At 52.1% G+C, this 57,671-nt stretch carries 47 protein-coding genes and 1 pseudogene (2 of these 48 only partly in view); 26 read left to right on the top strand and 22 right to left on the bottom strand.

All coding sequences use genetic code 11. From position 1 onward, the window contains the following. Positions 1–176: the start of a heme-binding protein gene (locus tag J2Y43_RS11880; protein WP_309982689.1), read on the bottom strand. Its footprint begins 670 nt before the window's first position; 176 of the gene's 846 nt are visible here — the first part of the coding sequence; it begins with the start codon at positions 174–176; its stop codon lies off the left edge, out of view. A 626-nt stretch (positions 177–802) separates the two neighbouring features. After that, positions 803–853, bottom strand: a pseudogene (locus J2Y43_RS33560) (MJ0042-type zinc finger domain-containing protein); the annotation flags it as partial. Between the two features lie 339 nt (positions 854–1,192). Here J2Y43_RS33560 and J2Y43_RS11875 point away from each other — a divergent pair. The 4 genes from J2Y43_RS11875 to J2Y43_RS11860 all read left to right on the top strand — a co-directional run bounded on the left by J2Y43_RS11875 (position 1,193) and on the right by J2Y43_RS11860 (position 7,000). Beyond that, complete coding sequence (locus J2Y43_RS11875) at positions 1,193–1,891, top strand: FCD domain-containing protein (RefSeq protein ID WP_309982687.1); 699 nt, start codon at positions 1,193–1,195, stop codon at positions 1,889–1,891. A 406-nt stretch (positions 1,892–2,297) separates the two neighbouring features. Beyond that, on the top strand, positions 2,298–3,455 hold the full coding sequence (locus tag J2Y43_RS11870) for a sialidase family protein (protein ID WP_309982685.1): 1,158 nt from the start codon (positions 2,298–2,300) through the stop codon (positions 3,453–3,455). 25 nt (positions 3,456–3,480) lie between these two features. After that, on the top strand, positions 3,481–4,422 hold the full coding sequence (locus J2Y43_RS11865; RefSeq protein ID WP_309982683.1) for a dihydrodipicolinate synthase family protein: 942 nt from the start codon (positions 3,481–3,483) through the stop codon (positions 4,420–4,422). Positions 4,423–4,486: 64 nt separating this feature from the next. Further along, positions 4,487–7,000, top strand: a complete 2,514-nt coding sequence (locus J2Y43_RS11860; RefSeq protein ID WP_309982681.1) for a sodium:solute symporter family transporter — start codon at positions 4,487–4,489, stop codon at positions 6,998–7,000. An 18-nt stretch (positions 7,001–7,018) separates the two neighbouring features. On the opposite strand, the gene J2Y43_RS11855 is transcribed toward J2Y43_RS11860, so the two are convergent. Beyond that, positions 7,019–8,341, bottom strand: coding sequence for a Gfo/Idh/MocA family oxidoreductase (locus tag J2Y43_RS11855; RefSeq protein WP_309982679.1), 1,323 nt, complete (start codon positions 8,339–8,341; stop codon positions 7,019–7,021). A gap of 341 nt (positions 8,342–8,682) precedes the next feature. Between J2Y43_RS11855 and J2Y43_RS11850 the strand changes: the two genes are divergently transcribed. The 6 genes from J2Y43_RS11850 (at position 8,683) to J2Y43_RS11825 (ending at position 20,163) form a co-directional block, all read left to right on the top strand. Next, the gene (locus tag J2Y43_RS11850; protein WP_309982678.1) at positions 8,683–9,231 is read left to right on the top strand and encodes an RNA polymerase sigma-70 factor; all 549 of its coding nucleotides are present in this window, start codon (positions 8,683–8,685) and stop codon (positions 9,229–9,231) included. Positions 9,232–10,633: 1,402 nt separating this feature from the next. Next, entirely contained in the window at positions 10,634–11,674 is a 1,041-nt protein-coding gene (locus J2Y43_RS11845; RefSeq protein WP_309982676.1) for a FecR domain-containing protein, read from the top strand. A gap of 131 nt (positions 11,675–11,805) precedes the next feature. Beyond that, positions 11,806–15,105 carry a TonB-dependent receptor gene (locus J2Y43_RS11840; RefSeq protein ID WP_309982674.1) on the top strand — a complete coding sequence of 1,100 codons (3,300 nt, stop codon included), beginning with the start codon at positions 11,806–11,808 and terminating at the stop codon, positions 15,103–15,105. A 21-nt stretch (positions 15,106–15,126) separates the two neighbouring features. Further along, the gene (locus J2Y43_RS11835; protein ID WP_309982672.1) at positions 15,127–16,773 is read left to right on the top strand and encodes a RagB/SusD family nutrient uptake outer membrane protein; all 1,647 of its coding nucleotides are present in this window, start codon (positions 15,127–15,129) and stop codon (positions 16,771–16,773) included. A 47-nt stretch (positions 16,774–16,820) separates the two neighbouring features. After that, the gene (locus J2Y43_RS11830; RefSeq protein WP_309982670.1) at positions 16,821–18,485 is read left to right on the top strand and encodes a glycoside hydrolase family 28 protein; all 1,665 of its coding nucleotides are present in this window, start codon (positions 16,821–16,823) and stop codon (positions 18,483–18,485) included. Next, on the top strand, positions 18,472–20,163 hold the full coding sequence (locus J2Y43_RS11825; protein ID WP_309982667.1) for a glycoside hydrolase 43 family protein: 1,692 nt from the start codon (positions 18,472–18,474) through the stop codon (positions 20,161–20,163). Before J2Y43_RS11830 ends, J2Y43_RS11825 begins: the two co-directional genes overlap by 14 nt. Positions 20,164–20,169: 6 nt before the next feature. Here J2Y43_RS11825 and J2Y43_RS11820 read toward each other — a convergent pair whose 3' ends face one another. From J2Y43_RS11820 to J2Y43_RS11810, 3 genes are all read right to left on the bottom strand, one after another. Continuing rightward, a complete protein-coding gene (locus tag J2Y43_RS11820) occupies positions 20,170–20,556 on the bottom strand; it encodes a hypothetical protein (RefSeq protein ID WP_309982665.1) in 387 nt (128 codons plus the stop codon). Positions 20,557–20,632: 76 nt separating this feature from the next. Then, the gene (locus J2Y43_RS11815) at positions 20,633–21,397 is read right to left on the bottom strand and encodes a LytTR family DNA-binding domain-containing protein (protein ID WP_223411020.1); all 765 of its coding nucleotides are present in this window, start codon (positions 21,395–21,397) and stop codon (positions 20,633–20,635) included. Between the two features lie 3 nt (positions 21,398–21,400). Further along, on the bottom strand, positions 21,401–25,009 hold the full coding sequence (locus J2Y43_RS11810) for a histidine kinase (RefSeq protein ID WP_309982663.1): 3,609 nt from the start codon (positions 25,007–25,009) through the stop codon (positions 21,401–21,403). 284 nt (positions 25,010–25,293) lie between these two features. Here J2Y43_RS11810 and J2Y43_RS11805 point away from each other — a divergent pair, with 284 nt between their 5' ends. Both J2Y43_RS11805 and J2Y43_RS11800 read left to right on the top strand, forming a co-directional pair. Then, positions 25,294–25,998, top strand: coding sequence for a DKNYY domain-containing protein (locus tag J2Y43_RS11805; RefSeq protein WP_309982662.1), 705 nt, complete (start codon positions 25,294–25,296; stop codon positions 25,996–25,998). A gap of 4 nt (positions 25,999–26,002) precedes the next feature. Further along, a complete protein-coding gene (locus J2Y43_RS11800; RefSeq protein ID WP_309982659.1) occupies positions 26,003–27,010 on the top strand; it encodes an ankyrin repeat domain-containing protein in 1,008 nt (335 codons plus the stop codon). Between the two features lie 103 nt (positions 27,011–27,113). On the opposite strand, the gene J2Y43_RS11795 is transcribed toward J2Y43_RS11800, so the two are convergent. Further along, complete coding sequence (locus tag J2Y43_RS11795) at positions 27,114–27,491, bottom strand: hypothetical protein (RefSeq protein ID WP_309982657.1); 378 nt, start codon at positions 27,489–27,491, stop codon at positions 27,114–27,116. Positions 27,492–27,758: 267 nt separating this feature from the next. Here J2Y43_RS11795 and J2Y43_RS11790 point away from each other — a divergent pair, with 267 nt between their 5' ends. Continuing rightward, positions 27,759–28,952, top strand: a complete 1,194-nt coding sequence (locus J2Y43_RS11790) for an MFS transporter (protein ID WP_309982655.1) — start codon at positions 27,759–27,761, stop codon at positions 28,950–28,952. Here the strand turns inward: J2Y43_RS11790 and J2Y43_RS11785 are convergent. Together J2Y43_RS11785 and J2Y43_RS11780 are read right to left on the bottom strand one after the other, a co-directional pair. Continuing rightward, on the bottom strand, positions 28,949–29,128 hold the full coding sequence (locus J2Y43_RS11785; RefSeq protein ID WP_309982653.1) for a hypothetical protein: 180 nt from the start codon (positions 29,126–29,128) through the stop codon (positions 28,949–28,951). The genes J2Y43_RS11790 and J2Y43_RS11785 overlap by 4 nt on opposite strands. An 81-nt stretch (positions 29,129–29,209) precedes the next feature. Further along, positions 29,210–29,653 (bottom strand): hypothetical protein, encoded by a 444-nt coding sequence (locus tag J2Y43_RS11780; RefSeq protein WP_309982651.1) that lies wholly within the window; start codon positions 29,651–29,653, stop codon positions 29,210–29,212. Between the two features lie 260 nt (positions 29,654–29,913). On the opposite strand from J2Y43_RS11780, the gene J2Y43_RS11775 reads away from it, so the two are divergent. Continuing rightward, on the top strand, positions 29,914–30,945 hold the full coding sequence (locus J2Y43_RS11775) for an SDR family NAD(P)-dependent oxidoreductase (RefSeq protein WP_309982650.1): 1,032 nt from the start codon (positions 29,914–29,916) through the stop codon (positions 30,943–30,945). A 6-nt stretch (positions 30,946–30,951) separates the two neighbouring features. Then, positions 30,952–31,749, top strand: coding sequence for an AraC family transcriptional regulator (locus tag J2Y43_RS11770; RefSeq protein ID WP_309982648.1), 798 nt, complete (start codon positions 30,952–30,954; stop codon positions 31,747–31,749). A 190-nt stretch (positions 31,750–31,939) separates the two neighbouring features. Here J2Y43_RS11770 and J2Y43_RS11765 read toward each other — a convergent pair whose 3' ends face one another. Together J2Y43_RS11765 and J2Y43_RS11760 are read right to left on the bottom strand one after the other, a co-directional pair. Continuing rightward, the gene (locus tag J2Y43_RS11765) at positions 31,940–33,595 is read right to left on the bottom strand and encodes an arylsulfatase (protein WP_309982646.1); all 1,656 of its coding nucleotides are present in this window, start codon (positions 33,593–33,595) and stop codon (positions 31,940–31,942) included. A 333-nt stretch (positions 33,596–33,928) separates the two neighbouring features. Next, the gene (locus J2Y43_RS11760) at positions 33,929–34,924 is read right to left on the bottom strand and encodes a glycoside hydrolase family 43 protein (RefSeq protein ID WP_309982644.1); all 996 of its coding nucleotides are present in this window, start codon (positions 34,922–34,924) and stop codon (positions 33,929–33,931) included. Between the two features lie 78 nt (positions 34,925–35,002). Here J2Y43_RS11760 and J2Y43_RS11755 point away from each other — a divergent pair, with 78 nt between their 5' ends. The 3 genes from J2Y43_RS11755 to J2Y43_RS11745 all read left to right on the top strand — a co-directional run bounded on the left by J2Y43_RS11755 (position 35,003) and on the right by J2Y43_RS11745 (position 38,599). Beyond that, positions 35,003–35,413, top strand: coding sequence for a DoxX family protein (locus J2Y43_RS11755; RefSeq protein ID WP_309982641.1), 411 nt, complete (start codon positions 35,003–35,005; stop codon positions 35,411–35,413). A gap of 128 nt (positions 35,414–35,541) precedes the next feature. Beyond that, on the top strand, positions 35,542–35,772 hold the full coding sequence (locus J2Y43_RS11750; RefSeq protein WP_309982639.1) for a thioredoxin family protein: 231 nt from the start codon (positions 35,542–35,544) through the stop codon (positions 35,770–35,772). A 262-nt stretch (positions 35,773–36,034) separates the two neighbouring features. After that, positions 36,035–38,599 carry a TonB-dependent receptor gene (locus J2Y43_RS11745; protein ID WP_309982637.1) on the top strand — a complete coding sequence of 855 codons (2,565 nt, stop codon included), beginning with the start codon at positions 36,035–36,037 and terminating at the stop codon, positions 38,597–38,599. 99 nt (positions 38,600–38,698) lie between these two features. Here J2Y43_RS11745 and J2Y43_RS11740 read toward each other — a convergent pair whose 3' ends face one another. Together J2Y43_RS11740 and J2Y43_RS11735 are read right to left on the bottom strand one after the other, a co-directional pair. Next, the gene (locus J2Y43_RS11740) at positions 38,699–39,007 is read right to left on the bottom strand and encodes a helix-turn-helix transcriptional regulator (RefSeq protein WP_309982635.1); all 309 of its coding nucleotides are present in this window, start codon (positions 39,005–39,007) and stop codon (positions 38,699–38,701) included. Between the two features lie 2 nt (positions 39,008–39,009). Next, complete coding sequence (locus tag J2Y43_RS11735) at positions 39,010–39,372, bottom strand: hypothetical protein (RefSeq protein ID WP_309982633.1); 363 nt, start codon at positions 39,370–39,372, stop codon at positions 39,010–39,012. Between the two features lie 275 nt (positions 39,373–39,647). Between J2Y43_RS11735 and J2Y43_RS11730 the strand changes: the two genes are divergently transcribed. Beyond that, positions 39,648–42,953 (top strand): glycosyl hydrolase, encoded by a 3,306-nt coding sequence (locus J2Y43_RS11730; protein ID WP_309982631.1) that lies wholly within the window; start codon positions 39,648–39,650, stop codon positions 42,951–42,953. Between the two features lie 278 nt (positions 42,954–43,231). Here the strand turns inward: J2Y43_RS11730 and J2Y43_RS11725 are convergent, their stop codons facing one another. Together J2Y43_RS11725 and J2Y43_RS11720 are read right to left on the bottom strand one after the other, a co-directional pair. Then, the gene (locus tag J2Y43_RS11725) at positions 43,232–43,915 is read right to left on the bottom strand and encodes a hypothetical protein (RefSeq protein ID WP_309982629.1); all 684 of its coding nucleotides are present in this window, start codon (positions 43,913–43,915) and stop codon (positions 43,232–43,234) included. A 424-nt stretch (positions 43,916–44,339) separates the two neighbouring features. Continuing rightward, positions 44,340–45,404, bottom strand: coding sequence for an endonuclease/exonuclease/phosphatase family protein (locus J2Y43_RS11720; RefSeq protein ID WP_309982627.1), 1,065 nt, complete (start codon positions 45,402–45,404; stop codon positions 44,340–44,342). A gap of 151 nt (positions 45,405–45,555) precedes the next feature. Here J2Y43_RS11720 and J2Y43_RS11715 point away from each other — a divergent pair, with 151 nt between their 5' ends. Then, positions 45,556–47,130 (top strand): glycoside hydrolase family 43 protein, encoded by a 1,575-nt coding sequence (locus J2Y43_RS11715; RefSeq protein WP_309982625.1) that lies wholly within the window; start codon positions 45,556–45,558, stop codon positions 47,128–47,130. On the opposite strand, the gene J2Y43_RS11710 is transcribed toward J2Y43_RS11715, so the two are convergent. Both J2Y43_RS11710 and J2Y43_RS11705 read right to left on the bottom strand, forming a co-directional pair. Then, entirely contained in the window at positions 47,127–48,047 is a 921-nt protein-coding gene (locus J2Y43_RS11710; protein ID WP_309982623.1) for a sugar phosphate isomerase/epimerase family protein, read from the bottom strand. The two genes, J2Y43_RS11715 and J2Y43_RS11710, sit on opposite strands and share 4 nt — an antisense overlap. A gap of 69 nt (positions 48,048–48,116) precedes the next feature. Next, positions 48,117–48,245 (bottom strand): hypothetical protein, encoded by a 129-nt coding sequence (locus J2Y43_RS11705; RefSeq protein WP_262903963.1) that lies wholly within the window; start codon positions 48,243–48,245, stop codon positions 48,117–48,119. A gap of 237 nt (positions 48,246–48,482) precedes the next feature. On the opposite strand from J2Y43_RS11705, the gene J2Y43_RS11700 reads away from it, so the two are divergent. From J2Y43_RS11700 to J2Y43_RS11685, 4 genes are all read left to right on the top strand, one after another. Beyond that, positions 48,483–49,727, top strand: coding sequence for a hypothetical protein (locus J2Y43_RS11700; protein ID WP_309982620.1), 1,245 nt, complete (start codon positions 48,483–48,485; stop codon positions 49,725–49,727). A gap of 310 nt (positions 49,728–50,037) precedes the next feature. Continuing rightward, positions 50,038–50,433, top strand: coding sequence for a hypothetical protein (locus J2Y43_RS11695; protein WP_309982619.1), 396 nt, complete (start codon positions 50,038–50,040; stop codon positions 50,431–50,433). Positions 50,434–50,436: 3 nt separating this feature from the next. Then, positions 50,437–50,673, top strand: a complete 237-nt coding sequence (locus J2Y43_RS11690; protein ID WP_309982617.1) for a type II toxin-antitoxin system HicA family toxin — start codon at positions 50,437–50,439, stop codon at positions 50,671–50,673. A 55-nt stretch (positions 50,674–50,728) separates the two neighbouring features. Continuing rightward, a complete protein-coding gene (locus tag J2Y43_RS11685) occupies positions 50,729–52,057 on the top strand; it encodes a glycosyl hydrolase family 28 protein (RefSeq protein ID WP_309982615.1) in 1,329 nt (442 codons plus the stop codon). Here the strand turns inward: J2Y43_RS11685 and J2Y43_RS11680 are convergent. The 5 genes from J2Y43_RS11680 to J2Y43_RS11660 form a co-directional block, all read right to left on the bottom strand. Further along, entirely contained in the window at positions 52,054–52,455 is a 402-nt protein-coding gene (locus tag J2Y43_RS11680) for a response regulator (RefSeq protein ID WP_309982613.1), read from the bottom strand. The genes J2Y43_RS11685 and J2Y43_RS11680 overlap by 4 nt on opposite strands. A 9-nt stretch (positions 52,456–52,464) precedes the next feature. Then, positions 52,465–53,964 (bottom strand): PAS domain S-box protein, encoded by a 1,500-nt coding sequence (locus J2Y43_RS11675; protein WP_309982611.1) that lies wholly within the window; start codon positions 53,962–53,964, stop codon positions 52,465–52,467. A gap of 111 nt (positions 53,965–54,075) precedes the next feature. Beyond that, positions 54,076–54,822 carry an SDR family oxidoreductase gene (locus J2Y43_RS11670; protein ID WP_309982609.1) on the bottom strand — a complete coding sequence of 249 codons (747 nt, stop codon included), beginning with the start codon at positions 54,820–54,822 and terminating at the stop codon, positions 54,076–54,078. Positions 54,823–54,835: 13 nt separating this feature from the next. Then, positions 54,836–55,057 (bottom strand): 4-oxalocrotonate tautomerase family protein, encoded by a 222-nt coding sequence (locus J2Y43_RS11665; protein ID WP_309982607.1) that lies wholly within the window; start codon positions 55,055–55,057, stop codon positions 54,836–54,838. Positions 55,058–55,191: 134 nt separating this feature from the next. Continuing rightward, positions 55,192–55,317, bottom strand: a complete 126-nt coding sequence (locus tag J2Y43_RS11660) for a hypothetical protein (protein WP_309982605.1) — start codon at positions 55,315–55,317, stop codon at positions 55,192–55,194. Positions 55,318–55,550: 233 nt separating this feature from the next. Between J2Y43_RS11660 and J2Y43_RS11655 the strand changes: the two genes are divergently transcribed. Next, on the top strand, positions 55,551–56,810 hold the full coding sequence (locus J2Y43_RS11655; protein WP_309982603.1) for an Hsp70 family protein: 1,260 nt from the start codon (positions 55,551–55,553) through the stop codon (positions 56,808–56,810). Positions 56,811–56,922: 112 nt separating this feature from the next. Beyond that, positions 56,923–57,671, top strand: partial view of a Tm-1-like ATP-binding domain-containing protein gene (locus J2Y43_RS11650; protein ID WP_309982601.1) — the 5' portion only. The gene runs 484 nt beyond the window's last position; the window shows 749 of its 1,233 coding nt (coding positions 1–749); the start codon lies at positions 56,923–56,925; its stop codon lies off the right edge, out of view.

Genomic DNA, 57,671 nt, shown 5'->3' with positions numbered 1-57,671 from the left:
GGCTGCACCAATAGCAGGAAACCGCCTTTCTGGTTAGGGACGGCAACCAGGTTCCAGCCCTTGCGGCCCACCCAGGTACCGATCAGGTCGGTCAGCGGACCGAACATCGAAACGGTTTCATCGGGGGCACCGCCTAAACGAACGGTTTGAAGGGCATTACTAGTAACTTTTAACATGGTGTATGATGGTTTAAGTGAAAAAAGAGAATGCGTACCGGGCACTCATGGCCTGTCAATCCGATCGTTACCAACCTGCCGCAACTCACCTGATCCGGATCTCACCATGCCGTTCATTATAGAACTAGTTTTATAACATTTGACAAACTAGCTCAAATAAGATGTATCCAAACTATTACTACTTTCGAACTTATTTAACGGTCGAAGACTTTCGCGGCGCAACGATTTAGCGATGTGCATTTCCGTAGTCAGGAATAGTCAGGGGTTGTCAGGTGTGGTCAGGAATAGTCAGGTGTGGTCAGGTGTTGTCAGGCGTAGTCAGGTGTGGTCAGGTGTGGTCAGGGATAGTCAGGTATGGCCAGGTGTGGTCAAGGGATAGTCAGGTGCGGTCAGGTATTGTCAAGTGGTGCCAGGTTTAGTGGTGTGGTGAGGTATACTCAATGCGATTCCCACTAAAATCGCGTAGCGATGTAATATTGGTAGCACTCGATTCCAATAGCGTATTTCTCAAAATGCCGTCAGGCATGCAACAACAGCGCGTCGTTGTCGCGTGCCTGACGGCATTTTGAGGCAATCGGCTCACTTGCGTTTCCTACCAACATTACATGCCTCACGGCATTTGTTTCTCAACGAATAAAAACGAACCATACCTGACCGCACCGACCACATCTGACAACACTGGACTATTCTTGACAACACCTGACCACACCTGACTACACCTGACTACACCTGACCACACCTGACCACACCTGACTACGCCTGACAACACCTGACCACGCCTGACAACACCTGACCACGCCTGACAACACCTGACTACACCTGACTACGCCCGACAACACCTGACTACACCTGACAACGCCTGACCACGCCCGACAACACCTGGTCAAGAATTGCAGCCTCGCGGCACCTTCCGGCAGTCCGCTAAAATTCGACACCCTACAATATGTCCTACAAAAGGAATTATTAGCTTTACAGCCGAAACCTATTTCTGGTCGGGGCGTCCGGCTGCTGCATGTATGAGTGATCTGAAAAACGATATCCGGCCGTTGGAGCCTTCCACGATGACAGACCTGGTCGAATCCCGGCTGCGGGAGTATTTGAAACGGAAGTCGTTCGTGCCCGGCGACGCCCTGCCCAAGGAGCAGGAACTGGCCGACGCCCTCGGTGTGAGCCGCAACGTGGTGCGCGAGGCGCTGAGCCGCCTGCGCATGCTCGGGATGATTGATACGCGCAAAAAACGGGGTATGCTGCTCGCACAGCCCGATATTCTCGGCTCGCTCGAACGCGTCCTCGATCCGCTCCTGCTCGGCAAAAACACATTGAAGGATATTTTCGAACTGCGGCTGGTATTGGAAATGGGCCTCGCCGACCTGCTATACCTCCGCAAAACGCCCGAAGACATCGCCGCGCTGGAAGACATCGTGGCCCGGGAGGTGAACAACCAGCAGAAGCCCTTCCGGGTAGAACACGAAATCGCTTTCCATGGCAAGCTCTACCAGATGACCGGCAACGATACCTACATGCGTTTCCAGAAAATGCTGCTGCCGGTGTTCGAGTACGTGCTCGATTTTGAAATGCAGGCGAACGGCCAGGCCGACGTTGGCGAGGTCACACACCGCAACCTGGTTGAAATCCTGAAAACCGGCGATTCGGAGGATTTCCGCCGCGGCATGAAAGCGCATTTAAAACCCCATTTCGATCGGCTGAAAGTCTGATGTCAGCATTTTGGTGCCGTCGCAAATCGGTAATATAGCCGTCGTCGTTACATGCCCAGGGGCATTTGAAATTGCCTTGGTCAACGATTTTTCTACCAACATTACATCGCTACGCGATTGAGGCAAATTACATATTCTGGTTATGCAGGGTAAAAGTATATCGCTGCGTGATTCCGCTATGGATGCAGGCCGTCGCGGCCTTTGATTGAAAGCCCTAAATGCCGTCAGGCATGCAACATTGGTAGAAAAGAGTACATGCGAGATTCAGAAATCCTGTCAAGGATGCAACAACGGATTTAGACGCGCACATTCCAGCCAACATTTTGCATTATTTTCTGAATAAATATTTGGATGTTCAGTCTCAATGATTTTACATTTACTAATATGTAGAACATAACTACTAATTATGATCAAAAAGACATTCCTGATCCTGATCTTCCTGAGCGCCACTCGTGCATTCTCACAAGACATTCCCCAAACACGCGCGTTGTTCATCGCCGGCGAGGATGGCTATAAAAGTTACCGCATCCCTTCGCTCATCCGGGCTAAAAATGGTGCATTAATTGCCTTTTGTGAAGGCCGGAGAGAAGGAGCCGGCGACGCGGGCGACATTGATCTGCTCATGAAACGCTCGACAGATAACGGCAAAACATGGAGCCCGCAAACGGTCGTGTGGGACGATGGGGCCAATACCTGCGGCAACCCCTGCCCGGTACTCGATGAGCAAACCGGCGAAATACTCCTGCTCCTCACGCATAACCGCGGCGACACGCCCGAAAAAGACATTATTACCAAAAAATCCGAGTCGACCCGGACGGTATGGCTCTCCCGGAGCTCCGACAACGGTGTTACCTGGGCCAAGCCGGTTGATATAACCCAAACCACCAAGAAACCCGAATGGGGCTGGTATGCAACCGGCCCGGGCGTTGGTATTCAAATACAGAACGGCCCGCGCAAAGGTCGCCTCGTGATCCCCTGCGATTTCAGTTACGACGACCCGAACGGCAAAGTCCGCAACGGCCCTTTCGAGTACGGCGCACACGCGATTTACAGCGACGACCACGGCAAAACGTGGCAGCTCGGCGGGACGATCACACCAAAAATGAATGAATGCCAGGTCGTTGAAGTTGCTGACGGCAATGGCACGCTGCTGATGAACATGCGCTCCTACTTCGGTCGCGGACGGCGGGCGCAATCGTTGAGTTATGACGGGGGCGAGAGCTGGACGGCGCCGGAGGACATTCCGGAGCTTGTAGAACCGGTATGCCAGGCTTCGCTCATCCGCTACCGGCGCCGGAATTCAAAAGGCCTTGGCGCCATGCTCTTCCTCAATCCCGCCAGCACCACCAAACGCCATAATCTGACGTTAAGGGCAAGCTTCAATGACGGAAAAACGTGGCCGGTTATCCGCACCATTTTCCCCGGGCCATCGGCCTATTCATCCATGGCGGTATTACCCGACGGCAATATCCTTTGCCTTTATGAAGCGGGGAAAACCAGCGCTTACGAGCAGATCGTGCTGCAAACGATCACTTCGAAATGGCTGTTCTGGCCTGACAAATAGTTGAATTTCAATACTTCCATTCCATATGAGTATCATCCAACACACCGACGGCCTCATTGCCGCGCTTTTCACACCGCTTCATCCCGACGGCTCCGTACATTACGAACTGCTGCCTGCATTGGTCGAGCATTTGATCACCAACGGCAATTCGGGCATTTTCATCTGCGGCAGCAACGGCGAAGGCCCCAACCTCACCCTCGAAGAACGCATGCGCGTTGCCGAAACCGTGATCACTGCCGGCAAGGGTCGCCTGCGCATGATCGTACACGTGGGGCACGCGAGTATCGCGGAAGCGCGCAAGCTGGCCCGTCACGCGCAGGAAGCGGGGGCAGACGCCATTTCGTCCGTCGCAGCATTCTATTTCAAACCCACCTCCGTACAAAACCTCGCAGACTGCATGACCGACATCGCAGCCGGCGCGCTGGAACTGCCTTTCTATTATTACCATATTCCTTCACTCACCGGCTTTTCCGTGGACGTACTCGACTTTGTGCGCATTGCTGAAAAGCAAATCCCCAACTTCGCCGGCGTAAAGTACACCGCGGCAACGCTTTGGGAATACCAGGAATGTCTGAACTATGAAGGTGGTAAGTATGATGTATTATATGGTTTTGATGAAAACCACCTGCCTGCATTATCGATGGGCGCCAAAGGCTGCATCGGCAGCACTTTCAACTTCGCAGCTCCATTCTATTTAAAAGTAAGGCAGTACTTCGAGGCGGGGGAGATTGAAAAGGCGCGGGAACAAATGCTGTTCTGTGTAGAAATGGTGCGCGTAGTGGTACAGTATGCACCGATTCCCGCTCAGAAAGCAGTGATGAAAATGCTCGGCTTCGATATGGGCCCGTGCCGGCTGCCCCTCGCAGCATTACCCGACGACCAATACCAGGCGCTGCACCGGCAACTAACTGATATCGGCTTTTTTAAATTCCTGGCCACTGGCGAAGCCACTCATGACCACCCATGACTACCCATGACAACACCTGACTGAATGATTGAATGATTGAATGACTGAATAACTGAAAGACCTGATGAGCCGCTTCCTTTTTGTCCTGACGATTTTCCTGCACACTTTGGTTTCCAATGCACAGCAAGCCGGTCGGTCGCCGCTTATATGGAAAGACCTTCCGCCGCTGCCCGATGCCGTGGGATTTGCCGGCGTCTATGCGGGTGTCAGCAACGGTGCGCTGATCGTTGCCGGCGGCGCCAATTTTCCAGGCAATGCAGGCCCTTGGGGCGCGGCACCGAAAACCTGGTATGATGCGGTTTTTGTACTGGAAAATCCGTTGGGGAGCTGGAAAAAGGCGGGGAAACTACCGCGGGCGATGGGCTATGGCATTTCACTCACCACACCGGAGGGCATTTTTTGCCTCGGAGGTGCCGACGGATCGCACCATTACAGCCAGGCATTCTTCCTTCAATGGAAAAACGGACAGGTCACAACCACACCCCTCCCCGCTCTGCCTGTTCCGCTTGCCTATGCATCGGGCGCATTGCTGGGTGATAAAATATATGTAGCGGGCGGCACCAGCACACCGTCGGATACCCTGGCATTGAGCCGCTTCTGGGAATTTGATTTACACCAAAAACAATGGACCGAGCTGCCTGCATTACCCGGAAATGGCCGGATACTGGCCGTCGGCGGCGCACAGGACAGTCGTTTCTTCGTTTTGAGCGGTGCCGAGCTGCATTACAATGCCATCACAGGTGCGGTACAGCGTACCTATTTAAAAGAATGCCTCGCCTATAATCCGGCATCCAAAACCTGGAAACGCATTGCTGACTTGCCCCACGCGGTAGCGGCTGCGCCCTCCCCTGCGTACGCGGCAGGGCAGTCGCACCTGCTCGTCGTGGGCGGGGACGACGGTGTGCATGCGCAACGCGTGATGGAACTACGCGAAAAGCATCCCGGGTTCCAGAGCGAAATCATGGCCTACCACAGCATTACCGACACCTGGGCCCCATTCGGGGTATTTCCAGGAGGAAAAGCCCCCGTTACGACGCCGCTCGTGACCTGGAATGGGCAGCTGGTGATCCCTTCCGGCGAAATTCAGCCCGGTATCCGTACGCCCCGGATAATCGCGGGCAGTCCGGAGGTGAGTACAGGCACATTCAACGGGATCGACTGGGGCGTGGTGGCAATTTACTTTCTGCTGGTACTGGGCATCAGCATTTATGTTTCCCGCAAAATGAGCGCCAGCACCGACGATTTCTTCCTCGGAGGCCAGAACATCCCCTGGTGGGCGGCCGGACTGAGCATTTTCGGGAGCAAGCTGAGCGCGCTCACATTCATTGCGATTCCCGCAAAAACCTACGCCACCGACTGGGTATACATTTTTGCCAATGCGATGATCGTCGTCGTGGCGCCGATCGTGATCTGGTTTTTCCTCCCCTATTTCCGCAAACTGAAAATCACCAGCGTGTACGAATATCTCGCGTTCCGGTTCAGCAAAACAGTGAAACTGGTCGGCAGCCTCACATTCGTTGTTTTTCAGGTGGGAAGATTGGGGATTGTGATTTACCTCCCCGCATTGGTACTGAGCACGGTTACGGGCATGAACCTCATGCTTTGCATTGTCCTTACCAGCCTCATTACCACGGCCTACACGATCTCCGGCGGCATTGAAGCCGTGGTTTGGACCGAGGTAATGCAAGTGGGCGTGCTGCTGGGCGGGGCTTTTGTCAGTTTGTTCTTCATTGCCCATGCATCCGGGGGCTTCGACGCACTGTTCGGGCAGGCGGGTAATGCGGGTAAATTTCATATGGTCAACAACGGCTGGGCCATTACCGAGCCCGTGCTGTGGGTGGTGCTGGTGGGCAATTTCCTCACGCAGATCGTCACCTACACGTCCGATCAGGTGGTGGTGCAGCGATACCTCACTACGCCCACCGAGGCGGAAGCCCGCCGGTCGGTCTGGACCAATGCATTCCTGGTTATTCCCGCGACGTTGATATTTTTCCTCGTTGGGACCGCTTTATGGGTGTATTTCAAACAAAGTCCTCACCTCCTGAACCCAATGGCGCGTACCGACGATATCTTTCCCTGGTTTATCTCCACGCAACTGCCCGCCGGCCTGCGCGGATTGGTAATAGCAGGCCTTTTCGCGGCTACCATGTCAACGATCAGCTCGTCCATGAACTCCATTGCCACGGTCGTCACCACGGGTTTCTTTCAGCATTTTGTTCCCCATTCCAGCGATCTGCAGCGCTTTCGCTTTGCCCGCTACACCACGCTCGTATTGGGTGCGGCGGGAATCGGCATTGCGGTGTGGCTCGTTTTTATGGAAAACAACAGCATATGGGACCAGTACCTGAAACTGATCGGCATATCCGGCGGCTGCCTGGCGGGAATGTTTGTGGCGGGGATATTTGTTCCCTCCATTCACAGCACGGGCGTCCTCGCCGGCTTTTTCCTCAGTGCGGTGCTGCTCTATTTCGTGCAGGCTAACGGCTGGGTACATTTCTTTCTGTATCCCGGTGTCGGCATTTTCGGATGTGTGATTTTCGGGTGGCTGATAAGCAAAGCCTTCCCCCGGCCTTCGTGAGCACGTTTTTAGAAAAAACTACACACGCGGCATTTTATAGCCATTATGGTATTCGCTGGTCATCAATTTATTAGCCATAGGATCATCAAACTCCCCTTTTTGAGCATTCCAATGAAGCGTATTGCCCGTTCGGTAAGCGATATTGCCCATTTGTGAAAGCGTTGCTACTTCTGCTCCTGCCTGTATGGGTGCATGCAGGTCGTCCATGCGCCGCGAGCGGATCACTTCTACAAAGTTTTTGGCGTGCTCATCCAGGCCATTATCCGACGATTTCGTGAGTGGAACCCCCTCCATCCGCTTTTCGTAAGGAACCGCTTCCCAGCCCTCGCGGTCGACGATGAGCGTGCCGTTCTCGCCCAGGAATGCGATGCCGTGCTGGCGGTTGTAAATACCGGCACCATAACCTATCACATGCTCCCATTGGATGTTAAAATCGTCGTATTCGAAGAGGGCCGTCAGTGTGTCGGGCGTCTCGGCACCGGGATTACGAAGCATGGCCCCACTGGCACTCACACGTTTCGGCGTGGCGTTTGCCTTCATACCCAGCAATGCATAATCGAGCAAATGCACGCCCCAATCAGTCATGATACCGCCTGCATAATCCCAAAACCATCGGAACGAGCCATGAAAACGGTTGGGGTTAAAAGGCCTCTTCATCGCGGGGCCAAGCCACATCCCATAATCGACGCCCGCAGGAGCGCTGCCGTCAGGCTGTTTTAAAATAGGATTACCATAATTAAAATACCCCCATACTTTCACCAGCCCCACTTTTCCCAGCTTTCCCGAATGCACGAAATCAACGGCGTCGCGGAAATGTTTCTGACTGCGCTGCCATTGCCCCACCTGCACGACCCGGTTGGTCCGCTGCTGCGCCGCTACCATCGCCCGGCATTCGGCAATGGAGTTTCCGATCGGCTTTTCGACGTACACATCCTTACCCGCATCGCATGCCTCGGCCATCATGAGGCAATGCCAATGGTCGGGCGTGCCGATCACCACAGCATCGATATCCTTGCTATCCAGGATCCTCCGGTAATCATTGAAAGTCTTAACCTGCATTCCTCTCCCGGCCAGTTCCGCCGCGCGTTTGTCGAGCACATTACGGTCGACGTCGCACAGCGCCACACATTCTACACCCGGGTTCTTCATCACCGCGTTGACGTCTGCCCACCCCATACTGTTGATCCCGATCGCCGCCACCCGGATCCTATCGGCGGTCGACGCTCCGGCAGAGCGGATTGGCCTGCCGGCATGTGCCAAGTCGGTGATAATAGGCGAAATAGCAGTGCCACCGGCAACAGCCGCGGCAGTATGAATGAATTTTCTTCTGGAAATAGTCATGACAACTCGACTGGATGATGAGAGCAAAACAAAGCAGGTTTTCGCGCACTTTTACCGCTGGTTTTACACAAAGTATTCTTGTAATATTTCAAATGTCAATCTGACAAATCTCATGGTTTAATTTGGTATTGCCGGGAAAAAGTATGGCTTTCCCTATAAAAATCCGGAATGACAACGTTCCCGGCAACGTCTGCGTAAAAAAATCGGCCGAATGCATTGGTCACCATTAAAAATGGATTCAAATTAAGTCCGGGCCGGGGTGACGCACCTGACCTCATATCGGAAAAATCCAATTTAGAAACATCCGGTAAATCCTTTTTTCACAGTATCGGTAGCCGCTCATGAACCTCAAATCTCTCCCGGACCAACACCTTGTCGAAGCCCTGCGCGACGACGACGGCCTGGCGTTCCGCGAGATTTACCAGCGTTACTGGAAAAAAATGTACCTCCTCGCCCTCCGCAAGATCGACGACCGGGAGGCCGTGGAAAGCATTGTCCAGGATGTATTCCTGCGGTTGTGGGAACGCCGCACTCTTTTGCAGATCGACAATCTCGAAGCCTACCTCATTACGTCGGTGAAATACACGTGCATCAACCATTTCAAATCGGCGATGGTGCATGAAAAATACCTCACGCACGCGTTCTCCGGGCATTCCGACGCGACCTACACCACCGAAGATCAACTGAATGCCAGCGAGCTGATGAACAATATCGAGGCCCGCCTGAGCCACTTTCCCGAAAAAGCACAGACCATTTTCCGCCTCCACCGCCTGGAAAACCGCTCCACCAAAGAGATCGCCCAACAAATCCAAATGCCCCAACGGACCGTAGAACACCATTTAAGCCTCGTCGTAAAAGCGCTGCGGTCTTATTTGAAGGATTATTTGTGAAAGGGAAAAAGGGAGGAAAGGGAGGATGGAGGAATGGGTTCCTGCCATTGCGCTGGTGCAAATCTCTCGATTTGCATATACTGTTTGCAGGCCTCCGACTGGCGGGTAATGCAAGACGACTATGCATTAACGATCGGACAGAAACATTCCTTTCGGTCTAATAGAATGCCGTCAGGCATGTCATATCGGTAGTGAGATCATCAGGCGAAAATCTTTCACAAATGCCCTTGGGCATGTAACAACCACACATTGCAAAGCGCCAACGCTATCACGGTCGTTACATCCCTGACGGGATTCCGGAACATTTATGGTGTTCGTATCTACTACCAATATTACATCGCTACGCGATTTGATTCTTACGCTGGGGAAGGAGCGCGAAGGTCGGCCGTTGTGCTATTTCGCCGCAGCGCGGCGACCTGTTTGTAGCAAAAGCCATTTCCCGGAATTTCCGGGCTCCGGAGGAGCCTCCTTCCCTCTTCAAGGATACTCCTCCGGAGTAAGGCCATCGTCGTTTCATTTTTCTATAAAAAGGATGCCCCTCCGGGGCTCGCAAGGTGTTAACTACAAGCCCTATTTCTTCCGTTTTTTCCTCTCATCTTCCATCTCCAATCCTCCATCCTCCCTTTCCTCCATCTTCCCTTTGCTCCATCTGCCATTGCGCTAATGCAAATCTCTCGATTTGCATATACTGTTTGCAGCCCTCCGGCTGGCGGGTAATGCAAGACGACTACGCATTAACGATCGGACAGAAACATTCCTTTCGGTCTAATAGAATGCCGTCAGGCATGTCATATCGGTAGTAAGATCATCAGGCGAAAATCTTTCACAAATGCCCTTGGGCATGTAACAACCACACATTGCAAAGCGCCAACGCTATCCCAGTCGTTACATCCCTGACGGGATTCCGGAACATTTATTGTGTTCGTATCTACTACCAATATTACATCGCTACGCGATTTGATTCTTACGCTGGGGAAGGAGCGCGAAGGTCGGCCGTTGTGCTATTTCGCCGCAGCTCGGCGACCTGTTTGTAGCAAAAGCCATTTCCCGGAATTTCCGGGCTCCGGAGGAGCCTCCTTCCCGCTTCAAGGATACTCCTCCGGAGTAAGGCCATGGTCGTTTCATTTTTTCTATAAACAGGATGCCCCTCCGGGGCCCGCAAGGTGATAATTACAAGCCCTATTTCTTCCGTTTTTTCCTTCTCATCTTCCATCTCCAATCCTCCATCCTCCATCCTCCCCTTCCTCCATCCTCCCTTTCTCCCCCTATTTGCACAAAAACCAGAACTTTCAACGCCAAACGCCCATAAAACATAATTTATCCAATAATATTTAAAAAGTTTTGCGGATCAGAGGGCTGGCATTTGACTACTCGTTAAAAACCAAGCAGCCAACCATCGGCCATGAACCGGGAACAATTCGCAGCATTATTGGAGAAATATCAGGAGGGCCGATGCACCGAGCAGGAAAAACAGCTGGTCGAGCATTGGTTTGCACTGCTGGAAAACGAAAATGGCGAGGAAGTTTCCAAAGACGAACTCAATGGCGCCGAAGAACGGATGTGGGCTGGGATGCAGGAAAGAGCCGACCTTCCCGACCTCCGAGAGCGGGACAATAACAATCCCTTTCGATCCATTTACATCCGATGGGCCGGAATGGCAGCCTCCCTCCTGCTGATCGGCTGGTTTTTCGCGGGGAAGATCTTCGACCGCCATGTGCCGCTAACGGCTTATACCTGGGAAGAAAAACGGAACGACGGTCCTGACATCCTGCCTGTTATGCTCGAAGACAGCAGTGTGGTGGAGCTTCGTCCCGGCAGTTCGCTGCGCTATCCCAACCGTTTTGAAGGAAGTAAGCGGGAGGTGGTGTTAAAGGGAGATGGCTTTTTCAGCATTCGTAAAAATTCCCAAAAACCTTTCTACGTGCATTCAGGTGGTGTTACCACGAGGGTATTAGGCACGAGCTTCCATGTGACCACGGCGTCGGACGGTCTGCAAACGAAGGTGGAAGTCGTAACCGGACTCGTCTCGGTTTACAGTGAAAAAACGAGCGAAGAGGCCGTCGACATGCTCATTAGCCCCAACCATACGGCCACATTCGACCGCAACTCAGGGAAATTCACGCCCGGACTGTCCGAACATCCCCGATTGCTGAACACCCATGTCTCCTTCCAATTCCATAATGCGCCGCTGGCGCAGGTCGCGCAGCATATGCGCGATGCCTGGGGCGTAACCGTAGAGGCCGAAGACAGCCAGATTATGAATTGCCCCCTGACGGCCGACCTGAGCGGACAACCACTCTACACGCAGCTGGATATCATTTGTGCGGCATTAGGCGCAAAATACAAAGTCCGTGGCTCGACGATCCGCATTGCGGGCCCGGGATGCAAAATGCGCGGAACAACCGCTTTTCAAACACGTAAACCCAGTCCTATGCAAACATAGCCGCAAACGAAAACGCTGGCCATGCAGCGAACATGGGCCAGCGCCAGCAAATCCCGCGAGGCCGACAGCGAATCGTGCCTTTTCGGGAGCTTCATTTTATCAAATCTCCATTTAATAAAACATTTAAAGGTATGAAAAAAACGGAACCTTTACTTTTCAGGGCCTGCCGGCGCACGAAAGCCGCCGGAAACTTACTGCTGCGGATCGCCGTGGTGGCGCTGCTGGCTTGCCAGTCCGTCCTCGCCGCCGACCAGCAGGAGGTGATGGCACGGCTTGTCACATTGAAATTCCAGAACCAGCGCTTCGAAAAGGTTATCAATAGCATTGAAAGGCAAACCAAAGCCCGCATTGTATACAGTTCGGAGCGGGTGAATGTGAGCCGGAATGTGAGTGTGGAAGTCACTAAAAAACGGTTGGACACTGTGCTGGACGAGATTCTTGCCCCGCTGAACCTCACCTACCGCGTCGTGGGCGGACAAATCGTGCTGGAAAACGCAACCCGTGAAGAATCAGCGGTGCCTGCAAAATCACAGGCCATCGACCGGACCGTAACCGGCGTGCTGACCGACGAAAAGAATGCCATACTTCCGGGTGTGAGCGTGATCCTGAAAGGTACCAACCGCGGGACCACCACCGACGGCCAGGGCAAGTTCAGTCTGCTCGTTCCCGACGATGCGACGGCCATACTGACCTTCTCGTTTGTGGGTTACCAAAGCCAGGACGTCGTTTTGGGTTCGCAAACCACCTTCAATATTTCGCTGAAACCGGATGTGAGTGCATTGGAAGAAGTGGTCGTGATCGGTTACGGCGCCGTGCGCAAGCGTGACCTTACGGGGTCGGTGGTGCAGCTTAAAAGCGAGCAGCTGAAACAGGTACCGTCCAACAACGTCCTCGACGCCGTGCAGGGCAAGATCGCCGGTGCAGACATTACGCGCAGCAGCGGGCAAGCCGGTGCGGGCGTGAACATCACCATCCGTGGTAACCGTTCGATAGGCGGCAATAACTCGCCGCTCATTATTGTCGACGGCGTACAGTATGGTGACCTGGCCGATATCAACTCGAATGACATTGAATCGATGGAAGTGTTGAAAGATGCTTCTTCGATTGCCATCTACGGTTCGCGCGGTGCGAATGGCGTTATTTTGATTACCACTAAAAAAGGGAAAAGCGGCCGCCCCGACATTTCCTTCAACTCTTACGCGGGCGTTTCGCAGGTGACGATGTACCCGCGCGCGATGAATATCAACGAGTTCCGTGACTTCAAACGCGAGGCCTGGCGTGCAGCGGGCGTTTGGAACTCCCCGGCCGATGATCCGGCGATTTTCACCAACGTGGCCGAATACGATGCATTGCAAAAGGGCATCTGGACGGATTATCAAAAGGAGCTCATTCACCCGGGTTTCCAGCAGAACTACCAGCTGGGCTTTCGTGGCGGCTCCGAAAAGTTGAAATCCTACGCTTCCGTGGATTATTTCAATGAAAAAGGAATCCTGAAACTGGATGAAATGAAGCGCTATACCGCGCGCCTGAATGTGGATTACACCCTTACCGACTGGATGAAAATCGGCTTGCAGAGCCAGCTTACCTACTACAACCAGAGCGTGCGCCGCGACCCTTTGAACCAGGCGAACAAAATCAGTCCGCTGGGCTCGCTTTATGACGAGAATGGTAATTTCAATTTCATTATGCTCGACGGGCAGACTGCTAATCCGCTATCCGACGAGCAGCCGGGTGTTTTTAACAACAATATCCTGACCACACGCACGCTGACGAACGGCTATGTCGAGATCACGCCTTTGAAAGGTCTAACATTCCGCAGCACGCTGGGGGCGAACCTGTCGAACACCCGCAACGGGGCATACTCATCGCCCAAATCCATCGACCGCTCGCTGACCGGAAAGTCGTTGGCGACTTACAATGTGTCAAACGGCCGGACGATTAACTGGGAGAACGTGGTGACCTATCAAAAGGCATTCGAGCAGCATAGCTTTACATTTACGGGCATCGGGAGCTCGCTGGCTACTGTTTCGGACAATGCTTCGGCATCCGGCGTGAACCAGTTGATCCCTTCGCAGCTTTTTTATTCGTTGGGTAGCGCTACGGAAGAGATTAAAATCAATTCGGCCTATTCCAAAAACAACCTCGTATCATTTGCCGCGCGGGTGAACTATGGCTTCAAAGACCGCTATTTGCTCACATTGACAGCCCGCAAGGATGGCTCTTCCAAACTCGCGCCCGGCAACAAATGGACGTTCTTCCCGTCGGCTGCATTTGCGTGGCGGATCATCGACGAGGGTTTTATGAAGAATATCAAAAAGCTCAGCGACCTGAAATTACGCGTGAGCTACGGCATCGCGGGGAACGACCCATCCGGACCGTACGCGACGCAAACCACACTTACCCGCATTGCATTCGGTTTTGACGAGGTGGCTTATCCGGCCTATACTTTCTCCCGTAATGTCGGTAATACGGCCTTGGGTTGGGAGCTTTCGGCTACCCAAAACCTGGGGCTTGATTTCGGGTTGTTTGATGGCCGTATCAATGGTTCGGTTGATTATTACGATACCCGCACCTCCGACCTGCTCCTCGACCGCGGCCTGCCTCCCACCACCGGCGTAACCACCGTGAAACAGAATATCGGTAAAACGCGCAACCGGGGTATTGAAGTGGTGCTGGGAAGTACCAACATCCGCACCGCCGATTTTACCTGGAATTCCAGCCTCACCTTTACCAAAAACAAAGAGCAGATTACCGAACTCGTGACAGAAGGCAACGACATCGGCAATGGCTGGTTCATCGGCAGTCCGATCAGCGTGTTCTATGATTACGAGAAGCTGGGTATCTGGCAGACTTCGGAGGCGGAGCAAGCCAAGGCCATGTCGCCCACACAGTTACCCGGTGAAATTAAAGTAAAAGACCAGAATGGCGATGGCAAGATCGACGCTGTAAACGACCGGGTGATCCTCGGCACTCCGCGGCCCAAATGGAGCGGCGGCTTGGATAACACCATCAAATACAAGGGTTTCGACCTGAATTTTATGATCTACGCGCGGATCGGATCGATGATCAACTCTGACCGCTACGCACGCTTTGATCAGCAGGGAGTGGGCAACAGCACCGCCGGTCTCGATTACTGGACACCCGAAAACCCAACCAACGAATACCCGCGCCCGAACAAGAATGCAGGGCTTAAATACCTCTCGACACTGGGTTACCGCGATGCATCGTATGCACGTATCCGTAACGTAACGCTCGCGTACAACCTGCCGGTGGATAAGTTCAACTGGAAGATCATCCGCGGCCTGCGCATTTACGCAACGGCCAAGAACCTGGCCACATTCACCAAACTCGACTACGACCCCGAGCGCGGCGGATCGGAGAATTTCCCGATGACGAAACTGTTCATTTTTGGCCTGAATGTGAACCTGTAACCCTTTAAAACAGTCAAGACAATGAGATCACAACTATTGAAAACAGGGTTTATAGCGGTTTCCCTCATGGGGCTGTTTGCCTGTGAAAATACATTGGAAGAATACAACCCCTCCGGCCTCACCTCCGAGACCGTTTATACCACGCCCGAAGGTTTTGAAACGCTCGTGAATGCCGCCTACTCCTACCAGCGCTGGTGGTACGGCAAGGAAGAAGGCTATAACATTGCCGAAACCGGTACCGACATCTGGACCAGCGGCGCCGGCGAAGTGTACCGCGATTTGACCCAATACCTCAACCTCCAAGGCAGTAATACGGCCCTTACCAACGAATGGCGGGAGTTTTACGCGGCCATTAACCTCTGCAATGGCGGTATCAACCGCATCGAGGGAGCCGGGCTTTCGGCAGCATTGCGTCCTGTGCGCGAGGGTGAGCTGCGCTTTTTGCGGGCATTCTACTACTGGCACATCGTCGAAACCTGGGGCGGCGTGCATTTCACGACCACTGAAACCAACGGCATCGTGACCACCGCCAACAAAACGCCGGTGGAGACCTTTTACAACCAGATTTTCGAAGACCTTAAAATTGCCGTCAATAACCTACCCGCTACCCAGCCGCAATATGGCCGGGTTACCAAAGGGGCGGCGCAGGCGTTTCTGGCGAGAATGTACCTCACCAGGGGCATGAACAAAGAGGCACTGGAAATGGCGAAAGCAGTTTTGGAAGGTAATTACGGTTATAAGCTGGAAGCCAATTATGCCGATCTCTGGAAAATGAGCAACCTCAAATCCAAGGAGGTGATTTACACCGTGGATTACTCTGCCAACCTCGCATTGAACGACCTGGCCAACTCGACATTTAATCCATACGGCCATAGCCGCGGCAGCAACAATGCGCATTTGCTGTTCCTGATGAAGTACGACGACCGCCCGGGCATGACCCGCGACATTACCAACGGCCGGCCGTTCAACCGCTATATGCCGACCCGCTTCCTGCTTGACCTTTTCTCCGCCGACGACGCGCGCTACGAGGGCAGTTTTATGGAATCGTGGTATGCCAATTCAAATACCCTTCCGACAGGCATTGCCAAGGGGGATACGGCCGTCTATTGCACGAAACTGGATATTCCTGATGCCGTCGAAGCTTCTAAAAAGTACCAGACTTACGACCGAGCTGAAATTTACCTTGCCGACGGAACCGTGAAAGATAACCTGCGCTACCCTACCCTGTCGAAGTTCATGGACCCCACCCGCGCGAGCCTGAACGAGGCGCAGAGCGCGCGTGACGTGTTTGTGATCCGGTTGGCGGAGGTGTACCTGATCGCTGCCGAAGCCGCCATGCAAACCGGTGACTTGGCCAAAGCAGCCGAATATGTGAATGTAGTGCGTACCAGAGCCGCCAAACCGGGCAAAGCGGCCAGCATGCAGGTGAAAGCCGCCGATATCACGCTGGACTTCATTCTCGACGAGCGCGCCCGCGAGCTTGCGGGCGAGCAACTGCGCTGGTTCGACCTGAAACGCACCGGAAAGCTGGTGGAACGTATCAAGAAGTATGCGCCGGATAATGCGGTCAACATCCAGGAGCACCACGTCGTACGCCCGATCCCGCAGACACAGCTGGACGCCGTGGTGAACAAAAGCGAGTTTAAACAGAATGCCGGTTACCAATAATCCATTTAAAATGCCTTCCTGCCCAAAAGCGGGAAGGCGCTTTTGCTATGACCTACAAAACACGAATTGCAGCATTGGCCGCCGCCGCATGGGCGTGCTACGGCGTATCCACGCACGATGCATCCGCACAGGAAGCGTACAGCTGGTCGAACCTGCCGAAGATCCAGCAGCCGGTTTTCCGCAAGGATACCCTCCGCATTACCGCATTCGGCGCGGTGGCTGACGGCCACACGCTCAACACCAAAGCCATTAACCAGGCCATTGAAAGTTGCAGTAAAAAGGGCGGCGGCGTGGTACTGGTGCCTGCCGGGCTTTGGATTACAGGCCCCGTGGTGCTGAAAAGTAATGTAAACCTGCACTTGCAAGAGGGCTCGTTGCTGCTTTTCACGACGGATAAGTCGCAGTATGCCATTACCGAGGGCTTTTATGAAGGAAAAGCCGCAGCCCGGAACGAGTCGCCCATTTCGGGCAAAGACCTGGAAAACGTTGCCATTACCGGCAGGGGTATTGTCGATGGTAACGGCGATGTGTGGCGGGCCGTGCACAAAACCCAGCTCACGGAGCCGCAATGGAAGGAAAAAATCGCTTCCGGTGGGGTATTGAAAGACGACGGTAAGACCTGGTACCCGAGCGAACAATTCAAGAAAGCGAGCATAGAGAACAAAAGTATGCTGCTGACGGGCGGTAAAAAGCCTGCTGATTTTGCAGATATCAAAGATTTCCTCCGGCCTGATCTGGTGGTGCTCAATAACTGCAAAAAGGTTTTGCTGGAAGGCGTCACATTCCAGAACTCCGCCGCCTGGTGCCTGCACCCGCTCATGGTGCAAGACCTGACGATCCGCAATGTACGGGTCAAAAACCCGGAATATGCCCATAATGGCGACGGTATGGACATCGAATCCTGCAAGAACTTCCTCATCGAAGGTTGCGTGCTCGACGTGGGTGACGACGCTATTTGCATTAAATCCGGCAAGGACGAGGAAGGCCGTAAACGCGGCATTCCTACCGAAAACGGCATTATCCGCAACAATATCGTGTACCAGGGCCACGGCGGGTTTGTGGTGGGCAGCGAAATGAGCGGCGGTGCGCGGAACATTTTCGTGGAGCAATGCACGTTTATGGGCACCGATAAGGGCCTTCGTTTCAAATCGGTACGCGGGCGCGGCGGTGTGGTGGAGAAGATTTACGCGAGAAATATCAATATGAAGGATATTAAGCAGGAAGCAATCTTTTTCGACCTCTACTATTTCGTCAAGTTCGCTACGGATGGCGAGCGCGATATGCGCCCGGTCGTGAATGAAGGCACGCCGGTTTTCAAGGATATGATTTTTGAAAACATCGTGTGCAATGGCGCTACCAAAGGCGTTTTTGTGCGTGGCCTGCCCGAAATGCCCGTGCGGAATATCGTGATGAACAATATGGTGCTCTCCGCCGAAACCGGAATAGAACTCACCGACGCTGACAAGATCAGCTTCAAAAATGTAAAACTGATCACAAAGCATTCCAAACCAGTGATTTTCACTGATAATGCAACCAACATCAGTATCGACGGCCTGCAATACAACGACCACGCCGAGACGCTCATTTCGGTTACCGGCGAACGCAGCCAGAACATCAACATCGCGCATACCGATGCTTCGAAGGCCAAAAAAGTAAAGGAATTTTCAAAGGGAGCACAGGACAAGAGCCTGGTTATTCATGAAGGGAAATAAGTACTATTGGGTCGCCGGCGCATTGCTGGCGACCTCCGCTTTTGCACAAAACAAGCCTATTGCCACGACCAAAACGCAGACCGCAGCTTCGCAAACTTCCATTTTGCAAACAGCAGTTTCGGAAACCTGGATAGCCGATTTGCAGGACGGCCGTTACAAAAATCCTGTCCTCCATGCCGATTACTCCGATCCCGACGCTTGCCGCGTGGGCGAGGATTATTACATGACCGCATCGAGCTTCGACGCTATTCCCGGGTTGCCTGTTTTGCATTCCAAAGACCTCGTCAACTGGACATTGATCGGCCACGCATTGCCGCGGCAGGTGCCTATCGAACATTTCGAAAAAACACAGCACGGAAATGGCGTGTGGGCACCCGCAATCCGCTTTCACAAAGGCGAATTTTACATTTACTACCCCGACCCGGATTTTGGTATTTATCTAATTAAAGCCCGAAATGCCGCCGGGCCGTGGAGCGAACCGGTACTCGTGGAAGGCGGCAAAGGGCTCATTGATCCCTGCCCGCTATGGGACGACGATGGCCAGGTGTACCTCGTACATGGGTGGGCGGGCAGCCGCGCGGGCATTAAGAGCGTGATCACTGTCAAGAAAATGAATGCGGAAGGCACAAAAGTGCTCGACGCGGGCGCACTCGTGTACGACGGCCACAAGATTGACCCGACCGTGGAAGGGCCGAAGTTTTACAAACGGAATGGTTACTACTACATTTTCGCGCCGGCCGGCGGCGTCGCTACGGGCTGGCAGATCGTCTTGCGTTCCAAAAATATATACGGGCCCTATGAAAGGAAGGTCGTAATGGCCGAAGGGAAATCGGGCATTAACGGCCCGCACCAGGGCGCCTGGGTTACTACCAGCCCGGTGAATGGCCAATCGGAAGATTGGTTCCTGCATTTTCAGGATAAAAACGAATATGGCCGCGTAGTGCATTTGCAGCCGATGAAATGGGTGAACGACTGGCCGGTTATCGGCACTGATCCCGACGGCGATGGTATCGGCGATCCCGTTTTGACCTACACCAAACCATTAACCAGCAAAAACTACCCCATTGCTACCCCACCGGAATCCGATGAATTCGATGGCCCGGCATTGGGAAGACAATGGCAATGGCAGGCCAACCCAAAAGGCACATGGGCTATGCCCGCCGCCGGATTTCTAAGATTATATTCTTACAAAGCGCCCGAGCAGACCAGCAACCTGTGGGATGTACCGAATGTACTCCTGCAAAAGTTTCCGGCAGAAGAATTTACGGTTACCACCAAATTGCGATTTACACCCAATGCGAACTTGACGAACGAAAAGACAGGACTGGTGATCATCGGGCAAAGCTATGCGGGCATTTACCTGAACAGCGGAAAAAACAAGACAGAACTGGTGTACGCGGTTTGCTCCAAAGCCTCGGACGGCAAACCGGAAACCACGCGTCTCTTAGCGGAGTTCAAGCCGGAAACCGACCTGTATTTGCGTGTAAAAGTAAATAAGGGAGGCAAATGCGAGTTTGGATTCAGCGAAGACGGCACAAACTTCAAAATGACCGGCGAGCCTTTCCAGGCCGAAGTAGGAAGATGGATTGGCTCGAAGGTGGGGCTTTTTTGCACGCGGGAAACGCAAACGAATGATTCCGGGTATGCAGATTACGACTGGTTCAGGGTCACAAAATAGCCGAGGCTAGGCTGTGCCGAGGCTATCGAGATTTAACACCACCGTGCGCTTGCGGCCCGAATAATTGTATTTGACCGAAACGCGGTCACCGGCCTGTGGAATGCGGGTAAGTTGCTCCCGTAACACGTGAACCTCCGTCACAAAATTGCGTCCCCGGGCCGGTTTCACATGCACCTGGAATGTGAAGTAGGTTTCTCCCTGAAGATAGGACCCGCGATGCTCTTCGGAAAGCAGCACCACGGCGTCGGCGACCTGCCCGTCGCGGATCTCCTTCCCACCCAGCAGCAACATCGTACGGCGGAACCGCAGTGCGAACCAAAGCCCCCCGAAGATCAGAAATGCCAGTAATAAAATGAGCAACAATTGCCCTGCACGTATCGCCAATATCTCCATAGCCAATAGAATTCGATGGCTTCAAAGAAAAGACGCAATGTTCCAAAGAACGACAATTGTGATTTAACGGACAGTTTCACTTATCGAGTGGCTGGTTCCCGAGGGGCAATTGTAAAAGCACTTCCTCTTTTTTTCGCCTTGATATTTCTACACGGCTGCCGTCCAGTAGTTCTACCAAATCGTGGTCGGCCATGAGTTTTGCAATAAATTTCGGGTTCACCAAATGCGACTTGTGTGTCCGGATAAAACCGAATTCCGTCAGCATTTCCTCGTAGTGCTTCAAGGTTTTGCTGGCGAGTACCGGCTTGCGGCTTTTGATGAATATGTTGGTATAATTTCCTTCTCCCTGTAAACGAACGATCTGATCGAGCGTGAAGAAAGACACGCCGTCGAGATAAGGCACCGCGAGCCGGAACTCGCTCGCACGCTTATGCGCGATGTTACGCACGAGGTTATCGAACAGCACGGGGTTCTGATGCACATTCTGCTTTTTCAGGAACCGGTCCACCGCCGACCGTAATTCATCGGGATCAACCGGTTTGAGCAGGTAATCCAGCGCACTGAACCGGATCGCCTGGACCGCATATTGATTGTAGGCCGTCGTAAATATGACCTCGAAAGCGGGTTCCTTCAAGGCCCTCAGAAAATCGAAGCCGTTTTTACCCGGCATTTCCACATCCAGAAAAACAATATTCGGGCGGAACGTTTTGAGTATTTCGAGCGCAATATCCACTGATTCAGCCTGCTTCACTTCACGGATCTCTTCCACATAGGTTTCAATGTAATGCGCCAGCACGTTTCTTGATTTCGGCTCGTCGTCAACAATAAGTGCTTTGATCATCGTCTATGTCTGATATAAGTAGGTAGATAATTCAATTCTGACAAGCGTTCCGGTCGCGTTGCCGGCGGCATCGTACCGGTCGATCACTTCCAGGCTGGCATGGTTGCCCTGGCGGGCAAGGACGTCGATGCGGTCTTCACAGATACGAATTCCACGCGATTCGTGTTCCCGCGTGCGCGAAGAATTTTGCCGGAGTTCGGCAGACTTTTTCCGGCCAATGCCATTGTCCTCTATTTCGCACGCAAACTGCTCCGGGCCGATCAGGAAAAACCTGATACTCATATGCCTTTCGCCTTCTTTATGCATTAATCCATGCCACAAACCATTCTCCACAAAAGGTTGCAGCAGCATCGACGGCAACCGGACGTAATCGTCTTCCAGCTCGGGATCCAGTTCAATCGAATACGTAAATCCCTGCCCGAAACGCATCAGTTCCAGTTCAAGATATAGTTCCAGCACATCCCGCTCTTCGGCGATCGTCACCAGGTTCCTGCCCGAATTATTCAGCACCAGCCTGAACAGCTTGGCGAATTTGTTAAGGTATTTGCTGGCCTCGGCGTACTTCTTGGTGACAATGCATTCCTGGATACTATTGAGACAGTTAAAAATAAAATGCGGGTTCATCTGCGCACGCAGCGCCATCAGCTGGCTTTCCGCAAGCATTTTATTGATCCGCAACAGCATAATCTCCTGCCGCTCGGCCTGCGCACGGGCCATCGCTTCGGTAATCTTGTTGGCGCTGATGGCAGCGATCGTCGATATCACCCGCACATGATTATGGTTATAGAAATTCCTGCGCGGATGTTCCGAATCGATCACCCCTATTACCTGCCCCTCATGCAGGATCGGCACGGCCAGCTCCGACGCCCTTGCCTGATCGTCGACAATGTACCGCGGATCTTTGGAGGTATCTCCGATGATCTGGGGCATACCCGTCGCCGCCGCCGCGCCCACAATCCCCTCGCCCACCGGTATTTCGATCGGATTGAGGATTTCATATTCCTTCGGACTTTTCGGCCCGTAGGCCGCTTTCTGGATCAGTTTGCCGCTCTCTTTATCCAGCAGGTAAACCACACAATCTTCGAAATGCAGCTTGGAAATACAGTTACGGGCAATATCCCAGCATATTTCGTTCACGGAGTTATCACCGTAAACACTGTTGGCAAAGTACTCGATGGTGTCGTCGAGGTCTCTCTTCCGTTGCCTTTTGGTATAAACACTGTAAATCCAATACAAAATGCCGATGATGGCCAAAGTGCAGGCTATCAGGAACCACCAGGTCTGCCACCAATGCGGTAGCACACGGATTTTGAGCGTCTCAGCTGCTTTCATCCACCGGCCATTCTCATCGGTACTCCTTACTTTGAAAACGTAATCGCCCGGGAGCAGGCTCGTATAGGATGCCGTGATATTGCGCCCGGCTACTACCCAATCGTCGTCCAGCCCCACGAGCTGGTAGCTGTATTGGAGCGAAGGAATATCGCGGTGACTGAGCGATGCGTATTGAAATGCGACAAATGATTCGTCGGGCTTCAATTCCAGCAGACCACCTTGAAGGTCCCGGATACGCTCTTGCCCGAAAATCTTCACGGAAGTAATGGCAGGCGGCTTTTGTACGGGAACGGAGGCGAAATGCCGCGGATTGATCACCACCACGTGATCGAGCATGACAGCGTAGATTTTACCTCCGGCCACGGTTACGTAGTTCCAGTAGTCCTGCAAGGTCTTGCCCAGGTCCAGTTCCACCTTGCTGACGTTGTTGCTGACCGGATCGTACGCAGCCAACCCCTCCCGCGTAGCCGCCCACACCACGCCGTTGTCGTCGATATCCAGCGAAGAAACCTGATCGTAAGGCAAGCCGTTTTTGGTACTGATGCTCGTGATAACCTGGCCATTGACATCGATTTTCACCAGTCCGGCGGCTGTCGATGCAGCCCAGATGTCGCCCGTTTTACTCTGGCGCATGGCATATATGTACTCGTCGACAATTGCGGGCGTGTTCAACTGCGTGAAACGCTCAGTAGCGTGATTATAACGCAGTAGCCCCCTGCCTTGAACTGCAAAAAGAATGTCGCCGTTGGAAAGCAGGACAAATGCCTGCGAATTGGCAAATTCGAACAGCCCGTGTTTAGGATCGGTGCCGTCGAAGCGGACGCAGACTTTCGTAACCGGATTATACCGATAGAATGCGTCACCGTCGATTTCGAACCAGATATTACCTCGCTTATCCAAAAAAACGAAAGGTGCCTGATACGACGACAGCCCTTTTTTCATCTGATCAAAACGCTGCAAAACCGTTTGCCCCGGCGCAAGCGAATAAATGCCGTCGAATCCCGCAAACCACCAGACCTCACCTACTTTGGCTGCCATGACGGAGCGGTTATTTCGTAATCTTTTGCTCGGTGTGAGATATTTCTGATAGGTACGATCTACCGTATTGTAGAACACGACGCCATCTTCCTTGCAGGCGATGATTGTCCTACCCTCGACGGTAATGGAGTTGGCATGGGCAAAAGTTGTTTCCAGAAAGAAATGAAAACTAGGCAGCTTATAAATGGCCTCGATGGGGTTCTTGGGCAACGTTTTGCTCACGCCGTTGATAGTGCCCAACCATACATTGCCCTGCGCATCGGAAATGGCATCCCTAAAATGGCCGTATGCAATCGTATACGCCTGATCCTGACTGTACTCTAACTTGCGAAACGGCTGTCCCGGCTCCTTCACAAAAGCGGCAAACAGCCAGGTGGAAACCCATACCCTATCCTGACGATCGATAAAAACAAAGTTGCACCCCTCGCCAATCTGCTTGCCGTCCAGCTCATAATGCTTGTCCAGCTTACCGGCCCGGTAGTCCCAGTAGTTTAGCGTCGGTTCCGTATCGCAGCCATACCATACATTACCAGTACGGTCGAGTGCGATGGCATTCACATGCTCCGATTCAAGCAGTGGGCTTTTCAGGGGATTATTACCTTTGAAATAAACCCGGTTGGTTTTACTATCGACAAAAAAGGGCCGGTTCCCTCCTACCCACAATCCGCGCCGCAAGGTGTCATACACCATAAACGTGAGTTGAAAACGCGAAAAGTCGAACTTCCGGGCTTCGGGGATTACCTCTGTCAGTGGCCTCAGTTTTTGATGGTCATACAAATAAAGTCCGTCGGATGCGCCGATCCAGATGCGCTTTTGCCCGTCGGCGCGGATGCTTACGATATATTTTTGCGCAAGCGATTCAAACCGGGGATCCCGCGAAAACCTCCCCGTTTTCTTATCGAATAACAGAATGCCTCTGCGCAGCCCGATCATAAGGGTATCTTCCCCTTTGAACGGCAAAATAGCGTTCACAAAATGTTTTTGCCCGCCATTCGCATCATGGAACCGCTGCACGACGGCGCCATCGTAACGGTCGAGCCCGGCAGAAGTACCTATCCAGAGGAAGCCGGAGGAATCTTTATACAGACATCTGATTTGCTTGGCACTAAGCCCATCCTGCCATCTGATGTTCTGAAACAGCGTCTGTGCCCCAAGTTGTCCGCCGAACAAGGTAAGACATACAAGGGGAAATGTACGGACCAGCTTTTTGAGGAAGAGCATCACTGCCGACGGGATTTTCATTGACGATTCGCATTCAATATCTGCGATCTCGAGACCAAATACGTCAATTCTATACAACTGTACTAGCTGATTTATTTATCGGTAAAGCCCCTCAACTGCCTCAAAATCGTTGAAATGGCCTTTTTCGGAACACCGAATAATCAGTGATTTACCGGTAAATAGTCGATAGTTACCGTTGCATCATTAAAACTGGACGTTGCTTGTCCCGATATGCACTTTTGCGGCTCTATTCCCAACGCCATGAAAAATAATCCTATTCACACTCAACCTCATCCTATATCGCTATGCTGATCCTGCTTCTGATAACCAGCGTATGTCTGACACTCGTCGTCGCAAGCCTGTTCCTGCTCGGTCCTGCCACCGAATCTTTCGCGCCTTCGCCATCCTTCGACGTTTACGAAATTGAAAACAAACTGGTTTTTTACAAAGGAAAGGATGGCAGCAAATCACTGATTCCCGATGCACACGCCAGGACCTTCCAGGTTCTGACGGCCGGTCCTGTGGGGCAATCCGACCCGTCGCTTTACGCTCGCGATTTTGAGAATGTCTATTTCCGGGGTAAAAGCATTCCGGGCGCTAATCCGGTTTATTTTCAACTACTCGGTACCGATCTCGGACGGGACGACCGGCATGTTTTCAAAGCCAGCAATCTGTTGTCCTCCGATGCGAGGAATTTCAAACGCCTGGATGAACGCCTGAGCAAGGACAGCCAGCGCGTGTATTTCGACGACCAGGTAATCTCCGAAGCTGCAAGCCATTTCAGATATATCGGTAAGTGGCAGAAAACCTCATTTTACAAAGACCACAGTAAGGTCTTTGTCAATGGCAAAGGTTACCGCGTTGCCGACATCGATACTTTCGACTATGCAGGAAACGGTATTTTCACCGATCGTTACCAGGTTTACAAATTCAACGGAGACGGCTTTCAAAGCAACTCCGGGCAGCCCGTATTCAGGGCGATGATGCAATTCCAGCCAACTTTTGGCTAAAAATATGAACTATCTGAAAATCGTTACCATCTTCAATTCGGTGGTGATTGCCTTGCTATTCCTGCTGGTAGCGGCCGAAACATTGTTCCCTACCAAAGGCGGCGGGGATGCGGCTTCCGGGATGGGAAGAGCTATTTACTACCTGGCGATCATCGCCCTTGTCCTGTTGCTCACGCTCAATCTGCTCCCATTCAAATGGAGCAAATACACTGCATTCGTCCTCGTCACAGTGCCGCTTTTTTGGGTGGCGTTCGGATCTTCCATCAGCAATTTCACTAGAGGTATCACCAACATGATTGAGGCGAAACCATTTTTTGAAGACAAAGAAAGGAACAGGATGGCTGTCGCGATTTTTAATGCAAATCCGGATAAATTGAAAAAATACATCGCGGAAGTACAGCCGCGACTTCGGGAGAACGCTTACGGTTATCCGTTGCTTGAAATGGCTGTTGCAAATACAGGGTCCGTCGATAACGACCGTGAAAGGCGTCTGGAATGCATTCGCGCGCTCTTACAGGCGGGCGTGAGTATTAAAAGTGACGATCCGGAGGTCGAGAAGATCCATTTCTCGCCTGCAACATCCGGGAACGCGCCAGTACTCCGTTTATTATTGGAACATGGGGCCGACGCCAATGCGAGGGTGACCGATTACGGCAGCGGCAAGCGCGACGTAGTTCCTATCATTTTTGAGGCGCTGTCAACTTCCTACGGTGCGTATGATTGCGCACGAGCATTGCTGGACCACGGTGCCAACCCGAATGCCATCATGCCGTGGGATGGGGACCATGAAAAAATGTCGGTACTGCTCTATGCCGCCGAACGGCAATACTGGGGCGTATGCAAGATGCTCATCGAAAAAGGTGCCGACCCGCGTTACACCACGCCGGACGGCACCTCTATGCAAACTTTTATCGAACAGGGCGATAGTTTCTACCCCGAAAACGAGCAGGCGTTGGCCGATTTCGAGGCCGTGCGGGGAATTGTTGAAGGACCGACGACGGCTGACCGCTGACGGCCGACGACTACTGACGATAGACGATGGACCATGGCCTATTGACAAGGGCACGGACCAATTGTGATCGGCGGTCGGTGGTCGGCCGTCGGGCCGCAGGCCCCTACTTCACCCGTTTTGCAGTCGCATCGAACATGCTCATCATACTTCCTTTCAGATTATCATCGTCCACCTTCGAAAGATCTACGGTTACATCGTAGCCCTGGGCGGAAAAGCCGATTGTAATCTTGTCGGCTGCCTCGTCGACACTGGTAATGGCTATTTTCTCAGCGCTGGGGTCAGTTGCGTTGGTGATTTGGCCCGTGAGTTTGCCGTCGGTCCGGGCAAGGTCCGCAACGAGCTTGGCATCGCCATTGGGTGTTCCGAAAACGGTGATTTCCCATTTACCGGCAAAGAAATCGGCCGGTGCCGTTTGGGCAATGCTCGTGCAAACTGCGCCCAACAGGCACAGGATCATCATTATAGAGCTAATCCTTCTCATAATCAATACGTTTTTAGTGAAGAAATGAAATCATCCGGCAAAGGGATGTCGACCTCCCGTAACCGTCATACAGCAAATGTAAAGAAGAAGTTTATTTATTGTCTATATTTAAGACAATAATATTTTTCCAATTCATTATTTATTTAATACAAACAGACTTTAAAGGCCCTGCACAGGCAAATTTGTCCGGATTCCCCCTTGCAAAAGTCTGGTTTACACATTCATGCGACTGCTCAAACGGGTTAACTTTGCCAGAAATAGCTCACCATGAAAATGAGACCCGGCGAGTTCATCGCCCTTTCGGCCTGCACAATGACGCTCACCGCCCTGGGTATTGATATTATGCTGCCTGCATTCGGTGAAGTACGGAGGCATTTCGGCCTGAGCGCCGACTCTACCGATACCGCCCAAATCATTTCTTTCTTCTTTATGGGACAGGTAGCCCAAATCCTCTTCGGCGCCCTCTCCGACCGTTTCGGACGCCTGGCCATTCTGCGTATCGGGTTCCCTTTGTACATCGCCGGGGGTGTCATTGCTGCATTCGCGCCCGACCTGCCCACCATGCTCGCTGCACGCTTTTTCGCCGGCATGGGTGCTTCTGCGGTATTTATGACCACCATCGCCGGCGTCCGCGACCGCTTTGTAGGGGACGAGATGGCGCGTATTCTGTCGCTGATATTTACAATTTTTCTGTTCACGCCTGTGATTGCTCCGTTCTTGGGATTGGCGATTATGTCGGTAGGATCATGGAAAATGGTATTTCTTGCACCGCCATTGTTCGCCGTAGCCGTGTTCCTATGGTCGTTGCGGCTCGAAGAATCGCTCCCGCCCGCTCAACGTACACCGCTCAACCGTGCGCACGTGACACGCTCTGTCGCACAGGTGATCAGTAACCGCACATTTCTGCGCTATACGACGGTCACCACGCTGCTTTTCACCGCGTTGAGCTCCTACGTATCCAGTTCGGAACATATTGTGGGCGAGATTTACGGCAAACCCGAGCTTTTCGCCTGGATTTTTGCGGGAATGGGTGCTATGATGTCCATGTGCGCACTGCTGAACTCCCGGCTGTCGTCCCTGTTCGGTGCCCGGCGGACGATCAAATGGCTTCTGGTGATTTACACCGTTGTAGGTTCGGCGCTGCTCGTATTCACCTGGGCATTTGGCGATCCACCGCGCATGCCCCTGTTTTTCATCGCCGTAACGATGATGCTCGCCATCAATCTGGCCGTGGAGCCTAACAGCAGCGCATTGGCCCTGGAACCAATGGGTGATATGGCAGGAATGGCATCGGCCATATATGGTACCTGCTTCTTTTTTGTAGGTGCTACGCTCGGCTCGGTCACGAGCCATCTCATGGCCCACGGGGTATTTCCGCTCGTGCTGTGCTTTTTTGTATTTGGATTAATATCCGTGCTACTCGCATTCAGCGACCCGTCACCAACAGCAAAAACGCACTAGCGTCGTTTCTTACCCCAATGCTCTTTCATCGCAGCATACGACTTCTTACTGACTGTCTTTTTGCTTTTCGACCGCGAAGTGCCTTTCTTTTTGCGGGCATTGATATTATTTACCAGCGAGTTTTTAACGCCAAGCCTGTTGCGTTTCGCAGTTCCTTTCTTTCGGGTTGTTGACATCTCTTTTTTGTTTTAAAGAAATAATGTCATATCCGTGCCGCAGTGGAACTGCCCCAGTGGAACTTGCCTAGTGAAACTGAATTAGTCACTCGAAAAGCTCGTGTTATCGCCCGAAGAATCGGAATAGGAATCGCTGCTGCCGGAATCATTCGGTCCGGAATCACTGCTGCTGAAATCGCTGTCTTCGGCACATGAATTGGAGAAATCGCCTGCCGCTGCGTCAAAACTGACAAAATCATTAGTCAATGCGTCATTTGGACTAATGTCGTAGGAATCACCAGCTCCGGCACCTCCAAAATCACCTCCTCCGAACGCCAATGCTTCCTGAAATGTGTGATCCGAGGGCGAAGTATTGTCGGAATAAACGTTGGCAGACGGACCCAAGTCGGAAGGTTGGTCTCTTATTGCAGATTCCCGATCAGAAGGTGCAACCCGTTTCCTGTAAACAATCGTGTTCTGCCTGCCGGCGCGCAAAAAAAGCAGCACCAATGCAATGATAACCAGCACTATAACAACATCGAGCATAGGAGGTGAATTTTGGTTGAAACCCAATTTAACTCCTCCGAAACCCGAACGTTAATCCGATTACCAGGCGGAAACAGGTATTTATCTTCCGTCGATGGGCTGCGCCCGAATCACCATGTTATCGCCCGAATCATCCACCTCAAAAAGTTTCAGTACCTTTTGTTTCGGTGGTCTTTAAAACAAATAAAATCGGCCTTTAAAACAAAACCCTCCGAAGCCGGGCCGGCTAATTTTGTTCCATCACAAACAATCAGATTTTTATGGAACATTCAGCAACAACCACCGTTCAATCAAATCATTACCAACGGCCGCTAGGCTCGGGCTTCGACGCTTTTTCTACCGCCGAAGAAGTGATCAGGGGCATTAACCTCACCGGAAAAACGATTATTGTTACGGGCGGCTATGCGGGCATCGGCCTCGAAACAGTGCGGGTATTCGCAGAAGCAGGTGCGCACATCATCGTGCCCGCCCGCGACCTCGCCAAAGCTGCCCGCAATGTAAGCGGCATCGCTAATACAACCGTAGAATCACTGGACCTGATGGACCCGGCTTCGATTGACAGTTTTGCCCGAAAATTCTTGCAAAGCGGCCGTTCGCTGGATATATTGGTCAACAATGCAGGCATTATGTGGGTACCGCTCCAACGCGACGCCCGAGGATTTGAATCGCAGCTTTCGACCAACCACCTGGGGCATTTTCAGTTGACGGCACGGCTCTGGCCCGCATTGAAACAGTCCGGCCATGCCCGGGTGATCAGCGTATCGTCGTTCGGTCACCATATTGCACCGTTTGATTTTGAAGACCCTAATTTTGAAAACCGGGAGTACGAGACGCTGGCGGGCTACGGACAATCGAAAACAGCCAACAATCTCTTTGCGGTCGAGCTCGACCGTCGCGGGAAGGCATTCGGCGTCCGTGCATTTGCACTGCATCCGGGCTCGGTGAACGGTACGGATCTTGGCCGTGTGGCACCTATGGAGCTTTTTCAGCAAATGGGTACCCACGATGCCGACGGCAACATTTACCCGGAAGTGGCTCAGAAGCTGAAAACCATTCCGCAAGGCGCTGCCACCACCGTTTGGTGCGCTACCAGTCCGCAGCTGGAAAACCTGGGCGGGCTGTACTGCGAGAATGCGGATGTTTCCGAGGTCGATCACTGCGACATCGAGCACCGTTACGATCAGCCGTTGACATTACGGGGCGTGAAGCCTTACTCCATTGACCCGGAAAATGCCCGCAGGCTTTGGGCTTTAAGCGAGCAAATGACGGGTATAACTTTTGAAACCAATTGATCAGCAGTGGCACACGAGGCACATTACATTCATCCCGACCTGAAAATCTCCGGTTTTACCGAGCATTTTCACAAAAGCGACGTGCTTTTCGAAGAGCATTTGCTGGTCTGGCTTATTTCAGGAGAAACAAAGATCATCCAGGGTGGTAAGACGCACCTATTCGGCGCCGGGGATACCGTTTTCTTTCCGAGACACGAGCTGGTAACGGTAATCAATTATCCAAAGGACGGTTTGCCTCATCAATCGGTCGTTATGCATTTGACTTCGCAGCGATTGGAAGCCTATTATGCCAAAAATAAGGTGGAGGTGGTGCCGGTAACCAAGCCCGGGTTCCGAAGATTCGACAAACACCCGTTGCTGCAAAGCTGCCTGGCGTCGCTGGTCCCCTATTTCGACCTGCGCGATCCGCTTCCGGACGCGCTGGCCGCCATTAAAATAGAAGAAGCGATCACCATTCTGAGAACGCTCATACCCGATATCGATCACTTGCTGGCAGATTTCGGACAGCCGGGCAAGATCAACCTCGCCGATTTCATGGAGCAGCATTATATGTACAACCTGCCCATGAGCAAGTTCGGCTACCTCACCGGCCGCAGTCTCACCACTTTCAAGCGTGATTTTAAAAGGGCTTTCCAAACCACGCCACAGAAATGGCTCACCGAAAAACGGCTCGACCTGGCGCATTACCTCATTCGGGAAAAGAAACGCAGGCCGTCGGAAGTTTACCTCGAAGCCGGTTTCGAAAATCTATCGCATTTCGGGTTTGCATTCAAGAAGCAGTTCGGATATGCCCCAACGGAGTGATTTTGAAAAAGAAACCAAATGGCGCGAAGGGCTACCTTCGTAGGGAATGGCACGAAGGTGGACCTTCGTGACCTGGCATTCGCAGGCCTCCGGCCGGTCATTACAGTAAAAGTTGCTGTATTGACCGGCCAGAGGCCTGCGAATAATGCGTGCAAATCAGGAGATTTGCACCAGCTTGTTTGCATCAGCATCAAAAAGTTGGCGGCCTGCGATTAGGGCGTACTTCCGGCCCGCCAATCGGGTTAGCCGGTTTGATCTTCTCGTAATCGACAACGCCGGTTTTTTCGGCCCAACGGAAATAGTCGGCCGATAGCTGGTCCACCACGTTAGGGTTTGCCGAAGCTACGTCGGTGGTTTCTCCACGGTCGGTTTCCAGGTCGTACAACTCCCATTTGTAGGCCGGGTAAGTCGAAACGATTTTCCATTTACCTTTCCTCACGGCGCGGTTACCGGCACGTTCCCAGAAAATCGGCTCGCCGCCGCGGTCTACCTCGCCAGCCTTACCCGTGAGGACAGGCACGAGGCTCTTCCCGGGGAGCGGATTAATATTAATGCCTTTCTCGGTGACCGGATATGCCGCTTTGGCCAGGTCATAGAAAGTCGGTGCGAGGTCGATCAGATGACCGGTACCTTTTATGATCTGGCCGCCTTTGATCTGTTTCGGGAACCAGGCGATGAAAGGTGCGCTGATGCCGCCCTCGTGCATATTGTTTTTGTAGGCCGAATGCGGTGTGTTGGAAACATACGCCCAGGGTTGATCCTGGTACACATACGATCCTGCCGTACCTGCGGGGCCGGTATTACGCTGTGGCCTGCGGGGCGACGCACCCGCGTAGCCGCCCTGTGCGCCGTTATCGGAAATGAAGACAATCAGCGTGTTATCGTCCTTCTTCAACGCTTTCAGCTTTTCACGGAGCTTCCCGATGTTCTGATCCACCCGGTCGACCATGGCCGCGTAAATCTCCATTTTACGCTCCCAAAGTAGTTTTTCGTCATAAGGCACATTATCCCAAGGTGTTACATCCTTGTCGCGGGCGGCGATAGCCTGCTTAGGATCGGCTATACCGAGCGCTTTCTGGCGTTGGATGCGCTCGTTGCGCAGCGAATCCCAGCCAATGCTGTACCGGCCTTTGTATTTGGCAATATCCGATTCGGGGGCTTGCAGCGGCCAGTGCGGGGCGTTGTAAGCCAGGTACAAGAAGAACGGCTTGGCCGTTTTGCTTTGCTCGTCGAGGAAGCCCAGTGCGTGATCGGTGATCTCGTCGGTCAGGTATTTGTCCGGCGGAAGGTTAATGCGCTTATTGTTCTCCACCAGCTCTACCGCCGGCCCTTTGCCATATTTACCAAGGTCATAATAATTGCTGGCGCCGTTGATGAACCCGTAGAAGCGATCGAACCCACGTTGGTTAGGCCACGCGATACTGTCATTGCCGACGTGCCATTTGCCGCTCAGCAACGTGCTGTAACCTGCATTGCGCAGCACCTCACCGAATGTGAGCGACTCCTTATTGAGATAGCCCTGATAGGCCGGCAAACCAAGATTTACATTAAAATACCCTACTCCTGCCTTATGCGGGTACTGGCCCGTAATGAGCGACGCCCGCGTAGGCGCACAAATGGAATTGTTGTAAAACTCGCGAAAGCGGATGCCCTCTCCGGCGAGCTGGTCGATATTCGGGGTCTTGATTTCGGAACCGTACGCACCGATGTCGGAGTAGCCGAGGTCGTCGACCATGATCAGGATGATATTCGGACGGCCGTCCGGGCCTTTCGGCGCAGGTTTCTTTTGCGCCACGACACCGGAGAAGGTCATCAATGCCAGGGCCAAAAATGCAGAGGTCTTCATGATTTTGAAAAATGGTGTAACAAGAGATGTTTGATCGCAAAAATATATTTATTCTATATATCCTATATACTATATAAAAAATAAACTTGCGCGATCTGATTCTACTTGCTTTCAGAACTGTTGTTACATGCCTACGGCATTTTCGAACCAGTGCTGAATTTGTTGCTACCCATATTACGTGCCTGACGGCACTGGGGCAGATGCCCGGCACGCCTCCAGGGTATTTCGATATTAAATCGCGTTATCGATGTAACGTTGGTAGAAACCAGGTTCTGAACAGCCTTGGGCAATTTCGTCAGGCATGTAACAACAATGCATGCCCCCAACGGCATTTCATTGAATACCTTCCGTAGTCATTATGACCCTCCGCATCGAACCGTCGTTTTCGTAAAACAACCGGTCAACGCACACGGAGCGGCGGTGGCTACCGCCTTCGGGTAATGCGCCATTGTGATAGAAAAAGTAATCTGCGCCGTTGAATTCGATGATCGCCGGACGATTCGTAGCGCAGTTTCCGGCGATTTCATTCAGTATTCCTTTAAATTCCCACGGGCCTTCAATGTTCCGGCTGGTGGCGTAGGCTACTTTTTCGGGATAGCCGTAGCCGTAGGCCAGGTAATAAATACCGTTCTTTTTGTGGATATGCGCGCCTTCTGCAAACCCGGGCAGGTCCAGCATTCTGATGTCGCTATCGAGCTCCGTGAGGTCGGTGTTCAATTTGGCAAAATAACATTGCCCGTTACCCCAAAACAGGTAGGCATTACCATCGTCATCAATCAGGACTGTCGGATCGAGATTGGCTTTGTCATTTTGGGTAGCAGGCAGCCTATCATGGGTGACCAACGCAGCCTCTTTCGCGTCCACAAACGGCCCGGTGGGATTGTCGGAAACGGCCACACCAATGGCCTTGTAAGGCCCGCCCTTGTGCGTTACCGACACGAACCAGTAAAACTTACCTTGGTACTCAACCACTTTTGATGCATATGCATCGCCGCTCGCCCATCGAAAATCGGTGGCTTTCAAGGGCGATGGATGTTCGGTCCAATGAATAAGGTCATTGGAAGAAAAGCAGAGCCAGTCGTTCATGCAATAATCGTCGGTACCGGCCGGCGGATCGTCGTGGCCGGTGTACAAGTAAACCGTTCCTTCATGGACAATTACCGTTGGGTCGGCGGTGTAATGGTTACGGATGATAGGATTGCCTTCTTTTACCATATGCCCTTCTTGATGATCATTGGAGCGTTTGGCATCAAAAACCATTCCCAATTGCGTTGCAGCCTTGCCAATATCACCGCTCGGAGCGTCCAGTCCGGCTGTGGATGTGTCCATTTCGGGATGATTGCCCATGCGCTACTTCTGATTTCAAGCCAGTTTTGTGTCATCAATCACTCAAAAACAATTAAGGTCATGACTCAGAAAACAACAACCACGATCTACTGGATAGGCACCGCATTAACATCCCTTTGGTTTGGCACAAGCGGCTTTTTTGAACTCACCAAAAATCCCGTCGTATGGGATATTACGGTACAGCTAGGTTATCCAGCGCATTTCATTTACCTGCTAGGCGTTTTCAAACTCTCGGGCGTGGCCGTGCTCCTTACCCCCAACAAGCTGCACCGGCTGAAAGAATGGGTATTTGCAGGGATATTCTTCGACATCATTTTCGCATTCGTGTCCAAACTGGCGGTAATCGGCTTTGCGGCAACTGTCGACGCAATCGTCGCATTTGTGATGGTGTCCGTCACTTACACCATGTTCCGCAGGCTTGAAAAATACTCTGGTAACGCATTCGGCCAGGGGCACGTCTTAGCACATTAAGCAAAATGGATTTCCTACCAAACACATCTGGCCCAGCTGTTTTTGTGAAAACTGCACCAGAGCAACAGTCCGCCAGCGACCTACCTTCGTATTGCGATTTCGCACTGAACCATTTTAAATCGAAGACAATGAAAAAGGCCATTTTCTTTCACGCCGGCTGCCCGGTTTGCCTCAGCGCAGAGCAGGATATATTGAACCTCATCCCGGCTGACCAGATAGAAGTAGTACATCTCGGTGAAGACAAGGGCAAAATTACCGCCGCCGAACAGGCTGGTGTCCAGTCGGTACCGGCACTCCTCACGACGAACGGCAATGTGCTGCACATTAATTTCGGCGCGTCGATCGGCGATCTTAAATAGTGATTTACAATGCATTATGAACAGCCTGGGAAGAATATCCCGGGCTGTTTTGCCGTTTATTTTAAAAAATATTACTCTACCATTTCTATATACTAAATAATATCCATAGCTTTGCCGGAGAAACTTACAATCCCTACATATGAAACCACCGATTATACCTTACTGTTGTCGACCGAAGCTCAGTAAGCAGCACTAGGAAAGGCTGTTTAGCAGTAACCACCACGCATAACACCATCGAAAACAGTAAAGCAATTCCTCATTCATGAAGACATTTTTAACGACCCTATTCAGCTCAGCAATTCTACTCATCTCATTTGTTGCGCAAGCCCAGAACGCCCCGATCGTGAATGCGACGGTTTCGGGAAAGATTCTGGATGCATCCAACGACTCCCCGCTCATCGGGGCGACCGTGACCATCAAAGGAACTACCAACGGGGCAGCCACAGATGCAAATGGTGAATTTCAGCTTGTAACGGGTCAGAAACTGCCATTCACGCTAGTAGTTTCATTTTTAGGATATATCAAAAAAGAAACCGTGATCGAAGGCAGCGGGGTAACCATCAAGCTCGATCCTTCTGCCGGTAACCTCGAAGACGTCATCATTTCTTCACGCCGCCGTCAGGAGTCAGCACAGGAAGTACCCATCCCGATCTCGGTCATCCGGGGCTCGGCTGCGGAAGATGCAGGCGCGTTCAATGTAAACCGTTTGAAAGAACTGGTGCCAACCGTTCAGCTGTATGTTTCCAATGCTCGTAACACGACCTTGAACATCCGCGGCCTCGGCTCAACCTACGGGCTGACCAACGACGGTATCGATCCGGGTGTAGGTTTTTACGTAGACGGCGTTTATTATGCACGTCCGGCCGCCACCGCACTGGATTTCATCGACATCGAGCGCATTGAAGTACTTCGCGGACCACAGGGAACGCTTTTCGGAAAGAACACCACTGCCGGTGCGTTCAACATCACTACCCGCGGCGCAAGCTTTGATCCGGGTGGCAGCTTCGAGCTGAGCTACGGTAACTTCGGCTACATTCAGGCCAAAGGCTCATTTACCGGCCCGATTAACAAAAAACTCGCTGCACGTGTTTCGTTCACCGGAACACAGCGTAACGGCCTGTTTTACAACGAGCATACGCAGCAGCGGATCAACGACATCAACAACATCGGCGTGCGCGGCCAGATTCTCTATCAACCAAGCAGCAAGGTCAACATCACCGTGATCGGTGACGTTTCGGATCAGAAGCCCAACGGATACGGCTGGCCGGTGGCAGGTGTAGTGCCTACCAAACGCGCAGCTTACCGCCAGTTTGACGCCATCATCGCTGATTTGGGCTACAAGCTCCCCTATACAAGCGCATTCGAACGCAAAGTAGACCTGGATACGCCTTCCAAAGCGGATAACAGGCTGGGCGGCGTGTCTGCCAATGCGGATATCAAAATTGGCAACGGAACGCTTACTGCTACTTCGGCATGGCGCTTCTGGAAATGGGTTCCGCTCAACGATCGTGACTACCTTGGATTACCTGTGTTTACCATTTCCTCAGGTAACTCGGCACACGACCAATGGTCACAGGAAATCCGTTACTCGGGTAAAATCTCTCCAAAACTCAGCGGCGTGGTTGGTTTGTTCGGCCTTTGGCAGGACCTGAAATCAGATCCAGTACAAACAGAAGAAGCGGGTTCGGCACAATGGCGTTTCGCACAAAGCACGACCAGCGAACTTTGGAAAACACCGGGCTTGTTCGATAACTTCGGTATCCGCACCACCAACCGCATCAAAAGCACCAGCTTGGCAGTTTTCGCACAGGCCGACTGGGCAATCACCGACAAGTTGCATGTATTGCCAGGTGTGCGTTACAACTACGATAAAAAAGTAGTAGACTATAAAAGAGAAACTTACGGCGGCTTGCAAACCACCGACCCTGCATTGCTCGCATTGAAAAAGCTGGTTTACACTGATCAGGCATTCAATACCAACTACGATCAGGGTAACTTCTCGGGACAATTGTCGGTTCAATACAAAGCCAGCAGCAGATTCAATGCTTATGCAACTTATTCGATCGGCTACAAGCCTATCGGTGTGAACGTGGGCGGTTTGCCGACTGCCAACGGCGCCGTTCTCCTCGACCTGGCCAATGTAAAACCAGAGCACGTAGATCACAAGGAACTGGGTATCAAAACCAGACCGACTGCCAACTCGGTTTTGAACCTGACGCTTTTCCGTTCGGACATCAATGATTATCAAACGCAAGTTCAGACTCCTGAGCCCGGCGTAAACCGCGGCTACCTCGCGAATGCAGAGAAAGTACGCGTACAAGGTGTGGAAGTAGATGGAAACATCCGTTTCAGCAACCTGTCGTTAAACGCGGCGGTGGCTTATACCGACGGTAAATATGTTACTTTCAAAAATGCGCCGGTACCTTTGGAAGAAGTAGGTGGTGAGCAGGCTTTCAAAGACATTTCAGGCGGCAGACTGCCGGGTATCTCCAAATGGTCGGGTTCTGTGGGCGGTGAAGGAACTGTGAAGGGCACATTCCTGGGCTTGAAAGGCAACTATTTCCTGGGTATCGATGTGTTTGCACGCTCAGAGTTCTCATCCAACCCGTCGCCATCCAAATACCTGAACATCGGAGGCTATTCACTGACCAACGGTCGCCTCGGTTTCCGCGCTTCGAACGGCATTTCGTTCTTCGTATGGGCCAGAAACGTGTTCAACAAGGACTACTACGAACTGCTTCTCGCTGCGCCGGGCAGCTACGGCCAATATGCGGGCGTAGTAGGCGATCAACGCACCTACGGAGTAACATTACGCTACTCATTCTAAGACTTCAAAAGGAATACGAATATTATAACACTATCGATCGGGGCGTTCCACTGGGGCGCTCCGATTTTTTGTCTTGACCCCAAAAAAACGCACCCTACCCTAAGCCATAACATTATCGGGCTCCGCTCTTTTCTTTTTCAAGGGCTCAATGGGACCACTCGTGATTTGAAAAATCGAAGCGCCTAGTTTCACTTCGAGCAACGCCAGTGTTTTGATCGTAAAATTATGCGTGCCGGTCATCCATTTGCTCACCTGCGACTCCTTTTTGCCCAGCATTTCGGCCAGGTCTTTTTGCGTCAATCCTTTTGATTCGAGTATTTCATGGATCCGGTCGGAAAGATCGAAACTTGTGCCAATGAATCTGTCAATGGCTGGATCCGGAGTAATTCTTTCTAATAAATTTATCATGATTATATATCTATGAACAGTTCACCTTCAAGTTTCATGAGATCAGGAGAATAATAAATATCACCGTCCCGTATTTTCTCGATCAATCTTTTATCAACCTCCATCATTAATTTCATCGCTTTCCAGGTTTCAGCGCCATCCTGGGTTTTCTGTCCTTTCTTTTCTCCACCACCGTCTAGAATGACGATGTTCTGACTACATCTGATACAATAAATCCGCAGTCTTGAGAAAGCGACCGGTCCGGCGCTCACGTTGTTTTCTGAACGAAAATACCGCGGTTCTGCCCCACGTTCTTTCAGATAGCCGAGCCAACTGCTTATCATATCAAGGTCTTCTGCGAAGCCATTTCTCGAATATTCCTTCACGAAGTTATTCGTTTCCGAAAACTTACTACCCTCAAATCTGATGGTATAAATAGTTACCTTCTCCGATCTGGAATACAATTCAAAATAGATACGATTCACTTTTAAGTTAAGTTCAAAGATAAAACATTTCCTGACAAAAAGGAATGTTGAGTGAGATCGATCTTGCTGGCAATATCTAAAAATTTCCTCTTATTGTCTAATGAGTAGATATTAGCCCCGCGCCGCTTCACCATCCGAAAAGGATCAGTTTCCCGGCAGTAAATCAGCATCTTATTATGAAAAAACTCGCGCTACTTGTCTGGGCGCTTCCGGCGCTCGCATTCGGACAGAACATACCCCTCCAACAAGGCTTCCAAACCCCGCCCGACGCCGCTAAACCGCGGGTATGGTGGCACTGGATGAATGGCAATATTACCAAAGAGGGCATCACCAAGGACCTGGAATGGATGAAGCGTGTAGGCATCGGCGGTTTCCAGAATTTCGACGCGAGCCTTTTTACACCCAACGTAACCCCAAAGAAGCTCGTGTTTATGACTCCTGAATGGAAGGATGCATTCAAACACACGACCGATCTCGCCGAAAAGCTAGGCCTCGAAATGGCTATCGCAGGCTCGCCCGGATGGAGCGTAACGGGCGGCCCGTGGGTGCCAGCGACCGATGCAATGAAAAAATACGTCTGGACCGAAACCCGCGTCGCCGGAGGTCAGGCATTTACAGGTAACCTGCCTCAACCCAAGCCCGTAGCAGGCAAGTTTCAAAATGTGCCCCTCCCCACCGAGGGCGGCATTACCGGCCCCACCGGCGAAGTGCCGGATTACTATGCCGATGCAGCGGTGATCGCCTACCGCTTGCCGACAGCGGACAAGCTCATGACTGCGCTGAACCCAAAAGTGACATCCAGCGGAGGTACCTTCTCCGTGGCGGAACTGACGGATGGTGACCTGGGCAAAACCAGCTTGCTGCCGCCGATGGAAGTGGGCCAGGACATGTGGATCCAATATGAATTCGATAGCCCGCAGACATTCAAGGCATTGACTATTGTGGGCGCGAGCTCCGGCGGTGCGCTGGCGGAATTCAATGGTGCACCTAACAACCGGACGTTGAAGATCAGCGACGACGGGGTAAATTTCCGGGACGTAGCACCGATTAAGGGTAGCACCGTCCCCCAAAACACGCTGGCGTTTGCCCCCGTAACAGCCAAATTCTACCGCATCGCATTCAAGACATTGCCGTCGCCGGCCAACCCTTTCGCGGCAATGTTTGGCGGTGGTAACGCGCAGCCCGCCAAGCCGGAGGGCGTGCAGGTGGCCGAAATCCTGCTCCATAATACCGACCGGATGGACCAGTTCGAAGAAAAAGCGGGGTTCAGCCCATGGCGAGAAAACACGGAGTCCTTCATCCAACCCAATGCAGACGCAATCCCCCTCACCGACGTGGTGGATCTGACTTCCAAAATGACAGCCGATGGCAGCCTGAATTGGACGCCGCCAGCCGGTAACTGGGTGATCGTGCGACTGGGTTACTCTCTTACCGGCCGTAAAAACCACCCCGCGTCACCAGAGGCTACCGGCCTGGAAGTCGACAAACTCGACAAAGAGGCAGTAAACAAATACATTAATACCTATCTCGACATGTACCAAGACGCCACCGGCGGGCAAATGGGTGCCAAAGGGCTGCAATACATGGTACTGGACAGCTACGAGGCGGGGCATATGACGTGGACGAAGGCCATGCCGGCGGAATTTAAAAAGCGCCGCGGTTACGACCTCACGCCCTGGATACCCGTGCTCACGGGCGTGATCGTGAAAAGCGCACCGGAAAGCGACCGGTTCCTGTGGGATTTCCGCAAGACGATCGGCGAGCTGATCGTCGAAAACCACTATGAAGTAATCGGTGATGCATTGAAGGCCCGCGGTATGAAACGTTACACGGAGTCGCACGAGGGCGGGCGCATATACCTGGCCGATGGCATGGATGTGAAGCGCAAAGCGGATATCCCGATGGCCGCCATGTGGACGCCCGGCAGCCTGGCCGGTGGAGCGGATGAAGAAGTCCGCAGCGAGGCGGATATCCGTGAATCGGCATCGGTGGCACATATTTACGGACAAAACATCGTTGCGGCGGAGTCGATGACCTCCGTAGGTAATGCATTTACCTGGTACCCTGAGAAACTGAAACGCACGGCCGATCTTGAAATGGCTTCCGGCTTGAACCGATTTGTGGTCCATACCTCGGTGCACCAGCCGCTCGACGACAAAAAGCCGGGCTTTTCACTGGGCCCGTTCGGTCAGTATTTCACGCGCCAGGAAACCTGGGCCGAGCAGGCATCGGCCTGGACGGGCTACCTCGGTAGGAGCTGCTTCATGCTGCAACAGGGGAAACCGGTAGTGGACGTGCTCTATTATTATGGCGAAAACTCCAATATCACCCAAATTTCGACCCAAAAATTGCCCTCGATCCCGGCAGGTTACGCATTCGATTTTGCCAATTCGAGCGTAATCAGGAATGTGCTTAAAGTGGAAAAAGGAATGATTGTGGCGCCCTCCGGCCAGCAATACCGATTGCTTGTACTGGATTCTACCGCCCGGAATATGACTTTGCCGGTACTTCAAAAGATCGGGGACCTGGTGGCTGCGGGCATGAAAGTAGCCGGTGTAAAGCCCGAGCGCTCGCCCAGCCTGGCCGACGATCCTGCCGCCTTCACAATGCTAGTGAACAAAATTTGGAGCAACCCTAATGTCTCTGCACAGCCGCTGGAAACGGTTTTGAGTAGTATTACTTCCAAAGATGTGGTCATTACCGGCGAAAAAGCGAAAATCCTGTACGTCCATCGCCAAACGGCCGATGCCGATATTTACTGGCTCGACAACCGCAGCAACGACGCCAACGAAGCGCAAATCAGTTTCCGGGTTACTGGTAAAATCCCGATGCTCTGGAACCCCGAAACCGGCAAAACGAGTAAAGTCTCCTACCAAATCTCCAACGGCCGCACCACGATTCCATTGAAATTTGACTCCTGGCAGGCCTATTTCATCGTTTTCAATGGAAAAGCAGCTGCTAACTCCTACACTGTGCCGGCCTCGGCAGAATCAGAAATCGCGGGCGTTACGGGCGCCTGGACCGTCCGCTTCCAGCCTGGCCTCGGCGCTCCCGCACAGGCGCAGCTGAATGCCCTCACATCTCTTTCGGAGCATGCGGACGCGGGTATCAAATACTTCTCGGGAACTGCGGCCTATGAAAACACCTTAAATGTGCCTGCGTTGAACAAGAATGCAACGTACTGGCTGGATTTGGGGGATGTCAAAAACCTGGCGGAAGTGGTTGTCAATGGCAAAAATGTGGGCATTACCTGGAAAAGACCATTCCGCATTGAGGTAACGGAAGCGTTGAAACAAGGCCCTAACAGCATTCAGGTAAAAGTAACGAACACCTGGGTGAACCGCCTCATCGGCGATGCCCAGCCCGGCGTAACAAGCAAAATCACCTACACAACCATGCCGTTTTACAAGGCCGATTCTCCCCTGCTGCCCAGCGGCCTACTCGGGCCGGTGAAACTGGTGGCGGTAGCGCCTGTGAAATAGTGGTCAGGAATGGTCAGGTGTGGTCAAGTATTGTTAAGTGTGGTCAAGTGTGGTCAAGTGTTGTCATTTGTGGTCAGGAATGGTCATGTGTGGACAGGTATTGTCCCGCAGATGACTATCCCTGACTACTTCTGACCATACCTGACTATTTCTGACTACACATGACCATACCTGACAACAAATGACCAAACCTGACTATCCATGACCACGCCTGACTACACATGACAACACCTGACTATCCATGACCATACCTGACCACTTCTGACCACGCCCATCCGTTAACAAGTCCGCGGACATGGGGCGCTTAGGTCGTAGTAACCGCTATCGGCATCGATACCCAGGGCGTCGCTGCCGTCTCCTTTGTTAGAGATTGCCTGGAACATCAGCCCGAACGCATAAGAACCGGCCAGTTTCTTTTGCACCTCTTCATTGGCGGCAGGGAAATAGCGGTGCAGCACGAAGCGAATGTAGATCTTCGGCATTTTCTCAAATCTGAAGAGCGCCGCCAACAGCTCTTTCACCGGATAATTGTACCCATTCAAAAACCCATACTGGGTGCGGAACAACGGGCTGGCGATCTCCCCGGTGTGACCTTTTTGTTCCCAATATTTGATCCACTGCCTGGCCAGCACGTCGGGCACATTTCCACCCGGACCATCCCCCGCCTCGCGGAAGTCGGCCGGCGTGTGCGCATAGTAAGGTGTGATGATCTGCCCGGCATTGTCTACCCCAAAAAGCACCAGCTTAAATGCATTTTCCCCGGTTTCAAAGCCAAACCGGACTTTGATAACGGCTATACCCGGGGTAGATACGAGGGTTTCGAAGTCGTCCCCATCAAAATAATCACCCAAAAGGAGTTTACTCCCCAAATTAAAAAAGCCAAAGGGCTCGCGGCTGTGTTCCAGCGCCTGCCACTGGGCAGCCCATTTTGCAAAAACTTCATCACTGATAAACTTCGGCATGCTCGCTGAGATTTAATGGTTTAAAAGGATAATTGCTTCCCGATCGTGCAGCGCAACCCGCATCCGCACAATGGAAAGCAATATACCTAAGGGCAAGGAAGCGTTGTAACTAATTCGTTGAAAAAATAGAACTAATTCGATTTATCGGTTAGGTTAATGTTTCTGATTGAGTTGAACTGCGTGTTCCCGACTACCCACCCCGGACTGCGCGCCCCGGACTACGATCCGAAGAACCCGTTTTTGAGTTCCCCGGACCATTCGTTCGCCCTGGTTTTTAGTTTGATGAGTCAGACGCAAGCGTCAACCGGGCTCTTTTTTCAGCACCCCGTCCTGATTGACATTTCAAAATTGCACAAACCCGGGCCCGGACGTAAGCGTGTAAACACGTGAATGCAAAAACAGGTGTTTTCCGGGGGGCAGAGGGCTACTCCGGTACTTCCTTGGAAATTTTTTCGTTGGCCAGCTCAATGTCCTCCGGCTCAGCTTCCGGCTCGTTTTGCTCGATACTGGCCGCCGGCTCATATTGCAATGCCAGCAGGATCGGGAAATGATCCGATGAGAAATTTTCCAGCCTCGTCATTTCCACCAGCTTAAAATCCGTCGAACAGAACACATGATCGAGCGGGAACCGCAGAAAAGGCATTTTGGCATGGAATGTGTTGTAAAAACCCCGTCCGATCCGGGGATCGAGCAGCCCGCTGACCTTGGTAAACAAATCGGTGGTATACGACCAGGCGACGTCGTTCAGATCTCCCACTACAATACATGGTAACCGGCTCGCTTTCACTTCCTTTGCCACCAGCAAAAGCTCCTTGTCGCGCTCGGTAGAATGCGAGTTTTCACCCGGTACCGGGGGCGTCGGATGCACACAGAAAAGCTGCACCTGCTGGCCGGAACGCAATGTTACCAGTACTTTAATGGACGGTATGTCTTCATCTACCAGGTACCGCACCTGTACTTCCGACAATGCCAGTTTGGAATAGAGCAGCATCCCATAGGTATTTTCCAAGGGTACCGGCACCTCGTGCGGATAATGCTCCCGCAATGCGAGCGTGTTTTCATGCCAATAGCGGTCTGTTTCCAGCAGGAGCACCACATCGGGGTCGTATTTGCGGATCAGCGCCAGGCAGCCGGCGGTATTCCGGTTGTCCTGAAAAACATTGGACGACAAAATCGATATCCGATTCTCCGGCAGAAGCGTTCGCGCACCGAGGATCACCTTCCCGGCAACAGGCGTGAAAGGGTATACCAAATAGCAGAGATACAGCGTGTTCAACGCGAAAATCACCGATAGCACGACGGTTTGTAAATCTGTCGGGAAAAACAAACTGGAATAAATGCCGCCGATGGCCACACTCAGGACGAGCTTTTGCAGCCGGGGATATTCAAAAACCCGGAATGTCCAGTAATCGCTGCGGATCAGCGGGATGAGCGACATCATCACGATCAGCACACCGGCCACTTCCAGGAAGGTTTTGAAATAATACATGGTTCGGTTCAGGTAAGAGCTGCAATATTTCAATTATTTCGCATCATTTCAACTATTAAAACCCCTTGCTTCCCTACTCTTTTGCAGTATTACCTGGTTTCTTATCCCGAAATAAATGCCTTTATTCGCAGCTGCATCAAAGAAACGAACAATGAAATTCCTGCCCGCTATACTCCTGCTGACATCACTTTACTCCGCCAACATTTTCGCGCAGAAGCCCGCACCTGCGAGGGTAATCACCTACCGCAACCCGGTGATTGCCGGTGACTTTGCCGATCCGTCGGTGATACGTGTGGGTGATACGTATTATGCGGTAGGAACCTCTTCGGAATGGGGGCCCGCCTACCCTATTTACACTTCCAAAGACCTTGTAAACTGGGAATACCTCGGCCCTGTTTTCGCGGAACTGCCCAAATGGACGGTGGGTAGCTACTGGGCGCCCGAACTGTTTTTCCGGAACGGGACATTCTATGTTTATTACACCGCCCGGCGGAAAGCCGATAAACAGTCGGTGATCGGTGTGGCGACCACCAAGGATATTACAAAAGGATTTAAAGACCATGGCGTGATCATCGAATGGACCAAGGAAGCCATCGACGCCTATGTCGTGGAGGACAAAGGGAAGCTGTTTATCACCTGGAAAGCTTATGGCCTCGACAAAGACCGGGGCATCGAACTGCTCGGCGCCGAGCTTTCGCCCGACGGACTGAAAGTAACCGGCAAGGAATTCAGCCTCATTAAGGCCGATCAGGCAGGCTGGGAAGCAGGCGGCGCCGAAGGGCAGGCTATATTTAAAAGAGGAAACTATTGGTATATGCTCTACTCGGGCAACGCCTGCTGCGGCGACCGCTGCGATTACCAGGTAGGGCTCGCGAGGGCCGAAAAATTGCAGGGGCCATGGGTCAAATACGAAGGCAACCCGGTCCTTTTCGGGGATGATGCCTGGAAATGCCCGGGGCACGGCACCGTAGTAACCACGCCCGATCGCCGCTATTTCTACCTGCACCACGCCTATAATGGGATCGATTTTACATTTGCGGGTCGCCAGGGGGTTCTCAGCGAGCTGATCTGGGACGAAACCACCCGCTGGCCGGCATTCAGATATGGCAAGACAACACCCGCACAGGCCGAATCGCCCGCAGGTGCGGGGCCTGTACCTCAGCATAGTCTCAATTTTTCGGTTAACTACGAGCGGGACACGCTGCGGCTGCCCTGGGTATTCGACGCCGGACTGCCGAAACCGAAGTTCGGTATCAGCGCCGCTTCACTGAAAATCGACTGTGAGAATCCCGCCCGAACGGGTAATTTCCTGGGGCATACCATTAAAAAAGGCAGCTATACCTATGCCGCCGAGTTCGTGATGAAAGACGACGTTTTCCAGAACATTGTTCTCTACGGCGACGCTCAGAACGCGATCGGCTACGGGGCCGGCCAAAACCGCGTCGAGCTGTGGCAAGTGAAAGACGGCCAGTATGAAACGCTCCAAACCCGGGAAATTCCCGATAGATACAAAAACATCCGACTGGAATTGCAAAGCCGTTACGGACGTTACTACACGTTCAGTTGGGGCGTAAAAGGCCAGAAAATCGACTCCCTTACCAGCTCTGTACAAATAGAAGCGCCCTGGCTGCCCCGCTGGGACAGGGCACCAAGGGTAGGTGTGAGCGTTACCGGTACTCCTGATCAGAAAAGTGAATTTAAAGCAATTGAAATGAAGTACGATTAAAAGTACTGCTGCATCAGCTTCGGATACGCGGGTATCACCACTTCCGGCTCCTCGATTTCGGGGTGCCATTTTTTTTCCCATTCGAAACTGTAATAGCCCTTGTAGTCGTCTTTCACGAGCACGCTTATCGCCTCTTTCAACGGCCCTTCGCCCTTGCCTACCTGCACGTACTGAATCTTGCCGTCTTTCAGAATGCCGTCCTTGATGTGCGTGTGACGGATGTATTTTTTGAGTTGGGCATAAACCTCCTTCGGTGGCTCTTTCGTGACCGACCACATATTGAATATGTCCCAAATGAGGCCGACGTGCTTATGTTCCGATTTGCCCATTACCGTCGCCAGAATGTCCTTCCGGGTCACGTCGCCATGGGATTCGAGCAGCACCGTTACCGAAGTATTTTTGGCATAATCGCCCAGTTCAAGCAGCCCGGTACTGATGAGCTCCACCGTTTGAGCTACTTCCTGGTCTTTGGGTAAATCATTGGGAAACACCCGCACGTAGGGGCAGTTCAACTGCTGTGCGAGATCGATAAACCGCTTTGCTTCATCCAGATTTTTCGCCCGTACTGCCGGATCAGCCATATGCAATGCAGCTGAGGACCCCAGATCGACGATCCTCAACCCCTTATCCTCGGCCATTTTGCGCGATTGGGCAATCCGTTCCGGGCTACTGAACTCGCCGCATTTAGGTAAATCCATGCAATCGAGCACGCCGCGGATTTCTATCCCTTGGTAGCCATTGTCGGCAGCATATTTGACGATCGTAGGCCAGTCCCATTTCGGACAGGCAAGGGTGGAGAATGAAAAAAGCGGTTTGGCCTTCGCCAGCGCAGGCAGGGAATTGATTAATGGTAACGCCAGGCCAGCGGAAGCGGCCATGAGGAAATCCCTGCGGTTCAGGAAAGATGATGGATTCATAAGGTTCAGGAAATTGTCCTGAAATATATCGGCTATTGCCTAGATTGGCAAATTTCGCCGTATCCTTCCCTATTTCACGGCTTCGTCCGTCAATTCGCTCTTCCGTAGTTCTATTACGATCCGGATGCCGATCGCGGCAATTACCACCGCAATCCCCAGTTGGGCCAATCCGGCCCACATACTAATCGTCCATTCCATGTTTGCGTCGATTTAATTTTCAATACAAAATAAAAACGAGCTGATTTGGGATTAAAACGTTATCAACTAACCGGTTATCAAATTTAGTAAACGGCAAAAACAGATACGATCACAAAAAAAATGCCACGCCCCTATTGCAAAAATTCAATTCCTATTTAACTTTGAATTACAAAGTACTTTTAAAAGCATACACACACCCATCACAGAAAGCTGATCACCATTATCAATCCTTGCTTTATGCGTGAAGAAATCCTTTTGAACCAAACCAATGCCCTGCAACTGGAAAAGCTGTACCGGGGCAACAAGCCGGGCTTTAAGTCGGCATTCAATGCATTGTACCCCGAACTGAGCAGCAATCCGTTGGCCGAAGGGTGGTACCAGCGGCTGAATTACAGCTCGGATGAGCTTTTTTGGGGTACGCCTGCCGAGCGGGCCTTTGTGGTGGTAGCTTCCCTACTTGCGGCATTACTGGCCAAGCTGCCCGAACTCCTTTCCATCAGCGAAGAATTTTATTACCCACGTAATGCAGGGTTTATCGTTGCTCCCGCCCTAATGGCCTACTTTGCCTGGAAAAACGCTGTCTCCTGGAAAACGCGGGGGCTGGCAATCCTACTGCTCGTGGCCTCGGTGGTGTTCATCAACTGGCTGCCGCAAAATGAAAAGAGTGATACGCTGGTTCTTTCCTGCCTGCACCTGCCGCTCTGGCTGTGGTCGCTGCTGGGCGCGGCATACAGCGGCGGAAAGTGGAAAAACGGCGCCCACTGGCTGGAATTTCTGCGCTACACAGGCGAGCTGATCGTAATGTCAGGACTGCTGGTGCTTGCCGGCGGGCTTACTACCGGTCTTACCATCAACCTTTTCGGGTTGATCGGCTGGGATATTCAATCGCTTTTCTCCAAATACATCGTCATATGCGGGCTGGCGGCCGTACCCATTGTCGCGACGTTCCTAACCCGCGTGCAACCCACGTTGGTGAGCAAGATACCGTCAGTTATCGCGAAGCTGTTCAGTCCGGTGGCGCTCGTCATGCTGGTTGCTTACCTGATAGCCACGCTCATTGCCGGCAAAAGTCCTTACCACGACCGTGAATTCCTCGTGTTATTCAATGGATTGCTCGTAGCGGTGATGGCGCTGATTTTCTTTTCGCTGGCCGAAACCGACCATGCCGGCGGCAACCGTGTGCAGATCGTGGTGCTTTTCCTGCTATCGGCCGTGACATTGCTGGTCAACAGCATCGCATTATCGGCCGTATTGTTCCGCATTTCGGAATGGGGTCTCACCCCGAACCGCGCCGCAGTGCTGGGTGCGAATGTGCTGATGCTCGCGCATTTGTTTTATGTGGGCCTGAAACTCTTCGCGGTACTCAGCAAAAAGACCGGTCTTTCAGTGGTAGGCGCATCGCTGGCGATTTTCCTTCCGCTGTACAGCATATGGAGTGCGGTGGTGATCTTCGTTTTTCCATTTGTTTTTGGGTTCAAATAGTTCAATTCCGGTAATCCACCCAGCATTCCATTTTACATTCAAACTAGCCGAAAACGCGGCCGGGCTACCGGCGGCTTTTTCGGCTTCACAGGTATCTGAGAAATTTGCGACGGTGGTTCGCACATTTATTCATGCCACTTGATCATTGCCATTCCGATCTTGAACCATACAAAAATCGCGCATATACCCTCGTAAACAAGGCCTTACGATATAGCCAAAGCACTCCATTTGTTTGAAATGCATCATTTTAATTCAGTGCATTTCAAACATTTTTTTACAATTTTGAATAAACAATCACAGCCGGAATCATATGTCGCATATCGAAATGAATATTCTCGGAGAAGCAGGGACGAATCTTCCCGACAGGCTCAGGCTTTCACCGCATGAGGTTGTTGGAACGCTCAGGATTTTCTCAGGACAACAGCATGACTATTGGGTAGGGCTCATCCCAGCCTTAAATGTGAGCGGTTATGGCGAAAATGAAGCAGATGCATTTCTGGCGTTGAAGGAAAATCTGGATACTTTTTTTGAAGACCTGTTCCAGTTATCGGAGACTGACCGAAATAAAGCTATGGAAAACATTGGATGGCAAATGGAAAAGGCCTTTCCCAAAAAATTCTCAAATCCATTTGTGGACGAGCAACAGGTACTACAAAGCTTCGATCATCCGGAACAAGTAAAAAAATTAATTTTACAAACCGCCTAAGCTTTGGGAAATAACAGGCCGGTAAAACTAAAAGACTGGATTCGCTTTCTCGAAGCTCACGGATGCAAACATGAAAGACACAGCAGCGGCTCTCACGATCACTGGAAGTGCCCTGGGTGTTGGAGAACGATCACACACCGCATTCATTTGAAAGAGATTCCGCCCATGCACCTCAAAACAAACCTGGTAAGCATGGGCAAAACGCTCGAATATCTGTACGACTGGATTGAAAAGAACTGACAATTGCCGATCGGCAACAAGAGTAAAAGAAAGCAGCACCCGTCTTCAAGGGGTTATGAAAAAGTCCTGTGTTCTTTTATTTCAACTATACCTCCTTGCTGCGGCTGCATTTGCGCAATCGGGCAGGCCTACCACATTCCCTGACGGCACTAAAATACCTGCCTGGTTTTCAGACACATCCAAAATCGATTTAAAAATCCTCGGAAAGCAGTTTGTGATTACGGAACACGGCGTTTCTCAGGATAGCAACACGGTGCAAACCGCTGCGATCCAGCGCGTCATCGACCGGGCGAATGAGCAGGGCGGCGGCGTGATCGTGATTCCCAAAGGTACATTTTTGAGCGGGGCGCTGTTTTTTAGACCCAAAACACATTTGTATGTGGCGAAAGGCGCTGTACTGAAAGGTTCGGACAAGATCACCGATTATCCGATGATGGCGTCCCGGATGGAAGGACAAAACCTGGACTATTTCCCCGCATTAGTCAATGCATACGGTGTGAACGGCTTTACGATTTCGGGCAAGGGCATCATCGACGGCAACGGGCTGAACTACTGGAAGGCATTCTGGCAGCGGCGGAAGGAGAACCCGAACTGTACCAACCTGGAAGTATCGCGACCGCGGCTGGTTTTTATCTGGAAAAGTAACGATGTGCAAGTTCAGGATGTGACACTTCAAAATTCGGGTTTCTGGACGAGCCATTATTATCAATGCAACAATATTAAAATCCTGAACGTCAGGATCACCGCGCCGCATGAGCCTGTCAAAGCGCCGAGCACGGACGCGATCGACCTGGATGTATGCAGTAATGTGCTGGTCAAAGGCTGCTATCTGGCTGTGAACGACGACGCCATTGCTTTGAAAGGCGGAAAAGGCCCATACGCGGATACCGACCCGGGCAACGGTGCCAATACGAACATCATTATCGAGGACACCCATTTCGGGTTCTGCCACGCGGCGCTCACGTGCGGGAGCGAGGCCATTCACAACAAAAATGTGGTAATGCGCAACTGCCATATCGAGAACGCCATGCGCGTGCTCTGGCTGAAAATGCGGCCCGACACCCCTCAGAAATATGAATTTATCAGTGTCGAAAACGTGGATGGTTACGCTTACAGCCTCATTTACGTGAAACCCTGGAAGCAATTCTTCGATCTGAAAGGGCGAAAAGATGTTCCGCTCTCCTACTCCGACCATATCAGCCTGAAAAACATCAAATTGAGATGTGAGGTGTTTTTCGACGTAAGTCCGGGCGAGTATGATAAGCTATCAAAGTTCAATTTCGAAAACCTGGACATTACGGCGAAAAACACGGCTTACGACAAGTCTGTGGTAAATGACTTCACGCTTACGAATGTCAAAGTGAACGAAAAGATGATCCGTTAGCCGCCCAGGTACCGGCAGGCGAGCTGGTACAGTTCGGAGACGAAGGCGTCGTAGGCGATAAAAATGTCGGGCTTCGCGATGAAATCCCTCGCGCCTGCACGGATACATTTTTCTCGCGTGGACACGACGGACGACGTGGAGGTCGCGAATACGGCAACGTCCGGATAAGTCGTTTTGAGCTCATCCATAATGTCATAGCCATTTTTACCGGGCATATTCAGGTCCGACAGTATGAGTTCGGGTAACTCGCCCGGCGAACCATGCAGCCACTCCGTAAGCTGGTCGCCATTGCCGAACTCCCCGAGGATTTCGAATTTCCCGGAAGCCCTGAACGCCTCCGACATAAAGAAGCGCTCATCTTCATCATTTTCAACAATCGCAAGTCTGAATATTTTCATGTGCAGGGCTTAGATTTGGGGTAACATGATATGGAAACTGGCACCCTTTCCGTGCGCCGATTCGGCCCAGATTTTACCCCGGTGCCGCTCGACTACCTTTTTACAAACCGCGAGGCCTACGCCGTTGCCGGGGTACTGACTGGCAAAATGCAGCCTTCTGAAAATCTCAAAGATCTTATCCAGGTTTTCGGGGGAAATACCGATACCGTTGTCTTCGACGACGAACCGTACGCAACCATCTTCTAGCCAGGATTTCACCGCCACTTCCGGCTCCCTGCCGTTCGTGAATTTCAGGGCATTACCCAGAAGATTCTGGAAAAGCTGCACAAGTTGTACGCGGTCCCCGTAGATAAACGCCACTCCGGTATCCACACGGATCTGCGCGCGCGACTGCTCGACGGCGTCGTTCAGGTTCTGGATCGCTTCGGCAATCATATCTTCCACATTCAGCTTCTGATGTTGAAGCCCTACCTTGCTGACTTGCGAATAATGGAGCAGGCTATCGATGAGTTCGTGCATGCGTTGCGCAGCCCGGATCCCCTTTCCAATGCTAAGTTTCAGGAGATCGAACTTTTGCTGATCGACGTGCTGGTCCATCAGATATAAAAAGCTTCTTACAGTCCGTACGGGTTCTTTCAAATCATGTGAAACAATGGCCGTAAACTGTTCCAGCTCGCGGTTCACGGACGACAGTTCACTGTTGGCCACTGAAAGTTCCTGTGCTAACTGCCTGTACTTGTCGGAACTCTCCCGCAATGCCTGCTCGTTCATTTTTCGCTCGGTCAGGTCTCGTGTAACTTTCGAAAAGCCACTCAGCCGGCCCTCGGCATCATATACGGCGGTAATGACCACATTCGCCCAGAAACGGCTCCCGTCTTTACGTAAACGCCACCCTTCCTCTTCGTACTTACCGGTTGACCTCGCAACTTTCAGTTCCCAGGCCGGCTTTCCGTTAAGAATATCCTCTTCGGGATAAAAAATGGCGAAATACTTTCCGATCACATCGTCCGCGCTATAACCTTTAATACGCCTCGCCCCCTCGTTCCAGCTGACGATGCAGCCTTTCGTATCGAGCATGAAAATGCCATAATCGCCCACCTGCTCCACCATCAACCGATAGCGTTGTTCACTTTCAAGCAAATCGAATTGTTTGTTCTTTTGTTCCGTGATGTCGCGTAACAGAGCGCAATATCCCACAAGACCTTCCGAATCATCAAAAAGCGGGGAATATGAGATTTCTGCCCAGTACCTGGTGCGGTCTTTCCTCAACTTCCAGCCCTCGGCTACACATTTCTTCTTTTTCAGAGCCTCGTCCAGCTCGTTACTGAGTGTGATGGGATCGTCCTGGCAGTCGTCTATCACGCGAAACGGCTTTCCTGCTATTTCAGCCTCATTATAGCCTGTAATAGCACTCGCAGCCGCATTGCAAGTCGTTATTCTGCCTGTTTTGTCCAGCAAAAAGATACCCTCTGCGAGGTTGCGGAAAATCAGGTTACTGTTCAAATGCATGAATGGGTAAGGTACAAATTAGGGAAGAACTGCAGCAAATTCCGTGCCAAAAAAAATCAGGCGTGCCGGAGCTAAGCCAGCACGCCTGAATTACATTCACATCCATGGTTTTTAACCAATATGGTGGCCAGCTACATGGCCGCCATCGAGATTGATCACCTCGCCGGTGATGAAGTTGCTGCCTGCCAGGTACAATGCAAGCTGTGCAACGTCTTCCGTTTCGCCGATGCGATCCACGAGGTGCAGGCCCGCAAGACTGTCGGCGTCACTAACGCCGGTTTTCGCTTGAAGCGGGCTGCGGATAATGCCGGGCGCGATCGCATTTACACGAATATTGTTCTTGCCAAACTCCGCCGCCAGCTGCCGCGTCAATGCATGAATACCTCCCTTGCTCGCAATAGGTGCCGTTGCCGGGAAGCCGCCGATCGCGTGGTCCACGAGCACGGTACCGATGTTGATGATCGAACCTTCACCCTGTTGCAGCATTTGTCGGATGGCTGCCTGGCTTGTAAAATAAGTACCTTTCAGGTTGATGCCCAGGAAATAGTCGAGATGGGCTTCGTCCACTTCCAGAAAGCTGCGGGGTTCGAATACGCCTGCATTATTGACGAGCACATCTACGCTGCCAAACCTGGTTACGGCGGTGTCGACCAGCAACTGGCCCGTTGCACGCTTACTAATGTCCCCCGCGACCATGACCAGGCGGTCGTGGTTACCCAGCTCGTTATACGTAGCCACGAGATTGTCCCGGTTGGCCGAATTGATGAGCACGTTGTGTCCGTGTTCGAGAAAAAGACTGGCTACTGCTTTACCGATACCGGTGGATGCGCCGGTTACGATGATGGTCTGTGTTTTCATGATGTCAGGTCTGTTACTGTTTTCTTTGAGCGGTAATCCCTTTTTCGCGGAGGACGGAAACTTGTTCTCCGGCGTAGCCCCAGTCGTCGAGTTCCACTTCCTGGATCACGACGTGAGTGAGATGGGGATCTTTGTCGAGCACGTCGGTGATCAGCTGTGTTACGCCGGCGATGAGCTCCTGTTTTTGTTTGCGGGTAACACCTTCGCGGGTCACCTCGATTTTTACATATGGCATGATTACTGCATTTAAAAGGGTTATCAATGTATTGGCTGTCAATCCATCACTGCGTTTTGACAATACAAAGGAACCCTGCTCAGCGCAGACCATTGCGTGACCTACATCACAAGTTCGCTCGCCCTGAGGTATCGTTAATGCTCCCCTTCGCAATCCTCTTCTTCGTCGTCGGCATCGTCGGCCGGACCGAAGAAAATAGCTTCTCTCGCGTTTGGAGTGCCGGGAAGTTGGTATGGAAACAATGCTTGTGAAACCATCATCTTTATTTTTGCGGGATTTAAATACAGGATTTCTCACCAACGCCGCACCAGGCGAGCCATAGGACTATGGCAAACTGATATTGAGCCATTTACACGCGTGTTTTGTTTATCAAAATGAGAGGTGTTTCTCAAAAATGAAGTATTCTAACCCTCTGTTACTGCGCATTGCTTTCATACCGCATTTGCATTGCCGGGCAAATAGTGAGAAATTGCGCGCCCAATTTTCCAAAACAATGACAACTCCTGTTTTCTGCGGCATCGATTTCGGCACTTCCAATTCCAGCCTCGCAATAGCAAACCAAGACGACGTTTTCCTGATTCCGGTAGAAAACGACCATAAAACAATCCCCAGCGCGATGTTTTTTGCGCGGAAAGATAACGAGGCATTCTTCGGACGGGCAGCGATGGAACGCTTCCTGGGCCGTCATCCGGGCAGGCTGATGCGAAGCCTGAAACGCGTGCTGGGAACACCCGCCATGCGCCAGGGCACGATGGTGAATGGCGAACTGATGAAGTTCGACCAGATCGTTGCCGCCTTCCTGGACCAGATGAAGAAAAAGGCGGAGGCCGATTGCGGCACCGAACTGAAACACGTCGTGATGGGCCGGCCGGTGCATTTCATAGACAACGATCCTGCCGCCGACGAACGGGCCGAAAACGAGCTGAAAGCAATCGCCAAAAGCCTGGGCTTCGAGCATGTGGGCTTCCAGTTTGAACCCATTGCGGCCGCATTTGCGCACGAGGCACGTATAACGGGCGAAAAGTTAGCCATGGTGGTCGACCTCGGCGGCGGAACTTCCGATTTCACCATTATCCGTCTTTCCAAAGACAATGCCCGCAAACACGACCGCAGCGGCGATATCCTTGCGAATACCGGCGTGCGCCTCGGCGGGAACGACTTTGACAAGGACCTCAGCCTCGCCCGCATGATGCCCGAGCTGGGCTTCCGCACTACTTACGGCGCCAAGAACCTGGAAGTCCCTTCCTATCATTATTTCGATCTTTCGGAATGGAGCAAGGTTAACTTCCTGTACACCAACCGGACGATCTTCCAGGCCAAGCAGCTGCTCCGCGAGACCCATTCGCCTGAAAAATACGGGAGGCTGATCAGCGTCCTCGAACAGGAAAGCGGCCACGCGGTACTGGCTGAAACCGAAAATATCAAGATCGGCCTCACGCAAAACGAAGCATACATGGCTTCCCTACCGTTTATCGACGAAAATTTGCAGATCAATGTCGAGCGTGATGTGTTCAACGAGGCCATAGGTACCAAGACGCAACGAATTATCGACGCGGCCAAACAATGCCTGCAAAGCGCAGCGATCGCGCCGGAGGCGATCGGCCTGGTGATTATGACGGGCGGCTCTACTGAAATTCCGCTGATCCAGGAACGTTTCCGCGAGCTGTTCCCTGCCGCCGAATGGTCGGAGGAGAACAAACTTTCGAGTGTCGGACTGGGCCTCGCTTACGATGCAAGGAGCCGGTTTTCCTAAGCAGAGTTAGACTCTTTGCCGGTCATCTTACACGTACCGCTTACGCGGCTCGCCGCAATCTCTTTGCTGGTATCGTTTGCTTCGGATACTGATATCTGGTTATACTTGCACTATGTCCATTTCAGATAGAAGCATCTTAATACTCGGCTGTTTCGATACCAAGGGCGATGTATTCTCCTACCTGCGGGAATGCATTGCCGCTCAGGGCGAAACGGTGATAACCGTCAACACGGGCGTTTTTGGCACTACCAGCGCATTCCCCGTCGATTTTGAGGCCGCTGCCGTTGCCGCCGCGGCCGGTTACGATATTACCGGCCTCCGTCGCGACCGCGACCGGGGCAAAGCGATCGACATCATGGGACGTGGTGCTTCGAGGCTGGTTTCACAGCTTTATCATGAAGGAAAAATCAAGGCTGTTGTAGGCATGGGCGGCGGGGGCGGCACTTACATTGCTCTTTCTGCGATGCAGGGCATTCCTTTCGGAGTACCGAAGGTTTGCCTGACTACATTGGCCACAAAAGACCTTTCCCGGCAAATCGGTGATAAAGATATTACGCTGATCCCATCCGTGGTGGACGTGGCCGGCATGAACCATATTTTAAGGCAATTGGTCGCCCAGGCCGCAGCGGCCGTTTGCGCAATGGCCAATATCGACACCGCCGATCACCCGGCAAAGGCGCGCAGCATTGCCATCAGCATGTTCGGGAACACGACGGCCTGCGTCGACAAATGCACTGAGCTCCTCACCCTTGCCGGTTATGAAGTACTGGCTTTCCACGCAACCGGTGTAGGCGGCAAAACGATGGAATCGCTGATCCGCGAGGGCTGTTTCGACGCCGTACTCGATATTACCACCACCGA

Origin of the sequence: Dyadobacter sp. BE31 (assembly GCF_031457695.1) — a bacterium.
Lineage (GTDB): Bacteria > Bacteroidota > Bacteroidia > Cytophagales > Spirosomataceae > Dyadobacter.
This window is presented reverse-complemented; position numbering and strand designations above follow the sequence as displayed.

What these genes read in the sequence shown, in the direction of transcription:
- J2Y43_RS11780 (WP_309982651.1), bottom strand. Translation starts at nt 29,653, where the DNA reads ATGCTCGATGTTGTTATAGTGCTGGTTATCATTGCATTGGTGCTGCTT.
- J2Y43_RS11660 (WP_309982605.1), bottom strand. Translation starts at nt 55,317, where the DNA reads ATGATGGTTTCACAAGCATTGTTTCCATACCAACTTCCCGGCACTCCA.
- J2Y43_RS11685 (WP_309982615.1), top strand. Translation starts at nt 50,729, where the DNA reads ATGAAAAAGTCCTGTGTTCTTTTATTTCAACTATACCTCCTTGCTGCG.
- J2Y43_RS11700 (WP_309982620.1), top strand. Translation starts at nt 48,483, where the DNA reads ATGCGTGAAGAAATCCTTTTGAACCAAACCAATGCCCTGCAACTGGAA.
- J2Y43_RS11720 (WP_309982627.1), bottom strand. Translation starts at nt 45,404, where the DNA reads ATGTATTATTTCAAAACCTTCCTGGAAGTGGCCGGTGTGCTGATCGTG.
- J2Y43_RS11865 (WP_309982683.1), top strand. Translation starts at nt 3,481, where the DNA reads ATGAGTATCATCCAACACACCGACGGCCTCATTGCCGCGCTTTTCACA.
- J2Y43_RS11665 (WP_309982607.1), bottom strand. Translation starts at nt 55,057, where the DNA reads ATGCCATATGTAAAAATCGAGGTGACCCGCGAAGGTGTTACCCGCAAA.
- J2Y43_RS11675 (WP_309982611.1), bottom strand. Translation starts at nt 53,964, where the DNA reads ATGCATTTGAACAGTAACCTGATTTTCCGCAACCTCGCAGAGGGTATC.
- J2Y43_RS11785 (WP_309982653.1), bottom strand. Translation starts at nt 29,128, where the DNA reads ATGTCAACAACCCGAAAGAAAGGAACTGCGAAACGCAACAGGCTTGGC.
- J2Y43_RS11840 (WP_309982674.1), top strand. Translation starts at nt 11,806, where the DNA reads ATGAAAAAAACGGAACCTTTACTTTTCAGGGCCTGCCGGCGCACGAAA.
- J2Y43_RS11810 (WP_309982663.1), bottom strand. Translation starts at nt 25,009, where the DNA reads ATGAAAATCCCGTCGGCAGTGATGCTCTTCCTCAAAAAGCTGGTCCGT.
- J2Y43_RS11775 (WP_309982650.1), top strand. Translation starts at nt 29,914, where the DNA reads ATGGAACATTCAGCAACAACCACCGTTCAATCAAATCATTACCAACGG.
- J2Y43_RS11725 (WP_309982629.1), bottom strand. Translation starts at nt 43,915, where the DNA reads ATGCCGAAGTTTATCAGTGATGAAGTTTTTGCAAAATGGGCTGCCCAG.
- J2Y43_RS11860 (WP_309982681.1), top strand. Translation starts at nt 4,487, where the DNA reads ATGAGCCGCTTCCTTTTTGTCCTGACGATTTTCCTGCACACTTTGGTT.
- J2Y43_RS11820 (WP_309982665.1), bottom strand. Translation starts at nt 20,556, where the DNA reads ATGGAGATATTGGCGATACGTGCAGGGCAATTGTTGCTCATTTTATTA.
- J2Y43_RS11760 (WP_309982644.1), bottom strand. Translation starts at nt 34,924, where the DNA reads ATGGACACATCCACAGCCGGACTGGACGCTCCGAGCGGTGATATTGGC.
- J2Y43_RS11815 (WP_223411020.1), bottom strand. Translation starts at nt 21,397, where the DNA reads ATGATCAAAGCACTTATTGTTGACGACGAGCCGAAATCAAGAAACGTG.
- J2Y43_RS11855 (WP_309982679.1), bottom strand. Translation starts at nt 8,341, where the DNA reads ATGACTATTTCCAGAAGAAAATTCATTCATACTGCCGCGGCTGTTGCC.
- J2Y43_RS11655 (WP_309982603.1), top strand. Translation starts at nt 55,551, where the DNA reads ATGACAACTCCTGTTTTCTGCGGCATCGATTTCGGCACTTCCAATTCC.
- J2Y43_RS11845 (WP_309982676.1), top strand. Translation starts at nt 10,634, where the DNA reads ATGAACCGGGAACAATTCGCAGCATTATTGGAGAAATATCAGGAGGGC.
- J2Y43_RS11705 (WP_262903963.1), bottom strand. Translation starts at nt 48,245, where the DNA reads ATGGAATGGACGATTAGTATGTGGGCCGGATTGGCCCAACTGGGGATT.
- J2Y43_RS11850 (WP_309982678.1), top strand. Translation starts at nt 8,683, where the DNA reads ATGAACCTCAAATCTCTCCCGGACCAACACCTTGTCGAAGCCCTGCGC.
- J2Y43_RS11745 (WP_309982637.1), top strand. Translation starts at nt 36,035, where the DNA reads ATGAAGACATTTTTAACGACCCTATTCAGCTCAGCAATTCTACTCATC.
- J2Y43_RS11710 (WP_309982623.1), bottom strand. Translation starts at nt 48,047, where the DNA reads ATGAATCCATCATCTTTCCTGAACCGCAGGGATTTCCTCATGGCCGCT.
- J2Y43_RS11790 (WP_309982655.1), top strand. Translation starts at nt 27,759, where the DNA reads ATGAAAATGAGACCCGGCGAGTTCATCGCCCTTTCGGCCTGCACAATG.
- J2Y43_RS11750 (WP_309982639.1), top strand. Translation starts at nt 35,542, where the DNA reads ATGAAAAAGGCCATTTTCTTTCACGCCGGCTGCCCGGTTTGCCTCAGC.
- J2Y43_RS11670 (WP_309982609.1), bottom strand. Translation starts at nt 54,822, where the DNA reads ATGAAAACACAGACCATCATCGTAACCGGCGCATCCACCGGTATCGGT.
- J2Y43_RS11800 (WP_309982659.1), top strand. Translation starts at nt 26,003, where the DNA reads ATGAACTATCTGAAAATCGTTACCATCTTCAATTCGGTGGTGATTGCC.
- J2Y43_RS11825 (WP_309982667.1), top strand. Translation starts at nt 18,472, where the DNA reads ATGAAGGGAAATAAGTACTATTGGGTCGCCGGCGCATTGCTGGCGACC.
- J2Y43_RS11740 (WP_309982635.1), bottom strand. Translation starts at nt 39,007, where the DNA reads ATGATAAATTTATTAGAAAGAATTACTCCGGATCCAGCCATTGACAGA.
- J2Y43_RS11875 (WP_309982687.1), top strand. Translation starts at nt 1,193, where the DNA reads ATGAGTGATCTGAAAAACGATATCCGGCCGTTGGAGCCTTCCACGATG.
- J2Y43_RS11795 (WP_309982657.1), bottom strand. Translation starts at nt 27,491, where the DNA reads ATGAGAAGGATTAGCTCTATAATGATGATCCTGTGCCTGTTGGGCGCA.
- J2Y43_RS11715 (WP_309982625.1), top strand. Translation starts at nt 45,556, where the DNA reads ATGAAATTCCTGCCCGCTATACTCCTGCTGACATCACTTTACTCCGCC.
- J2Y43_RS11680 (WP_309982613.1), bottom strand. Translation starts at nt 52,455, where the DNA reads ATGAAAATATTCAGACTTGCGATTGTTGAAAATGATGAAGATGAGCGC.
- J2Y43_RS11805 (WP_309982662.1), top strand. Translation starts at nt 25,294, where the DNA reads ATGCTGATCCTGCTTCTGATAACCAGCGTATGTCTGACACTCGTCGTC.
- J2Y43_RS11695 (WP_309982619.1), top strand. Translation starts at nt 50,038, where the DNA reads ATGTCGCATATCGAAATGAATATTCTCGGAGAAGCAGGGACGAATCTT.
- J2Y43_RS11870 (WP_309982685.1), top strand. Translation starts at nt 2,298, where the DNA reads ATGATCAAAAAGACATTCCTGATCCTGATCTTCCTGAGCGCCACTCGT.
- J2Y43_RS11765 (WP_309982646.1), bottom strand. Translation starts at nt 33,595, where the DNA reads ATGAAGACCTCTGCATTTTTGGCCCTGGCATTGATGACCTTCTCCGGT.
- J2Y43_RS11835 (WP_309982672.1), top strand. Translation starts at nt 15,127, where the DNA reads ATGAGATCACAACTATTGAAAACAGGGTTTATAGCGGTTTCCCTCATG.
- J2Y43_RS11830 (WP_309982670.1), top strand. Translation starts at nt 16,821, where the DNA reads ATGACCTACAAAACACGAATTGCAGCATTGGCCGCCGCCGCATGGGCG.
- J2Y43_RS11755 (WP_309982641.1), top strand. Translation starts at nt 35,003, where the DNA reads ATGACTCAGAAAACAACAACCACGATCTACTGGATAGGCACCGCATTA.
- J2Y43_RS11730 (WP_309982631.1), top strand. Translation starts at nt 39,648, where the DNA reads ATGAAAAAACTCGCGCTACTTGTCTGGGCGCTTCCGGCGCTCGCATTC.